Genomic DNA, 55,538 nt, shown 5'->3' with positions numbered 1-55,538 from the left:
AAACTTCGGGCCGATCCCGTGAATGTAACGCAGCGCGATGACGACGCGTTTTGCAGTCGGGATGTTGACGCCAGCGATACGTGCCACGCCTGTTCTCCTTGCTTCCAGTTGCCATCCGGCAAGTGGTCTTCTTCATTCGATACGGCAAAAGCCGCTGCTCATCTATGATGCCGCATGACCTTGCCCTGGTTCGTTCCGCTCCAGGGGATCATGCGGTGAGGTTCGGGACATGTCGAAAACGACCGCACCCGGACTTCGTTCTTCTGAAATCCGCGCCGATCGCAATGGTATGTCGCGAGTTGGCGCTGTCATAAGGGGAATCGGCCGAAAAAGTCAACTCCCGGCCGGATCCTTTTTCGCCCGATCTCAGGCGTTCTCCAGGATTCCGGCGATCTCCGCGGTCACCTTGTCGACATTGGCCATGCCATCGACCGTCTGGAGCCTGCCGGTCGAGGCGTAGTACTTCGACAGCGGCGCCGTTTTCTCGCGGTATTCCGTGAGGCGGCGCTTGAAGGCTTCCGGGTTGTCGTCCGAGCGGACGGTGCCGCCGGCGGCGATCGTCTCGGCCACGCGGGTCTCCATGCGCTTGACCAGCGCATCCTCGTCGACCTTCAACTCTATGACGGCATCGAGCGAGAGGCCCTTGCCGGCGAGGATCTGGTCGAGGGCTTCGGCCTGCGGAACCGTGCGCGGGTAACCGTCGAGGATGAAGCCCCTGGCACAGTCGGGCGAATCGATTCGGTCGGACACGATCTCGTTGACGATCGCGTCGGAGACGAGCTGGCCGGCATCCATGACGGCCTTCGCACGCTTGCCCACATCCGTGCCGGCGGCGACGGCCGCGCGCAGCATGTCACCCGTGGAGAGCTGCGGAATGCCGTGCCTCTCCGTCAGGAGCTTGGCTTGCGTCCCCTTGCCAGCCCCCGGCGGCCCCAGAAAAATCAGTCTCATCGTCCCCTCTTTCCGCCACGCAGCTTCGACTTCTTGATCAGCCCCTCATATTGCTGAGCAATCAGGTGGCCCTGTATCTGTGCTACAGTATCCAAGGTCACGCTGACAACAATCAAAAGCGACGTACCACCAAGGTAGAACGGCACCCCGGTCTGCGCGATGAGAATTTCGGGAAGGATACAGACGAAGACGAGATAGAGCGCGCCGATGACCGTGACACGGGTCAGCACGTAGTCGATATATTCGGCGGTGCGCTCGCCCGGGCGGATGCCCGGGATGAAGCCGCCGTGCTTCTTCAGATTGTCGGCCGTGTCCTTCGGATTGAAGACGATGGCCGTGTAGAAGAAGGCGAAGAAGGCGATCATGCCGGCATAGAACAGCATGTAGAGCGGCTGGCCGTGGCCGAGGGCGGCGATGACGGCCGTTGCCCAGGCCGGCAGCTCGGCCGTGTTCGAGAAGCCCGCCAGCGTCGCCGGCAGCAGCAGCAGCGAGGAGGCGAAGATCGCCGGGATGACGCCCGCGGTGTTGAGCTTCAGCGGCAGGTGCGAGGTGTCGCCCTGGAACATGCGGTTGCCGACCTGTCGCTTCGGATACTGGATCAGAAGCCGGCGCTGGGCACGTTCGACGAAGACGATGAGCGCGATGACGCCGACGGCCATGACCACGACGGCGATGACCACGCCGATCGACAGAGCGCCCGTGCGGCTGAGTTCCAGCGTGCCGGCGAGCGCGCTCGGCAGGGCCGCGACGATGCCGGCGAAGATGATCAGCGAGATGCCGTTGCCGATGCCGCGCGAGGTGATCTGCTCACCCAGCCACATCAGGAACATGGTGCCGCCGAGCAGCGAGATGACGGTGGAAATGCGGAAGAACCAGCCCGGATCGTTGACCAGCCCTGCCCCGCTCTCAAGGCCCACCGCGATGCCGTAGGCCTGCAGCGTGCCAAGCAGCACCGTGCCGTAGCGCGTGTACTGGTTGATGATCTTTCGGCCCTGCTCGCCTTCCTTCTTCAGCTGTTCCAGCGAGGGAACGACCGAGGTCATCAGCTGCACGATGATCGACGCGGAAATATACGGCATGATGCCGAGCGCGAAGATCGCCATGCGCTCGACGGCGCCGCCGGAGAACATGTTGAAGAGGCCGAGAATGCCGCCCGACTGGCCGCGGAAGGCCTGCGCGAAGGCTTCGGGGTTGAGGCCCGGCAACGGGATATAGGTGCCGAGACGATAGACGAGCAGCGCGCCCAGCGTGAACCAGAGACGCTTCTTCAGATCTTCCGCCTTGGCGAAAGTCGAGAAGTTGAGATTAGAGGCAAGTTGTTCCGCTGCCGAAGCCATGCATTTCTCCGCGAAGCCGATCCGGCGGCGGGGAGCCCGGCCAGGTCCGGATTGGCTGATCCGTTGGCACGCCCCCTCGCCCCTCCTCGGACCGACGGACCATGCTGAAATTCGTCTTGCCCCTCTGCCGGTGCAGCAAAGCGGGCGGATGGAGCCTAAACCGGTTGAAACGCGGATTGTCAAGCAATCCCGGCCTCACCCTGGCTTTTAATTCCGGACAACAGCGGGGAGAAGAATCCCGGCCGTCGTTGTGAGGCTCACATATGGGAGCAAAATCGCCCGGTGTGAAGCACACCGGGCGATAATTTCGTCGAATTATTCGGCGGCTTCCGCAGCGGCCGAGAGCAGCTTGACCGAGCCGCCGGCCTTTTCGATCTTCTCGATCGCCGGCTTGGAGGCACCGGCGACTTCGAAGGTCACCTTGGCCTTCAGTTCGCCGTCAGCGAGGATGCGGACACCGTCCTTCTCGCGGCGGATGACGCCGGCGGCCTTGAGGGCGGCTGCGTCAACGGTCGCCTTGGCATCGAGCTTGCCGGCATCGATCGCCTTCTGGACACGGTCCAGGGACACGATGACGAAGTCGGATGCGAAGATGTTGTTGAAGCCGCGCTTCGGCAGGCGACGGTAGATGGGCATCTGACCGCCTTCGAAGCCGTTGATGGCAACGCCAGAACGGGCCTTCTGACCCTTGACACCGCGACCACCGGTCTTGCCCTTGCCGGAACCGATACCGCGACCGACGCGCTTGCGGTTCTTCGAGGAGCCTTCGTTGTCCTTGATTTCGTTGAGTTTCATGATCTATCCCCTCACTTCTCTTCGACGACGCGAACGAGGTGCTGGACGGCACGGATCATGCCGCGGACAGACGGGGTGTCTTCCAGCGTGCGAACCCGATGCATCTTGTTGAGGCCCAGGCCGACCAGCGTTGCGCGCTGGATGGCCGGACGGCGGATGGGGCTGCCGATCTGCTCGACAGTCACCGTCTTCTTTGCGGTTTCTTTCTTAGCCATGGCTCACAGCTCCTTATTCTTCGGAAGCGACGCCGGCGGACGCACGACGGGCCTGCAGCGTGGCGTACTTCATGCCGCGCTGTGCCGCGATGTCCTTCGGGTGCATCTGGCTCTTGAGAGCGTCGAACGTCGCACGGATCATGTTGTACGGGTTCGAGGAGCCGGTCGACTTGGCGACGACGTCATGGACGCCGAGCGTTTCGAAGACGGCGCGCATCGGGCCACCCGCGATGATACCGGTACCGGCCTTGGCCGAACGCAGAAGCACCTTGCCGGCGCCGTGGCGGCCGTGCACGTCGTGGTGCAGCGTGCGGCCGGAGCGCAGCGGAACGAAGATCAGGTCGCGCTTGGCGGCTTCGGTGGCCTTCCGGATCGCTTCCGGAACTTCACGTGCCTTGCCGTGGCCGAAGCCGACGCGGCCCTTCTGATCGCCGACGACGACGAGCGCTGCGAAACCGAAACGACGGCCGCCCTTGACGACCTTCGCGACGCGGTTGATCGCGACGAGCTTGTCAACAAACTCGCTGTCGCGCTCTTCGCGGTTCTGGCGGTCATCGCGACCGCGCTTTTCCTGTGCCATTGTCCTTTTCCTTTTTCTTTTCCGGGTGCAATCGGCAGATTGACGAAAGTCGCCTCCATTTCAGCAATGGAAGCGACCGATACCCTGCTGAGGATCGGCGGGGCGCTTTTCGCGCCCGGCCGAATGATCAGAAGTTCAGACCACCTTCACGGGCAGCTTCGGCGAGAGCCTTGATGCGGCCGTGATAGATGAAGGCGCCACGGTCGAAAACGACTTCCTTGACGCCTGCCTTGACGGCACGCTCGGCGATGAGCTTGCCGACGGCAGCGGCTGCTGCCGTGTCGGCGCCCGTCTTCAAGGACGAGCGCAGATCGGTGTCGAGCGTGGAGGCGGACGCAAGCGTCTTGCCGGCCACGTCGTCGATGACCTGTACGTAGATGTTCTTCGACGAGCGATGAACCGACAGGCGCGGACGGCCATTGGCGACCGCCTTGATGGAACGGCGCACGCGGTTGGCGCGGCGCTGGAGAGCTTCTTTCCTGCTAGCCATTTCGCGTGATCCTTACTTCTTCTTGCCTTCTTTGCGGACGATCCGCTCTTCGGCATACTTGACGCCCTTGCCCTTGTAGGGCTCGGGGCCACGGTATTCGCGGATTTCCGCGGCGACCTGGCCGACCTGCTGCTTGTTGATGCCGGAGACGACGATTTCCGTCGGCTTCGGAACAGCGATCGAGATGCCTTCCGGCGTCTGGTAGACGACGTCATGGCTGAAGCCGAGGGCCAGCTGCAGGTTCTTGCCCTGGAGCGAGGCGCGGTAACCGACGCCGTTGATTTCGAGCTTGCGCTCGTAGCCGTCCTTGACGCCCTTGAAGATGTTCTCGACCATCGTGCGGGACATGCCCCACTTGGAACGAGCATCCTTGCTATCGTTGACCGGCTGAACGACAACGGAGTTGTCTTCGAGCTTCACCGAAACTTCGTCGTTCGCGACGAAGAACAGTTCGCCCTTCGGGCCCTTCGCGGTGACCTTCTGACCATCGACGGTCGCGGTGACACCAGCGGGAACCGGAACGGGCTTCTTACCGATACGAGACATTGTTTTATCCTGTCTGTTCGTTATGGAAATTCCTGCTCAGCCTTAGAAGACCGAGCAAAGAATCTCGCCACCAACGTTCTGTTCGCGTGCCTGGTGATCGGCCATCACGCCCTTCGGGGTCGAAAGGATGGTGATGCCGAGGCCGTTCGCGACCTGCGGAATGGACTTTACCGAGACATAGACCCGGCGGCCCGGCTTGGAGACGCGGTCGATCTTGCGGATCACGGACGCGCCTTCATAGTACTTGAGTTCGATGTTCAGCTCGGACTTGCCGTTGCCGAATTCGACCTCCGAATATCCGCGGATGTAGCCTTCGGACTGAAGGACATCCAGAACGCGGGCGCGCAGCTTGGAAGCGGGCGTCGAAACGCTCGACTTGCGGCGTGCGGCGCCGTTGCGGATACGGGTGAGCATATCGCCCAAGGGATCAGTCATTGCCATGTGCCCGTCTCCTTACCAGCTCGACTTGACGATGCCCGGCACCTTGCCGAGATTGCCCAGTTCGCGAAGCGCAATACGCGACATCTTGAGTTTGCGATAGAATGCGCGCGGACGGCCCGTGACTTCGCACCGGTTGCGGATGCGGGTCTTGGAGCCATTGCGCGGCATTTCGGCAAGCTTCAGGGTCGCCTTGAAGCGCTCTTCGATGGGAAGAGACTGGTTCTGGATGATCGCCTTGAGGGCGGCACGCTTGGACGCCTGAGCGGCGACCAGCTTGCGGCGGCGGTTGTTCTTCTCGACTGCGCTGGTTTTAGCCATAACAGTTGTTATCCTTCTTTACGCTTGTCGTTACGGTCAGGCGCGGAACGGGAAGTTGAACTCTTTCAGAAGAGCCCGTGCTTCGTCGTCCGTCTTTGCCGTCGTGCAAACGATGATGTCCATGCCCCACATCTGATCAACCTTGTCGTAGTTGATCTCCGGGAACACAATGTGCTCCTTGATACCCATGGCGAAGTTGCCACGGCCATCGAAGGACTTCGGGTTCAGACCACGGAAGTCGCGTACGCGGGGCAGCGCGATGTTCACGAGGCGATCCAGAAATTCATACATGCGGGCGCCGCGAAGGGTGACCTTCGCGCCGATCGGCATGCCTTCACGGACCTTGAAGCCCGCGATGGAGTTGCGGGCGCGCGTGATGACCGGCTTCTGGCCGGCGATCGCCGCGAGGTCGGCGGCAGCAACGGTCGGCTTCTTCGAGTCGCCCGTAGCTTCGCCCACGCCCATGTTGATGACGATCTTCTCAAGCCGCGGGATCTGCATCTCGTTGGCGAAGGAGAACTGCTCCTGAAGCGCCTTGCGGATACGCTCGACGTATTCCTTCTTGAGGCGCGGCTCATACTTGGTGTCAGCCATCGATCGACACTCCCGAACGCTTTGCTACACGAACCTTCTTGTCGCCCTCGATCTTGAAACCGACGCGGGTCGGCTTGCCGTCCTTGGGGTCGGCGATCGCGATGTTCGACAGGTGGATCGAAGCTTCCTTGGTGATGATGCCGGCTTCCTGGGTCTGGGTCTGGCGCTGGTGACGCTTCACCAGGTTGATACCCTTGACGACCGCACGGTCTTCCTTCGGCATGACCTGAACAACTTCACCGGTACGACCCTTGTCCTTGCCGGTGAGCACGACGACCTTGTCGCCCTTACGAATCTTTTGCATGGCCATCGCTCCTTACAGTACTTCCGGAGCCAGCGAGATGATCTTCATGTGGTTCTTGGCGCGGAGTTCGCGCGGAACCGGTCCGAAGATACGGGTGCCGATCGGCTCTTTCTTGTTGTCGATCAGGACGGCTGCGTTGTTGTCGAAACGGATCACGCTGCCATCGGGACGGCGGATGTCCTTGGCGGTGCGCACGACGACCGCCTTCATCACGTCACCCTTCTTCACGCGGCCGCGCGGAATCGCTTCCTTGATCGAGACGACGATAATGTCGCCGACCGAAGCGTACTTGCGCTTGGAGCCGCCCAGCACCTTGATGCACATGACACGACGTGCGCCGGAATTATCCGCGACGTCGAGGTTAGTCTGCATCTGAATCATGTCAGGTCGCCTTCTTGTTTTACCGGACTGGTTGGGCAAAAGCCCCCTGGTCCAGCTTATGGAAATTCATGTTTTCGCGCGGGATGGTCTCTTGCCAGGGTGGTTTCCTCAGATCGGCGAGCCGATGGGACCTTCCGTGCGCTCAAAGCAAAAGACGCTCGTGATTCCGAGCGTCCTTGCGCTGCTTCATACAGATTTCTGCGCCGAACACAAGGGCCCGGCGCAAATTCCGATGTTATTAAGCGTGGGCCGATACGACGGTCCAGCGCTTGTCCTTCGAGATCGGGGCGCATTCCTGGATGGAAACGACGTCGCCGACCTTGTACTGGTTGGTTTCGTCATGCGCCTTGTACTTCTTGGACCGGCGAACGGTCTTCTGAAGCAGCGGATGGGCAAAACGGCGTTCGACGCGAACGACAACGGTCTTGTCGTTCTTGTCGCTGACAACAGTGCCCTGCAGAATGCGTTTCGGCATATTATTTGGTCCTTAGGCCTTGGCTTCTGCCGCCTTCTGGCGGGCAATGGTCTTGACGCGCGCGATGTCCTTGCGGACTTCGTTGATGCGCGAGGTCTTCTCGAGCTGGCCGGTGGCCTTCTGGAAGCGCAGGTTGAACTGCTCCTTCTTCAGCTTGGCAAGCTCTTCGTTGAGCTGGTCGGCGCTCAGCGCCTTGACGTCTGCGGCTTTCATGGCGCTCGCTCCTTACTCTGCAATGCGCTGTACGAAGCGCGTCTTGACCGAGAGCTTGGCCGAGCCGAGGCGAAGCGCTTCACGCGCGATTTCCTCGGAAACACCGTCGATCTCGAACATCATACGGCCGGGCTTGACCTTGGCTGCCCAGTATTCGACCGAACCCTTACCCTTACCCATGCGGACTTCCGTCGGCTTGGCGGTGACCGGGACGTCGGGGAACACGCGGATCCACACACGGCCGGCACGCTTCATGTAACGGGTGATCGCACGGCGGGCCGCTTCGATCTCGCGTGCGTTCACGCGGTTCGGTTCCTGAGCCTTCAAGCCGAACTCGCCGAAGGCGAGCTCGGAGCCGCCCTTGGCGACACCCTTGATGCGGCCCTTGAACTGCTTGCGGTACTTGGTACGCTTTGGCTGCAACATTTTTTTACTTCTCCGATATTGGCTGCCAAACGCGACTGTTACGCGTTTTCACGACGGCGGTCGCCACGATCGCGATCGCGGCTTGCGGGGCCCTGGCTGTCGCTTTCGCTTGCACGACGCTCAGAGGCCATCGGATCGTGCTCAAGGATTTCGCCCTTGAATATCCAGACCTTGATGCCGCAGATGCCGAATGCGGTTTCGGCTTCCGCCGTACCGTAGTCGATGTCTGCACGCAGCGTGTGAAGCGGAACGCGACCTTCGCGGTACCATTCCGTACGGGCGATTTCCGCGCCGCCGAGACGGCCGGCGCAGGTGATCTTGATGCCTTCGGCGCCAAGACGCATCGCGGACTGAACAGCGCGCTTCATCGCACGGCGGAAAGCCACGCGGCGCTCGAGCTGCTGGGCGATCGACTGGGCGACGAGGGTCGCGTCGACTTCCGGCTTGCGCACTTCAACGATGTTGAGGTGCGTTTCGGAGTTCGTCATCTCGGAAAGCTTCTTGCGGAGCTTCTCGATGTCCGCACCCTTCTTGCCGATGATCAGACCCGGGCGAGCCGAGTGGATCGTGACGCGGCACTTCTTGTGCGGGCGCTCGATGACGACCTTGGCGATACCGGCCTGCTTCAGCTCGTCCATGACGAACTTGCGGATCTTCAGGTCTTCGTGGAGCAGCTGGCCGTATTCGGCGTTGTCGGCGAACCAACGGCTGTCCCAGGTACGGTTGATGCCGAGGCGGAAACCGATCGGATTAATCTTCTGGCCCATTATGCGGCCTCCCCTTTGGCTTCGACTTCACGGACGACGATCGTCAGATGCGAGAAAGGCTTCTCGATCCGCGATGCGCGGCCGCGGCCACGAGCGGCAAAGCGCTTCATGACGATCGACTTGCCGACATACGCCTCGGCGACGATGAGCGAGTCAACGTCGAGGTCGTGGTTGTTTTCTGCGTTGGCGATCGCAGACTCGAGCGTCTTCTTGACGGTCTCGGCGCTACGCTTGCGCGAGAACTCAAGCTCGGCGAGAGCCCGGTCGACCTTCTTGCCGCGGATGAGCGCAGCAAGCAGGTTGAGCTTCTGGGGGCTGACGCGGATCGTGCGCGCGATAGCCTGCGCCTCGGTATCCTTCAGCCGACGTTCGGCTTTAGCCTTACCCATCGTTACTTCCTCTTCGCCTTCTTGTCCGCACCGTGACCGTAATAGGTCCGGGTGGGAGCGAATTCACCAAACTTGTGGCCGACCATGTCTTCGTTGACGGCCACCGGGATGTGCTTGCTGCCGTTGTAGACGCCGAAGGTGAGACCTACGAACTGCGGCAGGATCGTGGAGCGACGGCTCCAGATCTTGATAACTTCGCTGCGACCGCCTTCACGAACCTTCTCAGCCTTCTTGAGAAGATAGCCGTCAACAAACGGGCCTTTCCATACTGAACGAGCCATTCCTGACTACCTCTCTTACTTCTTCTTCAAGTGGCGCGAGCGCATGATGAACTTGTCCGTGGACTTGTTCGAGCGGGTGCGCTTGCCCTTGGTCGGCTTGCCCCACGGGGATACCGGATGGCGGCCGCCCGAGGTGCGGCCTTCACCACCACCGTGCGGGTGGTCGACCGGGTTCATGACGACACCGCGGTTATGCGGGGTCTTGCCGCGCCAGCGCGTGCGACCGGCCTTGCCGTCGTTGATGTTGCCGTGATCCGGATTGGATACGGCGCCGACCGTTGCAAGGCAGGACGAGTGAACCAGGCGCTGCTCGCCCGAGTTCAGGCGAAGGATCGCCATGCCCTGATCGCGACCGACGAGCTGGACGAAGGTGCCGGCGGAGCGGGCGATCTGGCCGCCCTTGCCCGGCTTCATCTCGACGTTGTGAACGATCGAGCCGACCGGGATGTACTGCAGCGGCATCGTGTTGCCGGGCTTGACGTCGACCGCCTTGTTGGAGGCGATGACCTTGTCGCCGGCCGCCAGGCGCTGCGGGGCCAGGATATAGGCCTGCTCGCCGTCGGCATAGCTCACCAGAGCGATGAACGCCGTGCGGTTCGGGTCGTATTCCAGACGCTCGACCGTGCCCTCGACGTCGAACTTGCGACGCTTGAAGTCGACGAGACGGTAGGTGCGCTTGTGACCGCCGCCGATGAAGCGGGCCGTGATGCGACCGAGGTTGTTACGGCCACCGCTCTTGGAGAGACCTTCGGTCAGAGCCTTTACGGGCTTGCCCTTGTAAAGGCCCGACCGATCGACGATGACCAGCTGGCGCTGGCTCGGAGTGGTCGGGTTGTAGCTTTTCAATGCCATTTTTCTGTTTCCTTTTATCCGACTGCCCGATTAGAGCCCGGTGGAGACGTCGATGGACTGACCGTCAGCAAGCGTGACGATAGCCTTCTTGACATCTCCCTGCCGGCCGGAGAAGCCGCGGAAACGCTTGATCTTGCCCTTGCGGACGAGCGTGTTCACAGCCGTGACCTTGACGCCGAAGAGTGCTTCGACCGCAGCCTTGATCTCAGGCTTGGAAGCGCGCTTGGCAACGTTGAAGACGATCTGGTTGTTTTCGGAGACCAGCGTCGACTTTTCGGTGATCGAGGGGGATACGATCACATCGTAGTGGCGAAGATCCGTCATTTGAACCGCTCCTCGAGGGCTTCTACAGCAGCCTTGGAGAGCACGAGCTTGCCGCGGCGCAGGATGTCGTAAACATTGATACCCTGGATCGGAAGAACATCCACGTTCGGGATGTTGCGTGCTGCGAGCTTGAAGTTGCCGTCAAGTTCAGCGCCGCCGATGAAGAGGGCATTGGTGAGGCCGAGCGAAGCGAATGCGCCGGCCAGGGCCTTCGTCTTTGCTTCCGCGGCGACGAGGTCGTCGACGATGATGACGTCGTCAGCCTTGATCTTGGCCGAGAGGGCGTGACGCAGGCCGAGCGCGCGAACCTGCTTGGGCAGGTCGTGGGCGTGGCTGCGGGATACCGGGCCGTGAGCCTTGGCACCGCCGCGGAACTGCGGAGCGCGCGCGGAATGGTGACGAGCGCGGCCCGTACCCTTCTGCTTGTACATTTTGGCGCCGGTGCGGGAAACTTCACCGCGGGTCAGCGACTGGTGCGTGCCCTGCTGCTTCTTGGCGAGCTGCCAGCGGATGACGCGGGCGATGATGTCTTCGCGCGGCTCCAGGCCGAAGATCGCGTCGGAGAGGGAGACCTTGCCGGCGTCCTTCCCGTCGAGGGTCGTGACTTTGAGATCCATGATCAGGCTCCCTTACTTGGCTGCGGCGCGCACGGCGGCCGGACGCGGAGCGTCTGCCGGGGTGCCGGACTTGACGGCGTCACGGACAACGATCCAGGCGCCCTTGGAGCCCGGGACTGCGCCCTTGACGAGGATGAGACCGCGTTCTTCGTCGGTGGAGACGACTTCGAGGTTCTGGGTGGTGACGCGCGTCTGGCCCATGTGGCCGGCCATGCGCTTGCCCTTCCAGACCTTGCCCGGGTCCTGGTTGTTACCCGTCGAACCGTGCGAACGGTGCGAGACGGACACGCCGTGCGTTGCACGAAGGCCGCCGAAGTTGTGGCGCTTCATGGCACCGGCGAAACCCTTACCGATCGTGGTGCCGGTGACGTCGACGAGCTGGCCCGCGACGAAATGGCTTGCGGTCAGCTCCGCACCGATCTCGATGAGGTTGTCTTCCGAAACGCGGAACTCGACGAGCTTGGCCTTCGGCTCGACGCTTGCGGCGGCGAACTGGCCGCGCAGTGCCTTTGCCGTGTTCTTCACCTTGGAAGAGCCGGCGCCGAGCTGGACGGCCGTGTAGCCGTTCTTGTCCTGCGTACGCTGGGCAACGACCTGGACGTTATCCAGTCGCAATACTGTTACCGGGATGTGCTCACCTGCGTCGTTATAGACGCGAGTCATCCCTACTTTCTGTGCAATCACACCTGAACGCATGGTTCAATCCTCTTAGAAGTCCTGGCGGGATCGTGACGTCCCGTCATGCCTCTTGGTTTAAGGATTCCACTTCAGCCTTTCGGCCGTCGGGTTTCCCGTTTTCAGAAGACGTCGGCTTGCGCCACGTACCTTCCTTGTTATTTCGGCTTACGCCGGACTTAGAGTTTGATCTCTACGTCTACACCGGCCGCAAGATCGAGCTTCATGAGAGCATCGACCGTCTGGGGCGTCGGATCTACGATGTCGAGCAGGCGCTTGTGCGTGCGCATCTCGAACTGTTCACGGCTCTTCTTGTCCACGTGGGGCGAACGGTTGACGGTGAACTTTTCAATACGGGTCGGGAGCGGAACGGGGCCGCGGACGCTTGCGCCGGTGCGCTTTGCCGTCGACACGATCTCGCGCGTGGAGGCATCAAGGATCCGGTGGTCAAACGCCTTGAGGCGGATGCGGATGTTCTGGCCGTTCATACGACTATTCCTTAGTTCGTTAGCCGCGCGATTCTCTTGGGAAATGCGCGTTTTTGATTCTGGCGGTTCCCATAAAGGAACGCACACGAAAACACAATTGCCGAAAGGCCAGTCCGCTAAATTTTCAAAGACCGGAGGGGCAGGGTTGTCCCCTGCCCTTCCTATTTCAGCGGCTTGACGCCTTCAGACTTACTCGACGATCGATGCGACGATGCCGGCGCCGACGGTGCGGCCGCCTTCGCGGATCGCGAAGCGCAGCTTCTCTTCCATCGCGATCGGAACGATCAGCTCGACGTCGACCGTCACGTTGTCGCCCGGCATCACCATTTCCGTGCCTTCCGGCAGCGTCACGATGCCCGTCACGTCCGTCGTGCGGAAGTAGAACTGCGGACGGTAGTTCGTGAAGAACGGCGTATGACGGCCGCCTTCTTCCTTCGTCAGGATGTAGGCTTCAGCCTTGAACTTCTTGTGCGGCTTGACCGAACCCGGCTTGCACAGGATCTGGCCGCGCTCGACGCCGTCACGGTTCACACCGCGCAGCAGCGCACCGATGTTGTCGCCCGCCTGGCCCTGGTCGAGCAGCTTGCGGAACATCTCGACGCCCGTGCAGGTCGTCTTCGTCGTCGGGCGGATGCCGACGATCTCGATTTCCTCACCGACCTTCACGATGCCGCGCTCGACGCGACCCGTCACGACCGTGCCGCGGCCCGAGATCGAGAACACGTCTTCGATCGGCATCAGGAACGGCTGGTCGATCGGACGCTCCGGCGTCGGGATGTAGGCGTCGACCTGGGCCATCAGCTCGCGGATCGCGTCTTCGCCGATCTTCTTGTCCGAATCTTCGAGAGCAGCCAGAGCCGAGCCCTTGACGATCGGAATGTCGTCGCCCGGGAAGTCGTAGGACGACAGAAGCTCGCGCACTTCCAGCTCGACGAGCTCGAGAAGCTCGGCGTCGTCGACCTGGTCGACCTTGTTGAGGAACACCACGATCGCCGGAACGCCGACCTGGCGGGCCAGCAGGATGTGCTCGCGGGTCTGCGGCATCGGGCCGTCGGCAGCCGAGCAGACCAGGATCGCGCCGTCCATCTGGGCAGCACCGGTGATCATGTTCTTCACGTAGTCGGCGTGGCCGGGGCAGTCGACATGCGCGTAGTGACGGTTCGGCGTCTCGTATTCGACGTGTGCCGTCGAGATGGTGATGCCGCGGGCCTTCTCTTCCGGAGCGGCGTCGATCTGGTCATACGCCTTGAACTCGCCGAAATACTTCGTGATCGCCGCCGTCAGCGACGTCTTGCCATGGTCAACGTGGCCGATCGTGCCGATGTTTACGTGAGGCTTGTTGCGCTCAAACTTACCTTTTGCCATTTCCGGCTCTCCGTTCCTGATCCCGATAGGGGAAATTCATACAATGAGTTGGGGCGTACCCCGGTCACTTCTGACCGGAGTACTTTGCCTGGATTTCCTGCGCGACGTTCGAGGGAACCGGCGCATAGTGGTCGAAGACCATCGAGTACTGGGCGCGGCCCTGCGACATGGAGCGCAGGTTGTCCACGTACTTGAACATGTTGGCCAGCGGCACGTTGGCGGAGATCACGACGGCGACGCCGCGCGATTCCTGGCCCTGGATCTGGCCGCGACGGGAGTTCAGGTCGCCGATGACGTCGCCGACATAGTCTTCCGGCGTCACGACCTCGACCTTCATCATCGGCTCCAGCAGCTGGGCGCCGGCTTCGCGGGATGCTTCACGGAAGCAGGCGCGCGATGCGATTTCGAAGGCGAGGACCGAGGAGTCGACGTCGTGGAAGGCGCCATCGATGAGCGTCGCCTTGACGCCGAGCATCGGGAAGCCTGCGAGCGGACCCGAGGACAGGACACTTTCGATACCCTTCTGGACGCCCGGGATGTATTCCTTCGGAACAGCACCGCCGACGATCTTGGATTCGAATGCGAAATCTTCGCCTTCCGGGTTCGGTTCGAACACGAGCTTCACGCGGGCGAACTGGCCGGTACCACCGGTCTGCTTCTTGTGCGTGTAGTCCTTCTCGGTCTTGCGCGTGATCGTCTCACGGTAGGCGACCTGCGGAGCGCCGACATTGGCTTCGACCTTGAACTCGCGACGCATGCGGTCGACGATGATGTCGAGGTGAAGTTCACCCATGCCCGCGATGATCGTCTGGCCGGACTCTTCGTCGGTCTTGACGCGGAAGGACGGGTCTTCGGCGGCCAGGCGGTTGAGCGCGAGGCCCATCTTTTCCTGGTCGTTCTTGGTCTTCGGCTCGATCGCGATCTGGATGACCGGCTCGGGGAATTCCATGCGCTCGAGGATGACCGGCTTCAGCGGATCGCAGAGCGTGTCGCCCGTCGTCGTGTCCTTGAGGCCGGCGAGAGCGACGATGTCGCCCGCGAAGGCTTCTTCGATGTCTTCACGCGAGTTGGAGTGCATCTGCAGCATGCGGCCGACGCGCTCGCGCTTTTCCTTGACCGTGTTCATGACCGACGTGCCCTTTTCGAGCTTGCCGGAATAGATGCGGGCGAAGGTGAGCGAACCGACGAAGGGGTCGTTCATGATCTTGAACGCGAGCATGGAGAGCGGCTCGTTGTCGTCTGCGTGACGCTCGATCTCGGCTTCCGTCTTGACGTCGATGCCCTTGATCGCCGGGATGTCGGCCGGCGACGGCAGGTAGTCGACGACGGCGTCGAGGAGCGGCTGGACGCCCTTGTTCTTGAACGCGGTACCGCAGAACATCGGGTGGAACTTCACGTCGATGGTGCCGCGGCGAACGAGTTCGCGGATCTTGTCGTTGTCCGGGTAGTTGCCTTCGAGATAGGCTTCCATCGCGGCCTCGTCGATCTCGACGACGGTCTCGATGAGCTTCTCGCGGTACTCCTCGGCCTTTTCCTTCATGTCTTCCGGGATCTCGACGACGTCCCACTGGGCGCCGAGCGATTCATCGCGCCAGACGAGAGCGTTCATCTCGATGAGGTCGACGACGCCCTTGAACTCGCTTTCAGCGCCGATCGGCAGCTGCATGACGACGGCGGTCGCACCGAGACGCGACTTGATCATGGAGACGGAGCGGTAGAAGTCCGCGCCGGTCTTGTCCATCTTGTTGCAGAAGATCATGCGCGGAACGTTGTACTTCTCGGCCTGACGCCAGACGGTTTCCGTCTGCGGCTCCACGCCGGCATTGGCGTCGAGAAGGGCGATCGCACCGTCGAGAACGCGCAGCGAACGCTCGACTTCGATGGTGAAGTCGACGTGGCCGGGGGTGTCGATGATGTTGAAGCGGCGGGTCTTGCCGTCACGGCCCTTCCAGAAGGTCGTGGTGGCGGCCGACGTGATCGTGATGCCGCGTTCCTGCTCCTGCTCCATCCAGTCCATCGTGGCGGCGCCGTCATGGACTTCGCCGATCTTGTGGGACTTGCCGGTGTAGTAGAGAATGCGCTCGGTCGTCGTCGTCTTGCCGGCGTCGATATGCGCCATGATACCGAAATTTCGGTAGTCTTCGATTTTGTATTCGCGAGCCATTAACGGACTCCTTTCGAGACGTCTAGTTTCGGTTACCAGCGGTAGTGCGAGAATGCACGGTTGGCGTCGGCCATCTTGTGCGTGTCTTCGCGCTTCTTGACGGCGCTGCCGCGGTTGTTCGCTGCGTCCATGAGTTCGCCGGAAAGGCGCTCGACCATGGTCGTTTCGTTACGCTTGCGGGCAGCGGCGATCAGCCAGCGGATGGCCAGAGCCTGACGACGCTCCGGACGAACGTCGACCGGAACCTGGTACGTCGCACCACCAACGCGGCGCGAGCGCACTTCGACGTGCGGCGCAACGTTATCGAGAGCCGAATGGAACACGCCGAGCGGATCGGCCTTTGCCTTGCCCTGAACGACATCGAAGGCGCCGTAAACGATCGTTTCGGCGACGGACTTCTTGCCGTCCAGCATGATGGCGTTCATGAACTTGGTGACGACGAGATCGCCGAACTTCGGGTCCGGGTTGATCTCGCGCTTTTCTGCTCTATGGCGACGGGACATACTTTTCGTCTTTCTTCAAATGGTTCCGACCAGCGAAATGGCGCCGGTTACTGTATTATTTCGGACGCTTCGCGCCATACTTGGAGCGGCGCTGCTTGCGGTTCTTGACGCCCTGGGTGTCGAGAACGCCGCGGATGATGTGGTAACGCACACCCGGAAGGTCCTTCACGCGGCCGCCACGGATCATGACGACGGAGTGTTCCTGCAGGTTGTGGCCTTCGCCCGGGATGTAGCCGATGACTTCGAAGCCATTGGTCAGGCGGATCTTGGCGACCTTACGCAGAGCCGAGTTAGGCTTCTTCGGGGTCGTCGTGTAGACGCGGGTGCAAACGCCGCGCTTCTGGGGGTTTTCCTGCAGGGCAGGAACCTTGTTGCGCTTTACCTGCGCCTGGCGCGGCTTGCGGATCAACTGGTTTACGGTAGGCATAGAACCATCCCTTGCAAATCTAGTCTCGTTTACCCTTGCGGGCGGATACATGGCCACACGCGTGTTCATGCGCAATAAAAGGCCAATCCGCTTTTGCGGATGACCTCCATAGGCAGAGGACGCCAGTCCAGCGTCATGCGTGCAGCATTCATGTTCTCAACGTGCGTCGAGCCCTGTTTGAGGCGAACTTCAGAACGAGTCGTTCCGAACCAGCCAGCCTCACATAGGCTCTGATGGCGTGCGGTCTACTGAGTTAAGGGCAAAAGGTCAAGGGGCGGGGCGAAAGAATCCCGAAGCGGAATGGCTGTCCTGCCTGAAAAGCAGGGCTTTCGGCACTCTCCCCTGCCCCTTTCAGGGTGCAGGCCGGCTCCCCAGCCATCGCCGGAGAACATTAAAGAAGCGTGAAGACGGAATCAACGGCAGGAACGGCGTACGGCGGACGCATCCGGGAATCACCTTTTGGTGCGCCCGCCGATTTTGCATTTGGGCCTTGCCGCCCTACCCTTTATAGAACCGGCATCACCGACCCGAAAGGAATCCGCCATGGCGTCCAATGCCGACAACGACAACAACACGCTCGACGAGCCGATGGTCTTCATCATCATCGGCAAGGCCTATGAGCGCGAGGGCGACGAGGGCATCGACATCCACGTCATGCTGCGTGCGCCGGACGACGACAGCGCCGTGCGCGAGGCGCTGAACGCGCTTTCGGAGGAAGGCTTCCTCGAAGCCGACCTCGACCAGATCGGGACGCTGACCGGCGCGCCGGAGGACGAGCCGCACGCCTCCGCCTATCAGGGCGCACTCGAAGGAGAAGTGGCGATCATCCGGTTTGCCTGATGACCGCCCCCTTCCTTACTTGATTTCGCCGCTCGGCAGAGGCGTGTCATCCGTCTCTGCCGGCAGCACCGGATAGACCACCTCCGGCATCCGGCCTTCCAGCGTGCCGAGGAAGGCGACGATCCGGTCCACGTCGGCCTCCGCCAGGTCCTCGCCGAGCTGCGAGGTGCCCATGATCGCGACGGCCTGCTTCAGGTTCCAGACCTTGCCCGAGTGGAAATACGGCGCCGTCAGCGTGACGTTGCGCAGCGGCGCGGCGCGGAAGACGTAGGAATCGTCCGCCGTGGCCGTCACGGCGAAGCGCCCCTTGTCGTTTTCCGGCAGGACTTCGGCGCCCGGCTTCTCGATGAGGCCGAACGGGTAATAGCCGTTGCCGCCGAGATTGATGCCGCTGTGACACGACGCGCAGCCCTTGTCCATGAAGAGCGCAAGGCCCTCCTTCTGCTCCACCGTCATCGCGCCATCGTCGCCGTTGAGATAGGCGTCGAAGGCGGCCGGCGTGATCAGGGTCGCCTCGAAGGCCTCGATCGCCTTGGCCATGTTGTCGAAGGTCACCGGGTCGGCCTCGCCCGGGAAGGCGGCCGTGAACCACTCGACATATTTCGGCATCGACTTCAGTGTCGCGACGACCTGGTTGGGCGTGTTCGCCATCTCGACGCCCGCCTGGATCGGCCCCTTCGCCTGCGCCTTCAGGTCTTCCGCGCGCCCGTCCCAGAACTGGGCCTCGTTGAAGACGGCATTCAGCGCCGTCGGCGAATTGCGCGGTCCCTTCTGCCAGCCGTGGCCGATCGAGGTTTCCAGATTGTCGTCGCCGCCCGTCGCCAGGTTGTGACAGGAATTGCACGAGAAGACGCCCGAGGCCGAAAGGCGCGGATCGAAGAACAGCGCCTTGCCGAGGTCGATCTTCTCCGGCGTGATCGGATTGTCGCTGACCGCCGGATAGGTCGATGGCAGGGGTTTGAAGATGTCGAGGGCCGTTGCGCGCAGATCGGCAGGAACCGGATCGGCGGCAAGGGCCACGGTCGCGATGACCGATGTGGCGACCGTCGCCAGCAGGAATTTCATGGCTACCTCCATTCGTTGGGATACGAATGGACTTTAGAACCGCTCCAATCTGGCCACTTGCGCCAGATCAAGCCGGCCTGCCCTGTCCTTGCGCATAAACAAAAAGCCGCCCGAATTATTTCGGGCGGCTTTCTCAATCGTCAAAAGCGGCAGCGATTACTCGGCCGCGGCACCCTCGCCGCCGGCAAGGTCCGCCAGCATCGGGGTGGCGACGCCGGCGCCCGTCGACTTGCGGCGCTCGTCGAGAATCATCTCGTCGCGGGCCGTCGCGATGCGGCGGATCTGGGTCATGGTGCCACCCGTGCCGGCCGGGATGAGTCGGCCGACGATGACGTTTTCCTTGAGGCCCTGCAGGCCGTCGGTCTTGCCGGCGATCGCCGCTTCCGTGAGGACCTTGGTGGTCTCCTGGAACGAGGCGGCCGAGATGAACGACGGGGTCTGCAGCGAGGCCTTGGTGATGCCGAGCAGCACCGGCTCGCCCGAGGCCGGCTTCTTGCCTTCCTCGATCAGGGCGTCGTTGACGTCCTCCAGCTCGATCCGGTCGACATTGTCGCCGACGATGTAGGTGCTGTCACCTGCATCGGTGATCTCGACCTTCTGCAGCATCTGGCGAACGATCACCTCGATGTGCTTGTCGTTGATCACAACGCCCTGCAACCGGTAGACTTCCTGGATTTCGTTCACGAGGTAGGAAGCAAGTGCCTCCACGCCCTTGATCGCCAGGATGTCGTGCGGCGCCGGATTGCCGTCGAGGATGTAGTCGCCCTTTTCGATGTAGTCGCCATCCTGAAGGTGGAAGGGCTTGCCCTTCGGGATCAGGTACTCGACCGGCTCGACACCGTCTTCCGCCGGCTCGATCGTCACGCGACGCTTGTTCTTGTAGTCGCGGCCGAAGCGGACGGTACCATCGATCTCGGCGATGATGGCGTGGTCCTTCGGACGACGGGCCTCGAACAGTTCGGCAACGCGCGGCAGACCACCGGTGATGTCCTTGGTCTTGGCGCTTTCCAGCGGCGAGCGGGCAAGAACGTCACCCTGGGAGACCTTCTGGCCCGGCTCGACCGAGAGGATCGCGTCGACCGAGAGCATGAAGCGGGCTTCGCCACCGCGCGACAGCTTGGCGACGGCGCCGTTCTTGTCCTTGATGACGATGGCCGGCTTCAGGTCGGAGCCGCGCGGCGTCGAGCGCCAGTCGATGACCGAACGCTTGGTGATGCCGGTGGATTCGTCCGTCGATTCCAGGACCGAGATACCGTCGACCACGTCCTCGAAGTGAACCGTACCTTCCACTTCCGTCATCATCGGACGGGTGTAGGGGTCCCATTCGGCGAGACGCTGGCCGCGCTTCACCTTGTCGCCGTCGTCGACGAAGATCTTCGAACCGTAGGCGACACGCTGCGAGGAACGTTCCACGCCGCGCTCGTCGAGGATGGTGATCGCCATGTTGCGGCCCATCGCGACGAGTGCGCCATCGGAATTGCGCAGCATGTTGCGGTTCTTGATCTGCACCGTGCCTTCATACGAGGCTTCCAGGAACGACTGGTCGACCACGGTCGCCGTGCCGCCAAGGTGGAAGGTACGCATGGTGAGCTGGGTGCCCGGCTCGCCGATCGACTGCGCCGCGATGACGCCGACGGCCTCGCCCATGTTGACGGGCGTGCCGCGTGCAAGGTCGCGACCGTAGCAGACGCCGCAGACGCCGGTCTGGATCTCGCAGGTCAGCGCCGAGCGGATGCGGATCGACTGGATGCCGGCCTTCTCGATCGCGGCGACGTCGGCCTCGAGGATCATCTTGCCGGCATCGACGATGCGCTCGCCGGTGACCGGATGATCGATGTCGTCGAGAGCCGTACGGCCGAGGACGCGGGTGCCGATGGAGGCCACGACCTGGCCGGCATCGACGATCGCCGTCATGGTGAGGCCCTTGTCGGTGCCGCAATCCGTGTGCGTGACGATGCAGTCCTGCGCGACGTCGACGAGACGGCGGGTCAGGTAGCCGGAGTTCGCGGTCTTCAGGGCGGTGTCCGCCAGGCCCTTGCGGGCGCCGTGCGTCGAGTTGAAGTACTCGTTCACGGTCAGGCCTTCCTTGAAGTTCGAGATGATCGGCGTCTCGATGATCTCGCCCGAGGGCTTGGCCATGAGGCCGCGCATGCCGCCCAGCTGGCGCATCTGGTTCGGAGAACCGCGGGCGCCGGAGTGCGACATCATGTAGATCGAGTTCATCGGCTTCTGGCGGCCGGTCTCGGGATCGAATTCGACGGCCTTGATGCGCGCCATCATCTCTTCCGCGACCTTCTCGGTGGCCTTGCCCCAGGCGTCGACGACCTTGTTGTATTTCTCGCCCTGGGTGATCAGGCCGTCATTGTACTGCTGCTCGTATTCCTTGACGAGATTTTCGGTGTCGCCGACGATCTTCGCCTTGGTATCCGGAATGACCATGTCGTCCTTGCCGAACGAGATGCCGGCGCGGCAGGCGTGGCTGAAGCCGAGCTGCATGATGCGGTCGCAGAAGATGACCGTGTCCTTCTGGCCGCAGTGGCGGTAGACCGTGTCGATCATCTTGGAGATGTTCTTCTTGGTCATTTCCTGGTTGCAGATATCGAACGGGATGTTGCCGTTTTTCGGCAGCAATTCGCCGATGATCATGCGGCCGGGCGTCGTCTCGTAGATCTTGGTGTAGGGCTTGCCCTCACCGTCGACCGACTTGTAGCGGCCGCGGATCTTCGCGTGCAGCGTCACGACCTTGTTTTCGAGCGCATGGTGCAGTTCGCCCATGTCGGAGAAGGCCATGCCTTCGCCCGGCTCGTTCTGGTTCATGATCGACAAATAGTAGAGGCCGAGAACCATGTCCTGCGAGGGAACGATGATCGGTGCGCCGTTCGCCGGGTGCAGGATGTTGTTCGTCGACATCATGAGCACGCGCGCTTCCAGCTGGGCTTCCAGCGAGAGCGGGACGTGGACGGCCATCTGGTCTCCGTCGAAGTCGGCGTTGAAGGCCGTGCAGACGAGCGGGTGCAGCTGGATCGCCTTGCCTTCGACCAGGATCGGTTCGAAGGCCTGGATGCCCAGGCGGTGCAGCGTCGGCGCGCGGTTGAGGAGAACCGGATGCTCGCGGATGACCTCGTCGAGGATATCCCAGACTTCCGGCTTTTCCTTTTCGACCAGCTTCTTGGCCTGCTTGACGGTCGAGGAGAAGCCCTTGGCGTCAAGGCGGGCGTAGATGAACGGCTTGAAGAGTTCGAGCGCCATCTTCTTCGGCAGGCCGCACTGGTGCAGCTTCAGTTCCGGGCCGGTCACAATGACCGAACGGCCGGAATAGTCGACGCGCTTGCCGAGCAGGTTCTGGCGGAAGCGGCCCTGCTTGCCCTTGAGCATGTCGGACAGCGACTTCAGCGGACGCTTGTTGGCGCCGGTGATGACGCGGCCGCGGCGGCCGTTGTCGAACAGGGCGTCAACCGATTCCTGAAGCATGCGCTTCTCGTTGCGGATGATGATGCCCGGCGCGCGCAGCTCGATGAGGCGCTTCAGACGGTTGTTGCGGTTGATGACGCGGCGGTAGAGATCGTTGAGGTCCGACGTCGCGAAACGGCCACCGTCCAGCGGGACGAGCGGACGCAGGTCCGGCGGGATCACCGGAACGACCTTCATGATCATCCATTCCGGACGGTTGCCGCTCTCCATGAAGTTCTCGACGATCTTCAGGCGCTTCATCAGCTTCTTCTGCTTCAGGTCCGACGTGGTGTCGGCCAGATCAGAGCGCAGATCGCCGGCGATCTTTTCCAGATTCATCGAGGCGAGCATCTCGTAGATGGCCTCGGCGCCGATCATCGCCGTGAACTGGTCTTCACCATATTCATCGACGGCGATCATGTATTCTTCTTCGGAAAGAAGCTGGTTTTCCTTGAGCGCGGTGAGGCCCGGCTCCGTCACGATGTAGTTCTCGAAATAGAGAACGCGCTCGACATCCTTCAGCGTCATGTCGAGGAGCGTGGCGATGCGGGACGGCAGCGACTTCAGGAACCAGATATGGGCGACGGGCGCGGCGAGCTCGATATGGCCCATGCGCTCGCGGCGAACGCGCGACAGCGTGACTTCGACGCCGCACTTTTCGCAGATGATGCCCTTGTATTTCATGCGCTTGTACTTGCCGCACAGGCACTCGTAGTCCTTGATCGGCCCGAAGATGCGCGCGCAGAACAGACCGTCACGCTCCGGCTTGAACGTGCGGTAGTTGATGGTTTCCGGCTTCTTGATCTCGCCGTACGACCAGGACAGGATCTTTTCCGGAGACGCGATCGAAATGCGGATGGAGTCGAACGTCTGCGCAGGCACCTGCGGGTTGAAAAGGTTCATGACCTCTTGGTTCATGCCTATCTCCTTCGTGGGCCAGTGGCCCTCTGCTTAGCAGTCAAATGCGGCGATACCCGGGTGCCGCACGACTGCCTGAAACGGATGAGCCGCCCCTCGCCTTGCAGCGGGAGCGGTAACGGTGCGCGCCTTTCCGGCGCGCACCTTGTCAGGCTTATTCCGCCGCGTCGGGAAGCTGGCCGGCTTCGGCTGCGGGATCGACCTTCGAGTTTTCCAGCTCGACGGAGAGGCCGAGCGAGCGCATTTCCTTGACGAGAACGTTGAAGCTCTCCGGAATGCCCGCCTCGAACGTGTCGTCGCCACGAACGATCGCCTCGTAGACCTTGGTGCGGCCCGCCACGTCGTCCGACTTCACGGTCAGCATTTCCTGCAGCGTGTAGGCGGCGCCGTAGGCTTCGAGCGCCCAGACTTCCATTTCCCCGAAGCGCTGGCCGCCGAACTGCGCCTTGCCGCCCAGCGGCTGCTGGGTGACGAGCGAGTACGGACCGATCGAGCGCGCGTGGATCTTGTCGTCGACAAGGTGGTTCAGCTTGATCATGTACATGTAGCCGACCGTGACCTTGCGGTCGAAAGGCTCACCCGTACGACCATCGTACAGAACCGACTGGCCCGAGGGGTTGAGGCCCGCGCGCTCCAGCATGCTGGCGACGTCCGGCTCGTGCGCACCGTCGAAGACCGGCGTCGCGATGGAGACGCCCTTGCGGGACTGCTCGGCGAGCTTGACCAGGGCGGCGTCGTCGAAATGGGCGACCTCGTCCTTGGCCTCGCTCTCGTAGACTTCCGTCAGCTCGCGCTTCAGGTCCGAGATGTCCATGGTCTTGCGGTACTCGTCGAGCAGGTCGCCGATCTTCTTGCCCATGCCGGCGCAAGCCCAGGCAAGGTGGGTTTCGAGGATCTGGCCGACGTTCATGCGCGAGGGCACGCCCAGCGGGTTCAAGCAGATGTCGACATGCGTGCCGTCTTCGAGGAACGGCATGTCCTCGATCGGCAGGATGCGCGAGACCACGCCCTTGTTGCCGTGACGGCCGGCCATCTTGTCGCCGGGCTGGATCTTGCGCTTCACGGCGACGAAGACCTTGACCATTTTCATGACGCCCGGAGGCATCTCGTCGCCGCGCTGGACCTTCTCGACCTTGTCCATGAAGCGCTGTTCAAGGCGCGACTTGGATTCGTCGTACTGGCCGCGGAGCGCTTCGATCTCGCCCTGGACCTTCTCGTCCTCGACGGCGAACATCCACCACTGCGAGCGGGGATATTCGGAGATAACGGCGTTCGACAGCTCGGTGCCCTTCTTGAAGGACTTCGGGCCGGCGACGGCGACGTGGCCGCGCAGCATGTCGGTCAGGCGGCCGTAGACGTTGCGGTCGAGGATCGCCTGCTCGTCGTCACGGTCCTTGGCGAGACGCTCGATCTCTTCCCGCTCGATCGCCATCGCGCGTTCGTCCTTCTCCACGCCGTGGCGGTTGAAGACGCGAACTTCGACGACCGTGCCGAAGGTGCCGGGCGGCATGCGCATGGAGGTGTCGCGAACGTCGGAGGCCTTCTCACCGAAGATGGCGCGCAGGAGCTTTTCTTCCGGCGTCATCGGGCTTTCGCCCTTCGGGGTGATCTTGCCGACCAGGATGTCGCCCGGCTGAACCTCTGCGCCGATATAGACGATACCGGCTTCGTCGAGGTTCTTCAGCGCTTCTTCCGAAACGTTCGGAATGTCGCGCGTGATTTCTTCCGGACCCAGCTTGGTGTCGCGGGCCATGACTTCGAATTCCTCGATGTGGATCGAGGTGAACACGTCGTCGGAGACGATGCGTTCGGACATCAGGATCGAGTCTTCGTAGTTGTAGCCGTTCCACGGCATGAACGCGACGAGCGCGTTGCGGCCGAGCGCGAGGTCGCCGAGGTCGGTCGACGGACCGTCCGCGATGATGTCGCCCTTGTTCAGAACGTCGCCGACGGTGACCAGCGGGCGCTGGTTGACGCAGGTGTTCTGGTTGGAACGTTGGAACTTCTGCAGGCGGTAGATATCGACGCCCGACTTCGACGGATCAAGGTCTTCGGTGGCGCGGATAACGATACGGGTCGCATCCACCTGGTCGACGACGCCGCCGCGGCGGGCCGCGATGGCGGCGCCCGAGTCACGGGCGACGACCGGCTCCATGCCGGTGCCGACGAACGGGGCTTCGGCACGCAGCAGCGGCACGGCCTGACGCTGCATGTTCGAGCCCATGAGCGCGCGGTTCGCGTCGTCGTTCTCGAGGAACGGGATGAGCGCGGCCGCGACCGAAACGAGCTGCTTCGGCGACACGTCCATGAGGTTGATCTGGTCGCGCGGGGCGAGCATGACCTCGCCGGCGTGACGGCAGACGACGAACTCTTCAGCGAAGGAACCGTCGGCTTCGAGCACCGAGTTGGCCTGTGCGACGTGGTACTTGGCCTCTTCCATGGCGGAGAGGTAGACCACATCCGTCGTCACCTTGCCGTCGACGATCTTGCGGTACGGCGATTCGATGAAGCCGTACTTGTTGACGCGGGCGAAGGTTGCGAGCGAGTTGATCAGACCGATGTTCGGGCCTTCCGGCGTCTCGATCGGGCAAATACGGCCGTAATGGGTCGGGTGAACGTCGCGGACTTCGAAGCCGGCGCGCTCGCGGGTCAGACCACCCGGGCCAAGGGCCGAAAGACGGCGCTTGTGGGTGATTTCCGAGAGCGGGTTCACCTGGTCCATGAACTGCGAGAGCTGCGAGGAACCGAAGAACTCGCGAACGGCGGCGGCTGCCGGCTTCGCGTTGATCAGGTCCTGCGGCATGACCGTGTCGATCTCGATCGAGGACATACGTTCCTTGATCGCGCGCTCCATGCGCAGCAGGCCGAGACGGTACTGATTCTCCATCAATTCGCCGACCGAACGGACGCGGCGGTTGCCGAGGTTGTCGATGTCGTCGATCTCGCCCTTGCCGTCGCGCAGCTCGACCAGCATCTTCACGACGGCGAGGATGTCCTCCTTGCGCAGCGTGCGGACCGTGTCGGCGACGTCGAGGTCGAGGCGCATGTTCATCTTCACGCGGCCGACGGCGGAGAGGTCGTACCGCTCGGCATCGAAGAACAGCGTGTTGAACATGGCTTCGGCCGAATCCATGGTCGGCGGTTCACCCGGACGCATGACGCGGTAGATGTCGAACAGCGCGTCCTGGCGGTTCTCGTTCTTGTCGGCGGCGAGCGTGTTGCGGATATAGGCACCGACATTGATGTGGTCGATGTCGAGGACCGGGATCTCGTCGAAACCGGCGGCCAGGATGACCGGCAGGGTCTTCTCGTCGATTTCGTCGCCGGCTTCGAGATAAATCTCACCCGTCGAATAGTTGACGATGTCCTCGGCAAGATAGTTGCCGTAGAGCTCCTCGTCGGTCGCCTTGAGGGCCTTCAGGCCCTTTTCCGAGAGCTGGCGGAGCAGACGCGGGGTCAGCTTCTTGCCGATCTCGACGACCACTTCACCGGTGTCGGCGTCGACCATATCCGCGACGGCCTTCTGGCCCTTCAGCGCGTCGGGATTGAACGGCACGCGCCAGCCTTCGCCGTCGCGCTGGTAGAGCGACTTCGTGTAGAAGGTCGACAGGATGTCTTCGCCGTCCATGCCGAGCGCCATGAGCAGCGAGGTGACGGGGATCTTGCGGCGGCGGTCGATGCGCGCATGCACGATGTCCTTGGCGTCGAACTCGATGTCCAGCCAGGAACCGCGATAGGGGATGACGCGCGCGGCGAAGAGCAGCTTGCCCGACGAGTGGCTCTTGCCCTTGTCGTGGTCGAAGAACACGCCCGGCGAACGGTGCATCTGGGAGACGATGACGCGCTCGGTGCCGTTGACGATGAACGTGCCGTTGTCGGTCATGAGCGGCATGTCGCCCATGTAGACGTTCTGTTCCTTGATGTCCTTGATGGACTTGGCACCCGTATCCTCGTCGATATCGAACACGATGAGGCGCAGCGTCACCTTGAGCGGCGCTGCATAGGTCAGGTCACGCTGGCGGCATTCCTCGACGTCGAACTTCGGCTGCTCGAATTCGTAGGAGACGAATTCGAGCATGGAAGCGCCGGAGAAGTCGGTGATCGGGAAGACCGACTTGAAAACGGTCTGAAGCCCCTCGTCCGGGCGACCGCCGGCGGGCTCTTCAACCATCAGGAACTGGTCGTAGGATGCCTTCTGAACCTCGATGAGGTTCGGCATGACTGCGACTTCGGGGATTTTTCCAAAAAACTTGCGTACGCGCCTACGACCGTTAAACGAAAGGGTCTGAGCCATCGTCGCTCCTTCAAATTTGCATCCGGGCCTGCAACGGACGGGGTTCGCTGGCCAGTCGATCCCGTCGACCAATGGGTTGGTTCAATCTCGTCTTGCTGCCGGTCGACGGGCCGGATTGCCCAATCTTGCGGTGAAGACCATCCTCTTGAAGAACCCATTACCCAAAAGCCGTTTTCAGCGGCTTTTGGGTAATCAGTTCAGCGGAAAGGATCGACGGGAGAGGGCTTTCGCCCTCCCCCGCAGCATTCCGATATTACTTGACGTCGACCTTGGCGCCGGCGTCCTCAAGCTTCTTCTTGAGGTCAGCGGCTTCAGCCTTGGAAACGCCTTCCTTGACAGCCTTCGGAGCGCCTTCGACGAGGTCCTTGGCTTCCTTGAGGCCGAGACCGGTGATGGCGCGGACTTCCTTGATGACGTTGATCTTGTTGGCGCCGGCGTCGGCGAGGATCACGTCGAATTCGGTCTTTTCTTCTTCAGCAGCAGCCGGAGCAGCACCGCCGCCAACGGCAGCGACAGCTACGGGAGCAGCAGCCGAAACGCCCCACTTCTCTTCGAGCAGCTTGGAAAGCTCGGCGGCTTCCAGAACGGTCAGCGAGGAGAGGTCTTCTACGATCTTTGCGAGATCAGCCATTTTCATATTTCCTTTTGTTCGGTTCGAACTGGTGTGTTTGATTTACAGCGAAAAACCGCCTTACGCGGCTTCGTCCTTCTTGGCGTAGGCTGCGAACACGCGGGCAAGCTGGCTTGCCGGTGCTGCAACGACCGTGGCGACGCGCGTTGCCGGGGCTGCAATGAGGCCCAGGAGCTTTGCACGCAGCTCGTCGAGCGAAGGCAGGGTCGCAAGCGACTTGACTGCTTCTGCGTCGAGCGTGGTCGCACCCATGGCGCCGCCGAGGACAACGAGCTTGTCGTTGGTCTTGGCGAAGTCCATGGCTACCTTCGGAGCGATCATCGGATCATTTGCATATGCAATGAGCGTCTGACCCTGGAAGAGATCAGACATCCCTTCCGACTCCGTACCCTGAAGGGCAATTTTGGCCAGGCGGTTCTTCGCGACTTTGACGGTACCGCCCGCTGCACGCATCTTCGTACGAAGATCGTTCATCTGTGCAACGGTGATGCCGGCATAGCGGGCCACGACAACCGAACCGGAAGCCTTGAAGACTTCATTCAGCTCCGTGACGAATTCGCGTTTTTCCGCTCTTTCCACTGCCTATCTCCAGTTGACAGGACCGTGACTTCTCACGGGACCTGCCGGGTTTGCCTTTGCCGCCAGGGATCCGCTTTACAAAAGAAGATCCCGAGCGACGCTCGAGGATCCTGTCCCCCCGCGCTCGGTCGAGGACCGCGGCACAGGCAAGGTAGGTTCGAACCGAATTCCGCGTCATCCGACGCTGAGTGAAATCCAGGTCTCACCCGTCTCATGCAGGCAACGTGATTAAGGCCTAACCACCTGCAATCTCGGACAGGAGTTCCGGGTTTCCCCGGAAATCCCCGGCCAGACCGGCCGGGAATTCTTTCAAGGCCCCGCCGAAGCGGTGCCGAAATTCAGGTGCCTGATCAGGCGACCGTCGACGGATCGATCTTGACGCCCGGACCCATCGTCGAAGAGATGGCAACGCGCTTGACGTAGTTGCCCTTGGCGCCCGTCGGCTTCGCCTTGATGACGGCGTCGGCGAAAGCCTTGATGTTCTCTTCCAGAGCCTTGGCGTCGAAGGAGGCCTTGCCCACGCCGGCATGGATGATGCCGGCCTTCTCGACGCGGAACTCGACAGCGCCGCCCTTGGATGCCTTGACGGCGCCGGCGACGTCCATGGTGACCGTGCCGACCTTCGGGTTCGGCATCATGCCGCGCGGGCCGAGTACCTTGCCGAGACGGCCGACGAGCGGCATCATGTCCGGGGTCGCGATGCAGCGATCGAAGTCGATCTTGCCGCCCTGGACGATCTCGACGAGGTCTTCGGCGCCGACGATGTCAGCGCCGGCAGCCTTGGCTTCGTCGGCCTTGGCGCCACGGGCGAAGACGGCGACACGAACGTCGCGGCCGGTGCCGTTCGGCAGGTTGACGACGCCGCGGACCATCTGGTCGGCGTGGCGCGGGTCGACGCCGAGGTTCATGGCGACTTCAACGGTTTCGTCGAACTTGGCGGTCGCACGCTCCTTGACGAGGGCGATGGCGTCCGACAGGGCAACGAGCTTGGTCGGGTCGATGCCTTCACGGATCTTCTGGAGACGCTTTGCAATCTTGGCCATGATCAACCTACCACTTCCAGGCCCATGGCGCGGGCGGAGCCCTCGACCATTGCCATCGCGCCTTCGATATCGGCGGCGTTGAGATCCTTCATCTTGGCTTCGGCGATCGACTTGATCTGAGCCTTGGTGAGCTTGCCGATGGAACCGCCCTTGCCGGGGGTCTTCGAGCCGGACTGGATCTTGGCTTCCTTCTTGAGGAAGTAGGTCACCGGCGGCTGCTTCATCACGAAGGTGAAGGACTTGTCCTGGTAATAGGTGATGACGACCGGGATCGGCATACCCTTTTCCATTTCCTGCGTCGCCGCGTTGAACGACTTGCAGAATTCCATGATGTTAATACCACGCTGACCAAGCGCCGGGCCGATCGGCGGGGACGGGTTCGCCGAGCCTGCCTTGACCTGAAGCTTGAGCTGGCCTGCAACTTTCTTAGCCATTTCTCTCTGCCTTTCAGAATGCGGCCGGTTTCCCGGCCCGTGATGCCGGTCGGACGACCGGCGGCTGCGGTTGCGTGGTACGGTCAGAACGCCCGGCTAAAGGCCGCCTTCCCTTCCACGCGATTGGCGGAAACTTCCGCCGCCAGCCCTCGAAGGAGGGCTGGATTTCAGATGAGCCGCGCCGGAGGCGCCGCCGAAATCAGATTTTCTCGACCTGGGCGTATTCCAGTTCGACCGGGGTGGCGCGGCCGAAGATCGACACTTCCACCTTGAGGCGCGAGCGCTCCTCGTCGACGTCCTGCACGGTGCCGTTGAACGACGCGAACGGACCGTCGGAAACACGAACCTGCTCGCCGATCTCGAACGAGACCGAGGGCTTCGGACGGTCGACGCCGTCCTGGACCTGCGACAGGATGCGCTCGGCTTCACTGTCCGGGATCGGGACCGGCTTGTTGTCGGAACCGAGGAAGCCCGTGACCTTCGGCGTGTTCTTGATGAGGTGGTAGGCCTCATCCGTCAGGTTCGCCCGCACCAGCACATAGCCGGGGAAGAACTTGCGCTCCGAATCGACCTTGCGGCCGCGACGCACCTCGACGACCTTCTCGGTCGGCACCAGGATCTTCTCGAAAAGATGCTCAAGGCCCTTCTGGCGGGCCTTGTTCTCGATGTCCTCAGCGACCTTCTTCTCGAAATTTGAATAGGCGTGGACGATGTACCAACGGGAAGCCATGTTCATCTCCAACCAATCAGGCGCTGGCGTTGAGGATGAGGCCGATCAGCCACCCCATCAACTGGTCCGCAGCGAAGAAGAACACTGCGGCCAGGAAAACCATGATGAACACCATGACGGTCGAGATCATCGTCTCGCGCCGCGAGGGCCAAGTCACTTTCGCCGTCTCGGAGCGTACCTGCTGCAGAAACGCAATCGGATTCGTTTTCGATGCCATTGAATGTCCACGCCATTACGGCACGTAAAGCTGAACTCTCAGCCCCACGCACCGCGTGTCTGTTTTGCCCTACATAAAGCCCGATTCTCTTTTTAACAAGAGGCAGCCCGGGCTTTTCGCGAATTTAGACGGCACGACGCCGCCACGCCATCCGCCCCCGTCGCTGCAAGTCGTCCGCGCTGTCCGGCTGGGAATGGCAGGGGCAGAGGGGCTCGAACCCCCGACCTGCGGTTTTGGAGACCGCCGCTCTACCAACTGAGCTATACCCCTATTTGCCTGCCGCGTCCCGGGCGAACCGCCCGTCACCGGCAAGGCATGGCGTCTTTACGGCGCACGGATCGACTTGGCAAGCCCGAAGACGAGATTTTTTCACAGGTTAGCACGCCCTCGCCCCGGCGCCGCCTCACCAGGCGAAACGAAGCCGGGCCTTGACCGTGCTGATCAGCTTCATGTCCTGCCGGCGTACGGAGGCGCCGAGGTCCAGGCAATCGAAGACGCGCTGCTCGACGCCGAATTCCGCACCGATCCGCTTCTGGCCGCGGGCGGTCGAGCCGGTGGCGACGAGGTCGGTTCCCGTCGGCAGGGCCTGGATCCGTGCCTGCTGCGTCATGCGCACCGCGCCGCGGTCGCCGGTGCGCATATTGGCGTCGGCGGAAACCGAGGGCGCCAGGACGATGTCGAAGGAGGGCGTCGCCATCCAGCGGCGCGACAGGCCGGCGCTCGCCGAAACCCGCCCGGTCAGCGGATTGTAACCCGCCGTGACGTTGCGCTGCGCACCGGACAGCCCCTCCCCGCGCATTTCCGCCCAGAGCCGCGCATTGTCGCGCGTATCGCGGATACGGCCGGTGGAGGACGCGGTGACCGCAAGATCCACCCCGGCGCTCATCTCGGCCGCGGTCGCGGCCTTGGCCCCCAGGCGCAGGCGATAGGCATAGCCGGATAGTTTTGCCGGAGACCAGATGAGCAGCGAATCCTCCGCCCGCGCCGCGCCTGCCGGCAGAATCACAAGAATCATCGAGAGAGCGAGCGCTGCGCGCGCCGCGCCTGCAAAAGCGTTCATGAGGGTTCAGGCCCGTGTCTGGTTGCCGTGATGCGCGCGGCGCGACCCGCCACCCGCAGGGGCGCCGCCGCAATACACGGGATCGAAACGATCCCTCGGCGCCGGGCCTGCGGCTCACCACCCGTCAGGCCATGTCGCTCCAGGCGACGCGGCAAATCTACCCGCTCGTGCCGATCGCCTCTATCCCCAGACCTGGCGAGTTATCGCCAAAGGCTAAAAAAGCATGGCATTTCAAAGCGCCTGAACGCAAAAGCCCCGCGGTTTCCCGCGGGGCCCTCATCAGATCCAGGATCCGAAGCTTACTCGACGATCGAAGCGACGATGCCGGCGCCGTGTGCAAATCGCGCTTGCGCGCCATTTGCACACTTTTTTGCCGTCGGCAGGCTTACGCCATCGCCAGCGATCGTTACTCGACGATCGAAGCGACGATGCCGGCGCCGACGGTGCGGCCACCCTCACGAATAGCGAAGCGCAGCTTCTCTTCCATCGCGATCGGAACGATCAGCTCGACGTCAACCGTAACGTTGTCGCCCGGCATCACCATTTCCGTGCCTTCCGGCAGCGTCACGATGCCCGTCACGTCCGTCGTGCGGAAGTAGAACTGCGGACGGTAGTTCGTGAAGAACGGCGTATGACGGCCGCCTTCTTCCTTCGTCAGGATGTAGGCTTCGGCCTTGAACTTCTTGTGCGGCTTGACCGAACCCGGCTTGCACAGGATCTGGCCACGCTCGACGCCGTCACGGTTCACACCGCGCAGCAGCGCACCGATGTTGTCGCCCGCCTGGCCCTGGTCGAGCAGCTTGCGGAACATCTCGACGCCCGTGCAGGTCGTCTTCGTCGTCGGGCGGATGCCGACGATCTCGATTTCCTCACCGACCTTGACGATGCCGCGCTCGACGCGACCGGTCACGACCGTGCCGCGGCCCGAGATCGAGAACACGTCTTCGATCGGCATCAGGAACGGCTGGTCGATCGGACGCTCCGGCGTCGGGATGTAGGCGTCGACCTGAGCCATCAGCTCGCGGATCGCGTCTTCGCCGATCTTCTTGTCGGAGTCTTCGAGAGCGGCCAGAGCCGAACCCTTGACGATCGGAATGTCGTCGCCCGGGAAGTCGTAGGACGACAGAAGCTCGCGCACTTCCAGCTCGACGAGCTCGAGAAGCTCGGCGTCGTCAACCTGGTCGACCTTGTTGAGGAACACCACGATCGCCGGAACGCCGACCTGGCGGGCCAGCAGGATGTGCTCGCGGGTCTGCGGCATCGGGCCGTCGGCAGCCGAGCAGACCAGGATCGCGCCGTCCATCTGGGCAGCACCGGTGATCATGTTCTTCACATAGTCGGCGTGGCCGGGGCAGTCGACATGCGCGTAGTGACGGTTCGGCGTCTCGTATTCGACGTGCGCCGTCGAGATCGTGATGCCGCGGGCCTTCTCTTCCGGAGCCGCGTCGATCTGGTCGTACGCCTTGAACTCGCCGAAATACTTCGTGATCGCTGCCGTCAGCGACGTCTTGCCATGGTCAACGTGGCCGATCGTGCCGATGTTTACGTGAGGCTTGTTGCGCTCAAACTTACCTTTTGCCATGTTTTTATTCCTACTGAACGAAAGTTGGGCTAACCGGCCCGTCCGGTTTGGCAGGCGTTTAAGGCTTTCGCAACGAATGCGCAAGCCTTAAATGTATGGGAGAAACATGCCGGAAACGAGCGGAGGCAAGCCAGATAGCGGATAGATCGTGATGTGGATTCGCTTTTTCAAGGCAGGATCTTAGGGCGAAGTGCTGATTCTTTTCATGAAGGAAAATTGACACAGGCAGCGAGCCTCGCATCCAGGCGCCGGCATTTTTACCTGATAGCGTTCTTGCAATTCGCGATTTTCCGGATGTGCCGGATGGCATCCATCGACCATGATCCGCGGCGTTTCAAGGCGGCTTCCGTCGCCATGCGAGGTCCCGACTGGAACAGCGCCTTCCCGTTTACAGCGCTGCCGCGAACGCGGCCGGGCCATGGTGGACGTTCCGGGTGAGGAACGCCAGGGCGGCCGCGCCGATCAGGCCGGAATTCTGGCCGAGTGCGGCGCGCGTGACGCGCACGTCCTTGAACGCGGGCATGGCCCGGTCGGATATGCAGCGCTCGATGCCGGGACGCAGGCGCTCGAACTCATGCGAAAGCCCGCCCCCCATGATGACGACCTCGGGACTGAAGATGTGGATGAGGCTGACGAAACCCCGGCCGAGGATGCCGGCCTCCTCGTCGACAAGCCGGTTGGCGAGTTCGTCGCCGGCCCGTGCAGCGGCAAAGACGGCGCGGCTGTCTATGGACCCGCCATCCGCGCCAAGCCGCGTTCCCGTGCAGGCAAAGGCCTGCTCCCGAGCCCGGCGGGTGAAGGCCGTGCCCGATCCATAGGCTTCGAAGCAGCCGCGGTTGCCGCAGGGGCAAAGCGCGCCGTCCGGCATGACGGACATGTGACCGACATGGCCCGCCATGCCCTTGCGCCCCCGCAGCACGCGCCCGTCGGCGATGACGCCGCCGCCGATGCCGGTGCTGACGGTCACGTAGACGAGGTTCTCGAGCCCCTTGCCCGCGCCGAACTGCCATTCGCCGATGGCCGCGGCGATGCCGTCGTTCTCCAGGCTGACGGGAAAGGCGAAGCGCTTCTGCAGTTCCGCCTTCAAGGGGAAGTCGGCAAAGCCCGCCAGCGTCGGAATATCGCGCGCGACACCCGCGATCGTGTCGATCGGCCCCGGCGTGGACACACCGATTCCCACCGGTGCGGCGGTGCCTGCGGCAGCGACAAGGCCGTCGGCAAGCGCCTTGATCTGCGCCAGCACGCGCTCGGGACCTGCCATGGCGTCGGTCCGCTCCTCGGCGCGGGCGACGATCTCGCCCCGCGTGCCGACGAGCGCCGCGCGAACCTGCGTCCCGCCGAGATCGATGCCGATGGCAATCTGCTGCATGGCGCAATCCGGCGTCAGAGGGCGTGGAGCCACGCCATGCGCTCGGCAAGCGACGGCGCGTTGAATGCGAGCGAGCCGAGAACGACCGTCTCGGCGCCGGACCGGCGCAGCAGCGGCACGGTATGCTCGCGAATACCGCCATCGGCCGCCAGCACGATGCGATGGTCCGCATCGCTTTCGGCGATGATCTGCCGGGCCTCCTGCAGGCGCGTGCCCGCCGTCCCGTCGAGGCCCTGGCCCTTCACGCCGATCGCCGTGCCGAGCAGCGTGACGAAACGCAGCCGCGCCGCATGGCGGCGAAGCCGTTCGACGGGCGTCTCCACCCGCAGCACCATGCCGGCGGCGACGCCGCGGCGGTCGAGCAGGTCGAGCGCCGCGTCCGCCACGCCTTCGTTCTCGACATGGATGCTGATGAGATCGCTGCCCGCATCGGCAAACTGCTCGATCTGCGACAGCACGACCGCATCCGCCACCATGAGATGGACGTGGATGGGCCGGGCGGAGACCTTGCGCAGGCCCGCCACCAGATCCGGGAAGAACAGCAGGGCCGGCGCGAAATGGCCGTCGGCGACGTCGACATGCAGGACGTCGACATGCGGATCGACACGGGCAAGGTCATCGGCAAGCCGCACGAGATCGGCGGACCAGACGGAGAACTCGGCGATCAGGCGGTCCTTCGGCAGGTCGTCGATCCAGGATTTGGCGGGGGTCATCTCTCAGAGATCCTTCAGGAACGTGCGCATGGCATGGTGGAAATCGGCGATATACTGCGCCTTGTTCTGCGCCTTGGCGGTGATCTCCACGAAGCGGGCGGCGGGAATCCGGTCGGCAAGCGCACGCGCATAGGCGATGGGGTGGATGATGTCCCGCCCGTGGCCGATCACCAGCGTGGGGACGGCGATCCGGGCGAGGTCGGCATCGGCGACACCCGGCCCGTCGCCGGAGATCGCGGTCAGGAGGGCAGCGGTTACCGCAACGGGTTCCCGCGCGAAAAAACCTTCGAGCGAGGCCAGGTTGTCCGGCGCTTCCGCCGCCAGATGGCGGCCGGTGGCGCCGGCAAGGAAGGCCGCCCTTGCAGCCTCCGGCGGCATCCGCGCCAGCAGGCGGCCGACCTCGGCATTGGCGGCCATGGTCGGCGGCGCCGAGGCGGCCAGCCAGGCCGGCCTTGCAAGGACGAGCGCCCGGACGAGATCCGGCCGTCGCACCGCCAGACGCACCGCAATCGCCGCGCCCATGGAAATGCCGCCGAGGACGACGGGAACGTCGAGGGTGCGCTCGATGCAACGGGCGACATCGTCGGCGAAGGTGGCCATCGACAGCCGCTCCAACGGACCGGCCTGCGACCGGCCATGGCCCCGCGCCTCGATCGTGACGCGGCGAAACCCGGATTGCGCGGGAAAGGCCTCGGCCGTCTGGCCGGCATCGCCGCAAAGGCCATGCAGGAAGACGGCCGGCGCGCCCTCGCCCGCGCTGTCGACATTGAGGCGCGTGCCGTCGTCCGTCTCGAAGGATCGGATCTCCCTCATCGCCCTGCCCCGGTGTCGGAAAGCGTCCGCGTGAGAAACGCGGCGACGCCGGCGGCCTCGTCGGCGGCAAGTCCGTGCGTGACCAGGCTGCCGGCAAAGCCGATCGCCTTCAGCCGGCCCAGATAGTGGCCGTAGTCGAGCACGCCCTTGCCGGCCGTTGCGAAGCTGCCATCCGGGTGGCGGTCCTTCGCATGCGCCATGACGATGCGGTCGGCAAGGCGGTCGATCGCGGATGCGACGATGGTCCGCCGCGCCTCGGGCGTCTCGACCTCGAAGAGATTGGCAGGGTCGAGCACGATCTTGACGCGCGGGCTTTTCATCTCGTCGATCAGCCGGCGGGCCTTCTCGGCGGAATTGACCACATTGGCAAGCTCCGGCTCGATGCCGAGATCCACGCCGTATCGCTCGGCGATCCCGACCGCCGTCTCCATGGCCTCGAGCAGGTCGCGCCAGGCCTCGGGCGTGTCATTGCCGGGATGCGCCTTCCACTGGTCCAGGGGATCGCGCGTGCCGGTGCAGAGCGTGATGAGACCGGCCGACATCGCCGCGCAGCGCTCCGCCAGCACCGCCAGCCTGCGATGGCCGGCCTCGCGCACCGCCGGGTCGGGATGGATCATGTTGTAGGTGCCCGACACCGCGGCGATCTCGACGCCGGTCGTGCCGGCGGCAGCCGCGACCGCGCGCGCCTCGGCCCCGCTGATCGCATCCGGCATGGAGGAAAGTCCCGAGCAGGCCATGTTGTATTGTGCCGAGGCAAAGCCCGCACCGGCGACCGCCTTGAGAACCGTTTCCGGCGCGCGTCCCGCGAAGGTCTTGGCGAAGATGCCGAGCTTCATCACACGCCGCCCGTCATGTCGGCGAGCGCGGCGGGCCTGCCGGTCTCGACCGAGCGGGCGATCGCGACCATGGCTTGCACCGAGGCAAGGCCGTCGTCGATGCCGGCGCCCTCCATCGGCGTGCCGTCCAGAATGGTGCGGGCGAAACCCTCGACCTGGCGGCGGTAGAAATGGCCGTCGGCCCCCAGCACCCGGTGCGTCGCGCCATCGGCCTCGCGGAAGATGTCCACCTCGCTCGTCTTGTAGTACCAGGGGTTATAGGTCTTGCCGAGGACGCTGCCGTTCCTGCCGTAGATCTGGAAACCTTCATGCCAGTCCATGCGCACCTGCACCGTCAGGTCGAGATGGCCGAGCGCGCCGGAGGCGAATTCCACGTCCACGAACCAGCACCAGATGCCGGCCCGTTCGGAAAGCCGCGCCTGCACGGAGACGATATCGCCGGCAAGATAGCGCGCGGTGTCGATCAGGTGGCAGCCATGCGCCAGCATGTAATAGCGGCGCAGGTCCGCCTTCGGATTGGCCGAGGGTTTCCTCGCATTGGCGCTGGTGACGATGAGCGGCTGCACCGCATCGGTCATCGGGTAGCGGTGCGTGCTGTCGCAATACCAGGCTTTGAGCGCCACCATCTCGCCCATCTCGTCGCCAATGAAGGCCCTGGCCGCCTGCAGCCCGGCATCGAAGCGTTTCATGTGGCCGACCTGGAAGACCTTGCCGGATTTTTCGACGGCGGCCTTCAGGTCGAGGCATTCCTCCACCGTCAACCCCATGGGCTTTTCGCACAACACATGCTTGCCGGCCGCAAGCGCCCTGAGCGAGGCCGGCACATGGAAGGCATCGGCCGTCGCGATGATCACGGCGTCGAGATCCGGATCGGCAAGCATCCTGTCGTAATCATCGTAGGACTTCTCGGCCCCATGCGTGATCACCATGCGCTCGCGCAGGTCGTCGGCGACGTCGCAGATCGCATGGAGTTCCGCGTTCGCCGCCTTGGTGCAGCTCTCGAAATGCGCCGCCTGCGCAATCTGGCCCGCGCCCAAGACACCAACTCGAAGACGGCGGTCACTGTCTGATGGCATTTCTGCCCCCTTGATCATCGTTCACGGACAACGCTGCGGGCGCTCGCTCACAGGGCCGCATGGGTTTGCAGGTTGAAGAAGTGCAACTTGGCCGGATCTATGGCGAGATCGATACGCTCGCCGGCCTTGATGGCGCTGGTGGCCTCGAACCGTGCGACCGCATTGGCGGCACCGCTCAGGTCCTCCACCGCGTCCGGATCCCCGGAATCGACGCGGGTCGCCTCAATCTTCAGATGCACGATCAACTCCGAGCCGAGCTCCTCGATCGTTCTCACCACAGCGGGAATGGTCGGATAGGCCGCGCCCGACGGCAGGCGGCTGTCGTAGAGGTCTTCGGGACGGATGCCGAAAACAACGGGCTTGCCGTCGAAGGCCGAAAGGCCGGGAACCCGCTCCCGGACACTTGCCGGCAACGGAACGGAAAAGTCTGGAAGGCGGATCGACCCGCCTTCCAGACGCCCTTCGAAAAGGTTCATCGAGGGAGAACCGATGAAGCCTGCGACGAACGCGTTGACCGGCTTGTGGTAGAGCGCCTTCGGCGTGTCCACCTGCTGCAGCACGCCGCCCTTCAGCACCGCCACGCGGTCGCCCATGGTCATTGCCTCGGTCTGGTCGTGGGTGACGTAGATGGTCGTCACGCCCAGCTGGCGCTGCAGGCTGGCGATCTCGGCGCGCATCTGCACACGCAGCTTGGCATCGAGGTTCGACAGCGGCTCGTCCATCAGGAAGGCGGCGGGCTCGCGCACCATCGCGCGGCCCATCGCCACGCGTTGGCGCTGGCCGCCGGAAAGCTGCGCCGGCTTGTTCTGCAGCAATGTCTCGAGCTGCAGGATCTTGGCGATTTCGCTCACCCGCCGGGAGCGTTCCGCCTTGTCCTTTCCTGCCAGCTTCATCGAGAAGGCGATGTTGTCGAAGACGGTCATGTGCGGATAGAGGGCGTAGCTCTGGAACACCATGGCGATGTCGCGATCCTTCGGCGGCAGATCCACGACGTCCTGATCGCCGATGCTCAGCGTGCCGCTGGTGATATCCTCCAGGCCCGCGATCATGCGCAGCGCCGTCGATTTTCCGCAGCCGGACGGCCCCACCAGGATCAGGAACTCCCCGTCGTGAATCGTCAGGCTCAGGTCCTTGATCGCATGGTAATTGTTTCCGTAGGTCTTGCAGATCCTGTCCAGCACAACCACAGCCACGTCGCATCCTCCCCGCACCGTCCCCAAACACCGGCCGGCCGCCTCCACCGCCGCCATCCGGTTTTCGACAGAAGGTTCAGGACTGATTGCCAAAGTCAAGACGAAAAACGGGAAACAAGACCGCTCAGAAATCAACACATCAGAACAATACATTGATAATAAATAATTATTTACATGATAAAAGTTTATTTGCGTGACATATTATTTTTTAACGCGCGTAATTTTATAGTGCTGGGAAATCGTCTTCCCCCAGCCGGCGGAGACGCCATGGCAGCGCTCGCCACGGCACCGAGCCGCTGGCTGCCAACTATCGATGAAACGACTGAAGCACTTCAACGCGGTTGCGGACGCAAACCGCTCCGCACTTTTGCAGGAAGGCTCAGGCCTGGAGGGGCACAGGTACAGGCGCGTGCTCGCCCGCCATCCAGGAAAGGCACATGGCCCTGTCCGGCAGCCCCCTGCGGCCGCCATGCGAGGTCACCGAGATGGCCGCCGCCGTTGCGGCAAAGATCACGCAATCAAGCGGACTGCCGCCCTCCGCCAGCGCCAGAGCGTAGGCACCATGGAAGCAATCCCCGGCACCGGTCGTGTCCACGGCCTGCACCCTATAGGCCGGCACATGCCAGAAGACCGGATCGCCCCTTTGCCGCAGGTAACTGCCGCGCTCGCCGTCGGTGAGCACCACGGCCGACCGATCAGGCGACCAGAGCGCTTCGAGGAGAACCTGCGGGTCGTCCTCTTTCAGGCAGGACCTGGCGAACGCGATCGGCAGCACGAGATGATCGGCGAGCGACAGGATCCGGTCGCTTGCCGAGCCTGTCGTCCATTCGATATCGGCCACGATCGAAAGGCCACTGCGGCGCGCCCGCACGACCACCGCTTCCGAATGGACGGCATAACCGTCGATGAGCAGAACCGGCGCCTGGGCAAGCACGGCGTCCGGCAGATCGGGCGACGTGCCGTGCAGCACGTCGTCGTCATAGGCTATGAAACGCTCGCCGTCCGGCCCGACCGTGATGACCGACCGGATGGGCGCGGCATCGGCGTGGCGAGGCGCAAATCCCGTGCTGACGCCCTGGCGCTCCAGTTCGCGTCCGCCGACATCCTCGGGCGGGTTGCCGAGCCAGCCGATGAAGGCCGCACGCCCGCCGAGGCGGGCAACCGCGACGAGGGCGGTGGCGACGTTGCCGCCGTGGTCGCAAACGCGTTTCGTCACCTTTCCCTTCCCGGCGCAAAGCGGGCGATCGACATAGAGGATGTCGTCGACCGCAAGAGCGCCGAAGCCCAGGACGTCAAAGGCGCTCGCCACGGATCATGCCCCGGCGGCGGCCAGCGCCTCCTCCGGCCTCATGCCGGCGTGAATGACGAGCTTGAAGGCCTGCGCGGCTTTCGTCGCGTCGCCGTGGCCCCAGAGGTTGCGGCCCACCACGGCGCCCCGCGCGCCGGCCCGCAGCGCATCCGAGGCCTGCTGCAGCGCGCCGAGCAGCGTGTCGGTCTTCGGCCCGCCGGCAATGACAACCGGGATGGGGCATGTGGCGACCATTTCGCGGAAGGACTCGAAGTCGCCGGTATAGCCGACCTTGACCACGTCGACACCCGTCTCGTAGCCGATGCGGACCGCATAGGCGATTTCATCTGGCGTGAAGACGATCTTGCCGCCGTCGGCGAAATCGCGCGGATAGATATGGGCGACGACGGGCATTTCGAAGCGCGCAGCGGCGTTTACCGTGTCGGTCAGCCAGCGGATATACTCGCCCTCCGTGTTGCCGCGAACCGGAATGGCGACGGCCAGCGCATCCGCCCCGTAGCGCACCGCATCCTCCGGGGTGGCGATGAGCTGGCGAATCCGGTCGTCGGCCGTGAAGCAGCCGGCCTGGATGACCAGCGCGGCCTTGCCGGCATAATCGGACCACAGATGGCGGGCGGCGCCCGGCTGGATGCTGACATAGTCGGGGCCGCCTGCCATCACGCGGCGCAGCGCGCCCGGAAGGTCCGCCAGGCCCCCCTCCCGCACATTTCCGTAACCGACGAAATGATCGACCGCGCCGCCGAACAGGTTGCCCGAGGGGTTTGAGAACAGGCGAGAAAGGCGAATTTTGGTTCCGAGACCCATAGCAAAGGCTCCTCCGTATCTGCTGACGCGGACCCTAACTCGAAAGCAAAACAACCTTCAATATTTCGAATTCTTTCATTTCGATATTAGCAGGCGATTTTTTATGCGCTATAATGATGCCTTCTGGATGAGAATGCGGCTGCAGGGAAAAATGCTGGCAAATCATCTTTTGAATTTCGAAACCAAGTGCGGAACGGCAGACGGAACGAGTTATGCTTGCAGAACAGCGACGCCAGCAGATCCTGATCGAGCTTCAACGCATTGGACAGGCCCGCACGCGCCAGCTCGCTGACCTGTTCGGCGTGTCGGAAGTCACGATCCGCTCCGACCTCGACATCATGGACGCCAGGAAGCTGCTGATAAAAACCCACGGCGGCGCCATCGCCCTGCCGGCGGATTCGCCCGCAGCCGCCTTCGAGGAGCGCATGCAGCGCAACTTCGATGCCAAGCGGCGCATCGCCCAGATGGCCGCCCGCCAGATCATCGACAACCAGTCGATCGTCTTCGACAGCGGCTCCACCCTGCTCCAGGTCGCCATGCAGATGCCGCCGGTGAAGAATGTCGTGGTGGCCACCACGGCCATGAACATCGCCCAGCACCTCATGTACCGCCCGGGCCTCGATGTGCACATGATCGGCGGCCGCGTGTTCCCGAGCACGGTCAGCACGATCGTTTCGGACTCCGACAAGGCGCTCGGCGGCCTCGTCGCGCACCAGGCCTTCGTCAGCGCGCACGCAATCGATCCGTCCTTCGATGTGGTGGACGTCTCGGAGGACATCGCCCGCACCAAGCGCAATCTGGTGCGCATGGCGCGCCGCGTCGTGCTGGTCGCCGATTCGAGCAAATGGGACATCGGCGCCTCGTCGAAGGCATTCTCCCTTTCCCGCGTCGACCTCATCATCACCGACAGCAACATGCCGCACGGCATCCGCCATCGCCTCGAGAAGCTCGGCGTCGAGGTCCGCTACGCCTGACGTGGCGCCGCTCAGTATCCGAGCGCGCGCAGCGTCTCGCGGTTGGCGCGGACGGCGGCGGCAGGGTCCTGCCCGGCCGCGTCGGATTCCTCCTCGACGACGATCCAGCCGTTGAAACGCGGCGCGTCGCGCACCGTCTCGATCACCGCGCGCACGTCACAGGCACCCGCCCCCAGCATGGCCCAGATGCCTTTGGCATCGACATCCTTCAGGTGCACGTACCGGATGCGGTCGCGGAACGCCGCAAGCGTATCGTCCATGCGCTGGCCGCCGCGCAGGATATGGCCCGTATCCGGCACCCAGCCGACCTCAGGATCGAGACGGACAAAGAGCGCATCATAATCCTCGCGCGTGAAAAGCAGCGTATTGTGATGCGAGGAGGGATGCACCGCCACGGCGACCCCGGCCGCCCGGCCGATCTCTGCCGCGCGGTTGTAGCACTCGGCCGCGACCTCGAACTTGTCTGCGCGCGCGCCGGAAGAAACCACCGTCGCCGATCCCATCGAAACGAGCGCGCCGGGGAAATGCGCGGCGAAATCCACCCAGCGCCTTGCCGTGTCGAGATCCGGGGCGATCCGGTCCGGCAGGGTGAAGCCGCTGGACGAGCCGAAGGCGAAAGACACGAGGCTGAGCCCCGCATCCGCGAGCGTGCGGGCGAAAGCTTCGGGCCTGCCGGCATAATCGCCGATCATGGTGTCGGTGATCTCGATGCCGGAATAGCCGCCGGCGGCAATTGCCCGCACCAGGTCGTCCGGACCGCCGGTCCAGGCCTTGCCGAGCATTTCCCAGGTGAATGTCTGGCAGCCTATGTGAAGTTCGCTCATGACGGGGTCCTGACCTGTCCGTTGATCGTCGCGTCGAGACACGGGAGGCGCTCCTCGCAGTCACGGGCCACCCCGTCACCGACCGCGGGACCGGCCCGGAGACGACGGCGAAAACAGCCCGAACAGAGGGATGACGACGCCTCCCGACGTCTTGTCATTACGTAAGTTAAAATGTTATCGTGCGTCAACATACTTTGTTCTTTGCGTCCATAAACACGGCGCCGGATCTCGATTTTCCCTCAATGATAACAGCAGGATAAATTCTTCACATGGCACAGAAGGACGAACCGAAGCTCAAGATCGGCGTGGTGGGGTGCGGCAATATCTCACTTGCATACATGCGCAACGCCGCGCTTTTCCGCGGCGTCGAGATCACGGCCTGCGCGGACCTCGATAGCGAGGCTGCTGGGCGCCGTGCCGAGGCGTTCGGGCTGCGCGCCACGGATGTCGATTCCCTCATCGACGACGAGGATATCGACCTTGTCCTCAACCTGACCATTCCCGCTGCGCATTTCGACGTTTCGATGCGCGCGCTTTCGGCCGGCAAGCATGTCTTCACGGAAAAGCCGCTCGGCGTGACGGCCGACGAGGGCCGCAAGCTGGTCGATGCGGCGGCTTCCAGGGGGCTTGCCATCGGTTCGGCGCCGGACACCTTCCTCGGCGCCGCCGGACGGCATGCCCGCCGCCTGATGGAAGCGGGCGCCATCGGCAAACCCGTCACCGGCACCGCCTTCATGATGGGCCGCGGAATGGAGCACTGGCATCCCGACCCGAGCTTCTACTACCAGCCCGGCGCCGGCCCGGTGATGGACATGGGACCCTACTACCTCACCATGATGGTCAACCTCATGGGGCCGGTGCGCCGGGTGCAGGCCGTCGCCACCAGCGGCCAGGAGGAGCGCCTCATCACCGCCGACGGCCCCAAGAAGGGCACATCCTTCAAGGTCGGCACGCCGACCAGCCTGCTCTCGCTCCTGGAATTCGAATGCGGCGCGACCGTCACCTTCGGCGCCTCCTGGGACGTGTTCCGCCACTCCAATCATCCGATCGAGCTGCACGGCACGGAAGGGTCGCTGCGCCTGCCCGATCCGGACAATTTCGGCGGGGTTGTCGCCCTGTCGCGCCACGGCGCGCCGTGGGAGGAAACGGATACGGCGGGCGCGCTGTTCGGTGCCGTCAACTGGCCAATCGCGCTGCCGGATCGCGCCAACTACCGCATGCTGGGCCTGGCGGACCTCGCCCGGTCCATCGTCGAGGGACGGGCGCCCCGTGCCTCCGGCACGCTGGCGCTGCACGTGCTCGAAGTCATGGAGGCAATCCTGCGCGCCGGGGAGACCGGCGTCGGGCAGACGATTGCCGGCAAGACGGAACAGCCGCGCGAACTGCGCGAGGACGAAGCGCGGAGCCTCTTGGCATGACCGGCCTCGACCCGTCCGCCGCGCGCGCCCTCGCCTGGCCGGGCGAACCGGAAAAACCCGTCGAGGACTGCACTCCCGAGGAGGCACGCAGGCAATATCTCGATGGTTTCGCCAGCAAGCAATGGCCGCCGGAAACCGTCGGCGAGACGATCGAGCGGCATGTGCGCGGCATCCGGGTGAAGATCTGGCGCGGTCGCGGCGCACCGCCGGACGCCGCACCCGCCCTGCTCTACCTGCACGGCGGCGGCTGGGTGATCGGCGCGCCGGAGACGCACGAGGATATCTGCCGCGTGCTTGCCAATGCGGCAGATGCCGTGGTTGTCTCCCCGGACTACCGCCTGGCCCCCGAGCACCCCTTCCCGGCAGCCATCGAGGATTGCGCGGCCACCCTCATCTGGATGCACGCGGAGGCTGCCGGCCTCGGCATCGATCCGGCCCGCATTCTCGTCGCCGGCGACAGTGCCGGCGGCAATCTGGCCGCCGTGACGGCGCTCATGGCGCGGGACGGACAGGTTCCGGCCGTGATCGGCCAGGTGCTGATCTATCCTGTCACGGATCAGGGCCAGGCCTCGGACAGCTACCGCCGCTATGCCGCCGATTTCGGCCTGACCGCGGAGGCCATGCGCTGGTTTCGCGACCACTACCTGCCGGACGAAGCCAGCCGGATGACCTGGCAAGCCTCGCCGCTCCATGCTCCCTCGCTGCACGGCCTTGCGCCGGCCTTCGTCGTGCTGGCCGGCCATGACGTACTGTTCGACGAGGGGCTGGCCTATGCCCGGCGCCTGGAGGCGGAAGGGAGCGCATGTTGCCGCGTCTGGCCGGGGCAGATCCATGGATTCGTCTCGATGGGGCGTGCCATCCCGGAAGCCCGCGAGGCGCTGGACGCGATCGCCGCGGCGTGGCGGGGGATGGATCCCCGCCTCGGCGCCGGCGCCCGGCCGCCCCGGCCCGTGGACCTCAGGCAGACTCCCGCATGACGAGGGTCGCCTCGAGGATCACCCGGGGCGTTGCCCCCTTGCGGTCGGCCCCGTCGTCCTCGATGCATTTCAACAGGAGCTCGACGGCCCTGGCCGCGATTTCGGGGGCGTTCTGCGCCATCGTGGTCAGCGACGGGCATGTGTAGCGGCTGAGCGGATGGTCGTCGTGGCCGGCGATGCGGATATCGCAGCCTTCCGCACGCCCGATCCTCAACCCGGAGGCGAAGGCGGCCGCCATCGCGCCAAAGGCGAAGCGGTCATTGGCGCACAGCAGCGTCTTTCCCGGCAGCCCGCCCCTTGCAAGCATGCGCTGCATCTGCTCGTAGCCGAGCCGCTCGAACTCCCAGGACGGCGCCGATTCGCACTCGATCACGAGCGGCTCATGCCCTTCGCGGAGCATCGTCGCGCGATAACTTTCCGTCCGTTCGCCGGCATTGACCATCATGTGCGGCACGTCGAGGAATACGGGAGGTTCGCCCGAGCGACACAGGTACTGCACGATCGCCGCCACGCTCTGCATGTTGTCATTGCCCACGAAAGGCAGGTCGAAGGCCGACGGGCTGTCGAAGCAGACGACCGGGATGGCGTCGGTCAGGCGGCCGAGGGCCGAGCGGCGGGAGCCGGCCCCGAGCGGCGCGACGATCGCACCCGCCACCTTGAGCGAGAGGAGCGTCCGCACCGCCTCCTCCTCGAGCTCGGGCCGCGTGTGGGAGGACAGCTGGACCGGCCAGAATCCCTTGGCACGCAGTTCCAGCTCGATAAGCGAAACCACCTGCACGTAGAACGGGTCGGACATGCTGGGCACGAGAATGCCGATATTCTTCGTCCGCTTGCGGTTCAGATGCCTGGCAAAGAGGTTGGGCTCGAAGTTCGACTTCTTCAGCGCGGCCTCGATGCGCTTGCGCGTCACCTCCTTGATCTGCGTCGGGTCGTCGAAATATTTCGACAATGTAGGACGCGACACGCCGCAGGCAGCGGCAAAATCGTCCATTGATCTGTAAGTCTTTTTGGCCATTCCAATCCTCATTGCGGGGCGGCACCTGACAATCTCGCATCATAGGCCGTAACGCCGCAAGGGGTGCAGAATTGCCGCTGCAGCAGCGAACTTTCGTTTGTTTACGAAAGTAAAGAAAAAACACATCACAGGCAACAGAAACCGCAACAGGAAGTTCACGCGCGCAAAATTTTTTTTACCTTTAAAATCATCACCTTGATCTATTTTATATGCCATTCACTACGCATTTCATAGCAAGCCCCGTTGACAGTCGGATCGTTCCGGCAGCCTACTCACGGCACGATCTTGGGAGAGGATCGATCACCTGAAAGTCTAACGGGAGGCAGACATGAATTTCAGAAAGCTCAGCAAGACTCTGAAGGCCGCCGCGGCGGTCTGGGCGCTCTGCGCCGCCTCGGCCTTTGCCGACACCACCATCGAGTTCATCCAGTGGTGGGAGCCCGAAATGCCCGCCGGCGCCCTGCGCGGCATCATGGACGATTTCGAGGCGAAGAATCCCGGCATCAAGGTGACGCTCGTCAGCGGTCCCTATGCCACGACCCGCGACCAGATCGTCGTCGGCGCCGCCTCCGGCACGCTCAGCGATGTGGTGGGCCTTGACGGCGCCTGGGTCAACGGCCTCTCGAAGCAGGGCGCCATCGCGTCCATGGACGAGCTGATGGAGAAGGCCAACTACGACAAGAGCCAGATCGCCGACATCGTCAAGGTCGACGGCAAGAGCGTGATGTTCCCGCTGGCCTCCTTCGTCTATCCGGTGTTCGTCAACATGGACATCGCCGCGGCGGCGGGCGTCGAGACGATGCCGTCGACGCGCAGCGAATTCGCCGAAGCCGCCAAGAAGATGACCGACGCCTCGAAGAACCAGTACGGCTGGGTGCTGCCGCTGTCGCTGCAGTCACCGAGCGGCATTCAGAACGACGTCATGTCCTGGGTCTGGTCGTCCGGCGCCTCGATGATGAAGGACGGCAAGCCGGATCTCGAGAACGAGGCCGTCGTCGGCACGCTGGAATATATCGAGAAGCTGAACAAGGACGGCGTGATTTCCCCCGGCATCTTCGCCAAGAAGGAGCAGGACAAGGTCGAGGAGTTCGTCAACGGCCGCGTCGGCATGATGGTCGACACGCTCGCCCACGTGAACCTGATCCGCGAACGTAACCCGAAGCTGAATTTCAGCATTTCCGCCCTGCCCGCCGCCGACGGTTACACCGGCAAGCGCGGCATGCCCTATGCCTCCTGGGGCATCGGCATCAGCGAGGGCAGCGCCCACAAGGAAGAGGCCTGGAAGCTGGTCGAGTTCCTGATGAGCCCGGAGGTCAACGGCCGCCTCGTCTCCATCGCCAACGCCTTCCCGGGCAACGTCCACGCCAAGCCCGATTTCGTGACCTCCGACCCGATCTTCGCGGAAGCCTTCAAGATCTACCAGAGCGGTTACCCGGCTAATGAATTCGTCGGCCTTCCGGTCGCCGAGGAGCTGATGCGCAACATGAATGTCGAGCTGCAGAAGATGTTCGACGGCGGCCAAAGCGCCAAGGACGCCGCAGCCAACACGCAGAAGGCCTGGCTCGCCAAGTTCTAAGCCGGCACACGCTCAACGACACCGGCAGCGCCGATTGCGCCCTGCCGGTGTCCGTCGTCAATTTTCGGCAGATCGGACAATCCCGCCATGAACCGTTCCATTACGGCCCTGGCCCCAGCGCCGCGCAAGGCAGGCAAGAAGGGCAGGCTTAGCTACAAAACGCTCCGCAAGCTGGTGCCGTATCTCTACGTGACCCCGGCCACGCTTCTCCTGGTCCTGCTGATGCTCTTCCCGATGGCGATGGTGCTGCGCTACTCGCTGATGGACGGCGCCATCATGAAGCGGGACGCCGCGTTCGCCGGGCTTCAGAACTACATCACCATCTTCCAGAACCCGGTCTTCTGGCAATCGTTGTACCAGACGCTCTACTTCACCATCATGAGCGTGGTCTTCCATTTCGTCCTCGGGCTTGCCTTCGCGCTGCTGCTCAACACCAATCGGGTGAATCCGACGATCCGCAGCATCCTGCGCGTCCTCTTCATCCTTCCCTGGCTGTTCACCGCCGTCATCATCGCCATCATCTGGCGCCTTCTGCTCGACCCGAACGGCGTCGTCAACAGCGTGCTGATGGCCTTGCATATCATCAGCTCCAAGGTGGAATGGTTCTCGTCCACCAGCACCGCGATCCATGCCCTGACCTTCGCCAACATCTGGGCGGGCTATCCGCTCTTCATGGTCAGCCTGCTCGCCGGCCTCCAGGGCATATCGAAGGAACTCTACGAGGCGGCCGGCATCGACGGCGCCAACGAATTGCAGAAGTTCTGGTACATCACCATTCCGCAACTGATGCCGATCATCATCAGCATTTCCCTGCTCGACTTCATCTGGACCATGCAGGTATTCCCGCTCGTCTGGATGACGACCGGCGGCGGGCCGATCTACGCGACGGAAATGCTCTCCACCTTCACCTACAAGCTCGCTTTCGCCCAGTACGAGTTTTCGCTGGCATCGGCGAGCGCCATCGTCATCCTCATCATCTCGATGAGCGTGACGTATTTCTACATCAAGCACCAGCAGCGCAGGTAGATGGCATGGCAAGAAAACGGTCCTTCAAGAACTCGGTCCTGCCGACGCTTCTCACCTATGCCGGCCTGGCCGTCGGCCTGGTCTTCGCGGCCTTCCCGATCGTCTGGATGGTCTTCAGCTCCCTGAAGTCCAACACGGAGATCTTTGCCCTGCCGCCAAGATTGCTGCCGGACGACTTTACGATTTCGGCCTATCTGACGATCTTCAACGATCCGACGAAAGTGCGCTTCTTCATCAACAGCTACTTCGTTGCCGGCGTCGTGACGGTGCTGACGCTCTTCATCGCGATCCTCACCGCCTACGGCTTCAGCCGCTATTCGTTCCGCTTCAAGAACACGCTGAACATCTTCATCATCAGCACGCAGACGGTGCCGCCGATCACCCTGCTCATCCCCTATTTCGGCATGGTGGTGGCGTTCCGGATCTTCGACACCTATCTGGCGCTGATCCTCACCTACCTGGTCTTCACCCTGCCCTATGCCGTGCTGTTGATGACGGGCTATCTGAACACGCTGCCGAAGGAGCTCGACGAGGCGGTACTGGTCGATGGCGGTTCGAGCTGGACGGCGCTGTGGCGGGTGATCGTTCCGGTATCGACGCCGGGCATCGTCGCGACCGCGGTCTATACGTTTCTGCTCTCCTGGAACGAATTCCTCTTCGCCCTCACGCTGACCAAGTCGATGGATCTGAGAACCGTGCCCATCGGAATCCAGCTTCTCATGGGACAACATGCCTTCGAGTGGAACGAGATGATGGCCATGAGCGTGCTCGGATCGCTTCCGCTGCTCGTGTTGTATCTGGTCGCCCAGCGCTACTTCCTGGCCGGCATGACGGCGGGATCGGTCAAAAGCTGAAAGGCCGGCGATGTCCACGGTCGATGCCCGGAGCATGTGGACACGCCCGCATGCCATCGCCACGGCTCCGGACGAAGACCGTTTCAAGGATCGCTTTTCGCCGCACCGTTGATCATGCCGGCGGTGCAGGCTCGTGAAGCGGCGACGGTTCCGCGAGCCGGGGGCTCTCCTCGTTCGAGAGGTAGCGCTGGTGCAGCATGCAGGCTGCGCCGAAAGCGGGGCCGATCGTCTCGTCGTCGTTCGTTTCGATCGCCGGCAGCGGAAAGCTCGCTTCCTGCATGGCCTGGATGTAGTGGAGCACACGCGCCGCCATCAGCGGGTAGAGCGCGGCGACCGAGCCGCCGAGCACGATGCGGTCGGCATCGATCATGCGGCAGGCCTGGATGAGGCCGAAGGCCAGGGCTCGGGCCCATCGCTCCGCGATCGCGACGGCACCCGGCACGCGGTCGCGCACATCGGCGAGAAAGGCGGCGAATGTCGGCTCGCCGGCCGGCGCGGTCGACCGGTAGTCCGTCAGGATGCATTCGAGCCCGAGCACCTCCTCGAGGCTCCGCTCGGGCGCATCCCCGCCCTGCACCCGCAGGTGGCCGATTTCGCCGGCAAGGCCATGCGCGCCGCGGAAAAGACTGCCGTCGACGATGATGCCGCCGCCGACGCCGCTTTCCATGACGAGGAAGAGCGCAACCCCGGAATGGGGCTCGCTGCGGCCATAGGAGGCGCCGATGGCAAAGGCGTTCGCATCGTTCTCCACCAGAACCGGAAGCGGCACCGGCAGGGCGGCGCGCACGAGATCGGCAAGCTGCACGTTCTCCCAGCCCAGCAGCGGCGCCACGCGGACGCGGCCATGGCGGTCCATCTGCGCGGGCGCCGCCACCCCGATGCCCTCGCACCGCTCCAGCCGCTCGGGCGACAGGGATTCGAACGCCCTTCCGACAGCCTGCGCCACGGCGGTCCCGACATCGGTGGAGGCGCCCGCGAAGGGAACGGCGTTGGCGCTGACGATCCGCGAGGCGAGATCGATCTCGACGGTGGTGATGTGCTCCACGCCGATCTCGACCCCCAGGAACACCGCCGCCTCGGGCACGAGTTCGATCAGGATGCCAGGCCTGCCGGCATGGGCGTGCAGGCCGCGCGCCTGCGCGAGGGCGCCGACTTCGCGCACGAGCCCCTCCTGAGTCAGGCCCGCGACGATGTGGCCGGACGACGAGCGGTTCAGTCCGAGAAAGCGGGCCAGCTCGGCGCGGCTGAGCCGCCTGAACCGATGCAGGGCCCGCATGGCCGCCAGCTCGTTGCGCTGGCGGGTGGCGCGCGAAGCGCCGATTGCACCCACGTCACTCACGGGCACCCCTCCTTGCCCACGGCACGTCCCGCATGTTCCGTCCCTCAGGCGCGGGCGTTGGTCGCGCGGCGGCGCCTCGCCTCGTCCATCTTGAGGTCGATGAAGCGCCTTGCATGCTGCGCCAGCGGCATGTTGTCGGTCCAGGTGTCGCGCCAGATCGCGCAGGCGAGCGACAGGCTCTCGTCGACGACGGCGCTCGAAAAGGATTCGAAGGTGATGTCGCGCCCGTAGTCTATGTCCAGCAAGGCGTCGAATATCCGGTCGAAGTCGATGACGCCGTCGCCGAGATAGCCACGATTGCTCTCGCCTATGTGGAAGTAGCCGATCCTGTCGCCGGCAAGCCGGATGGCCGCCGCCGGGTTCGCCTCCTCGATGTTCATGTGGAAGGTATCGAGGTGGAGGCGGACATGGTCCGAACCGGTCTGCGCGATGAAATCGAGCCCCTGCGCGGTGGTGTTGAGAAGGTTGGTCTCGAAGCGGTTGACGATTTCGAGCACGAGGTCGACGCCGGCCGACCGGGCGATGTCCGCCGTTCTGGCGATCGCCGCGACGCTGTTGTCCCAGCCCGCCCTGGACGGCATGCGCGCGTATTTCGCATGGGCCGAATAGAGGATGCCGCCAAGCTTGCTGCCGCCGATATCCCGCACGACCCTGACCGCATCGGCCAGCATCCTTTCCCCGGCCTTCACCGTTTCCGGATCCTCGCTCGACACGTCATGGCTGAAGGGTAGCCCCATGGTGACCGCGATGTCGAGGTCGAGCGATCCTGCCCGCCTGGCCAGCCGGTCGAGATCGAATTTCTCGGGGCGGAGATAGGCGAACTCGATCAGCTTGTAGCCGCAGGACGCCGATTTCTCCATCGCGTCCTCGAGCATGGCCTGCGTCTGACCGCCTGTCCATACGAAGGAATGAATACCCAGCCGCCCCATGACGCCTCCCCCGGCCCGATGGTCTTGCCATTTATGTTGCTTTATGCAACAAATATATCTCGCCTTCGACTGTCAAGAGGCTTTTGCAAAGCGGAATCGAAGGGTATTCGACGGAATGGACTGAGTTGGCGAACTCTTCTGCGCTGCAAAAATCGTGTTTTGCACCAGCGAAGACTTTAAATCCGGCCCGGATGTGCCCGTTCGAGATTGATGTTGACAGCATTTTTATTCGTGAATTAATTCGTAGTATTATGCAACATATAGGCTGCTCCAGTGCCGGAACCGGAGCGGGAAATGCGCGAACGGCCCTTCGGAGGCTGACGTTCCCTTCTCGCGGAGGACTTCCGGGCATCGCGGCTGTTCGGCGGCGATCCGGCGCGGGCGGTACGGAAGGGATTTGCCGGCAGGAGTGCCGACCGGGGCACGGGGGCTGCGGGATATGACGGCCGGCCGGTCGACAGGGTCACGGACTGGGCCGTGTTGGAGGAGGAGCGCGATGAAGGCGGATTTACGGATCGTTCCCGATTTCGAGATGATCATTTGCCCGCCCGCGGAATCCTTCCGCTGGAACATGCACGACTATCCCTATTTCGGGGCCAAATGGCACTACCACCCCGAATACGAGCTGCATCTGACGCGCTCCACCTCCGGCGTGATGATGGTTGGCGACTATATCGGCGAGTTCGAGCCGGGCTGCCTGGTGCTCACCGGGCCGAACGTGCCGCACAACTGGGTCAGCGACATCGAGCCCGGCAAGCTGGTGCGCAATCGCGACATGTTGATCCAGTTCACCGCGGAATGGGCAAACCGGGTGACGGCCCTCTGCCCGGAACTCGGCTGCATCCGCCCCCTGTTCGAGGATGCGGTCTACGGCGTGGAATTCCGCGGGGCAACGGCGATGGCCGGCCGGCGCCTGCTTGCCCAGATGGGATCGGCGCGCGGCGCCGAGCGCATCGTGCTCTTCCTGCAGCTGATGATTACGCTCGCCGGCGATCCGGCCGACCGGCGCCGGCTTTCGCGCCTCGCGCCCGCCGCAACGCAGGTCGAGCCGCCGCCGGAGCTGGATTCGGCGATGCGCTACGTGCTGGAAAACTACAGCCAGCAGATCGACCTTGCCGCGGTGGCGCGCCATTGCCGGCTCGAGCCGCAGGCCTTTTCCCGCCTGTTCAAGCGCCAGACGGGCCATACCTTCGCGCGCTATGTCATCCTTGCGCGCATCTATGCCGCCTGCTCGCTGCTGACCCAGACCTACCGGCCGATCACCGACATCTGCTTCGACGTGGGCTTCAACAACATCGCCAACTTCAACAGGCAGTTCTTCAAGATCTGCGGGCGGACGCCATCCGACTACCGGCGCAACGCCCACAAGATCGGCACCGACTCGCGTCCCGATCCCTTCCGGGAAATCCGCGCCTATTCCGCCGGCATGACCGCCGTCGGCGGAAAAGTATAGGTCGGCCGCAAACCGCGCGTGGCAGCGTTTTTTAGCCAGCACTACTCTTGGCGCACGCTCATGGGAATTGCTTCTCGGGACGGAGCCTGAGCCGAAATCCCCTGATCGCAGACGAAGCCGCCGGACACGGGAGGAGCCGTGTGACCGGATGCTTCGGGCACCGTCCGGAATGCCGGACGCCAACAGCCCTGCCGGAACCGTCGGCGGGCGGGATCATTCAAGGAGGAGTGTATGATCAGGAAATCTGGAATTGGACTGGCGGCCCTCACGCTCGGCCTGCTGGCGAGCGTGATATCCGCAAAAGCCGACTTCTGGTCGGATGCCGGCGCGAAATACCAGGGCGTCGTGCTGCACGGCGTCACCGAGAGCACGCCGCCGTCGAACTACATCAAGGACGTGCTGGCACCGGAATTCGAGAAGAAGACCGGCATCAAGGTCGAGATCGAGACGACCTCCTGGGACCAGATGTACGACAAGGCCATCAAGGACATGGAAGCCAAGACCGGCATCTATGACATGGTCTATATCGAGCAGGACATCATCTACGCCTATCTCGCACGCAACTTCCTGGTCAACATCACCCAGTCGCTCAAGGACGATGCGTCGCTGAAGTCGCCGGATTTCGACGAGACGCATTTCACGACCTTCGCCAACTACTTCAAGAACGCGGACGGCGATCTCTTCGGCGTGCCGATGGAGGCCTTCATCAAGGTCTATCTCTACCGGACCGACCTCTTCAACGACCCGAAGATCCAGGAGGCCTTCAAGGCCGAGACCGGCAAGGACCTGAAGCCTGCGACCACGCATGAGGAGTATACGCAGATCGCGGAATTCTTCACCAAATACGGCAAGGACAACGGCCTCGAACTGTGGGGCACGACGGCCCAGGCGCATACCGGCCATCCGGCGTCATGGTACGAGTTCTTCGAGTCGGTCGCGCCGACCTTCGGGGTCTACAACTGGGGCATCGACGCCGGCAACAACTATGCCGCGACGGTCGCGAACGGCGGTCAGATGAACAGCGACAAGGCCAAGGCCGCGCTGAAATACTGGCTGCACCTGCGCGACATCGCACCGCCGGAATCGGCCGCCTCGACCTGGACGGAAGTCGGCACCACGTTTGCCGCCGGCCGCGTCGCCCAGGGCCTCGTCTACGGCGAAAACGCCGCCTGGATCGCTTCCGATGCGGAAAAATCGCGGGTCGTGGGCAATGTGGGCGTGGCCCTGCCTCCGACGGATGCGGCGGTCCTGGAGGAAGTGAAAGGCGGCACCGGCTATC

General features: G+C 63.3%; 60 protein-coding genes and 1 tRNA gene (2 of these 61 cut by a window edge). 9 read left to right on the top strand and 52 right to left on the bottom strand.

Going from position 1 to position 55,538, the window contains the following annotated elements:
• From rpsM to rpsL, 28 genes are all read right to left on the bottom strand, one after another.
• Nucleotides 1-87, bottom strand: partial view of a 30S ribosomal protein S13 gene (gene rpsM, locus AABF56_RS05970; RefSeq protein WP_064329867.1) — the beginning only. The gene continues 282 nt to the left of window position 1, outside the view; only the first 87 of its 369 coding nucleotides appear in the window; its start codon is at nt 85-87; its stop codon lies beyond the left edge, outside the window.
• 279 nt (nt 88-366) lie between these two features.
• The gene (locus AABF56_RS05965; RefSeq protein ID WP_244765682.1) at nt 367-951 is read right to left on the bottom strand and encodes an adenylate kinase; all 585 of its coding nucleotides are present in this window, start codon (nt 949-951) and stop codon (nt 367-369) included.
• Nucleotides 948-2,288: a preprotein translocase subunit SecY gene (gene secY / locus AABF56_RS05960; protein ID WP_272805247.1), complete on the bottom strand. Its 1,341-nt coding sequence runs from the start codon at nt 2,286-2,288 to the stop codon at nt 948-950. The genes AABF56_RS05965 and secY overlap by 4 nt, the downstream gene beginning before the upstream one ends.
• A 315-nt stretch (nt 2,289-2,603) precedes the next feature.
• Complete coding sequence (gene rplO, locus AABF56_RS05955; protein ID WP_244765684.1) at nt 2,604-3,083, bottom strand: 50S ribosomal protein L15; 480 nt, start codon at nt 3,081-3,083, stop codon at nt 2,604-2,606.
• Nucleotides 3,084-3,094: 11 nt separating this feature from the next.
• Nucleotides 3,095-3,298 (bottom strand): 50S ribosomal protein L30, encoded by a 204-nt coding sequence (gene rpmD, locus AABF56_RS05950; protein WP_064329863.1) that lies wholly within the window; start codon nt 3,296-3,298, stop codon nt 3,095-3,097.
• Between the two features lie 13 nt (nt 3,299-3,311).
• On the bottom strand, nt 3,312-3,878 hold the full coding sequence (rpsE, locus tag AABF56_RS05945) for a 30S ribosomal protein S5 (protein ID WP_023515494.1): 567 nt from the start codon (nt 3,876-3,878) through the stop codon (nt 3,312-3,314).
• Between the two features lie 127 nt (nt 3,879-4,005).
• Nucleotides 4,006-4,368, bottom strand: a complete 363-nt coding sequence (rplR, locus tag AABF56_RS05940) for a 50S ribosomal protein L18 (RefSeq protein WP_064329862.1) — start codon at nt 4,366-4,368, stop codon at nt 4,006-4,008.
• A gap of 12 nt (nt 4,369-4,380) precedes the next feature.
• Nucleotides 4,381-4,914, bottom strand: a complete 534-nt coding sequence (gene rplF, locus AABF56_RS05935) for a 50S ribosomal protein L6 (protein WP_244765685.1) — start codon at nt 4,912-4,914, stop codon at nt 4,381-4,383.
• A gap of 42 nt (nt 4,915-4,956) precedes the next feature.
• Nucleotides 4,957-5,355: a 30S ribosomal protein S8 gene (rpsH, locus tag AABF56_RS05930; protein WP_023517482.1), complete on the bottom strand. Its 399-nt coding sequence runs from the start codon at nt 5,353-5,355 to the stop codon at nt 4,957-4,959.
• A gap of 12 nt (nt 5,356-5,367) precedes the next feature.
• Nucleotides 5,368-5,673 carry a 30S ribosomal protein S14 gene (rpsN, locus tag AABF56_RS05925; protein ID WP_244765686.1) on the bottom strand — a complete coding sequence of 102 codons (306 nt, stop codon included), beginning with the start codon at nt 5,671-5,673 and terminating at the stop codon, nt 5,368-5,370.
• A gap of 36 nt (nt 5,674-5,709) precedes the next feature.
• Nucleotides 5,710-6,267, bottom strand: coding sequence for a 50S ribosomal protein L5 (gene rplE / locus AABF56_RS05920; RefSeq protein ID WP_272805246.1), 558 nt, complete (start codon nt 6,265-6,267; stop codon nt 5,710-5,712).
• Entirely contained in the window at nt 6,260-6,571 is a 312-nt protein-coding gene (gene rplX, locus AABF56_RS05915; RefSeq protein WP_064329857.1) for a 50S ribosomal protein L24, read from the bottom strand. The genes rplE and rplX overlap by 8 nt, the downstream gene beginning before the upstream one ends.
• A gap of 12 nt (nt 6,572-6,583) precedes the next feature.
• Complete coding sequence (gene rplN, locus AABF56_RS05910) at nt 6,584-6,952, bottom strand: 50S ribosomal protein L14 (RefSeq protein ID WP_018328276.1); 369 nt, start codon at nt 6,950-6,952, stop codon at nt 6,584-6,586.
• A 238-nt stretch (nt 6,953-7,190) separates the two neighbouring features.
• On the bottom strand, nt 7,191-7,427 hold the full coding sequence (gene rpsQ, locus AABF56_RS05905) for a 30S ribosomal protein S17 (RefSeq protein WP_024270442.1): 237 nt from the start codon (nt 7,425-7,427) through the stop codon (nt 7,191-7,193).
• 12 nt (nt 7,428-7,439) lie between these two features.
• Nucleotides 7,440-7,640, bottom strand: coding sequence for a 50S ribosomal protein L29 (rpmC, locus tag AABF56_RS05900; protein ID WP_024270441.1), 201 nt, complete (start codon nt 7,638-7,640; stop codon nt 7,440-7,442).
• 12 nt (nt 7,641-7,652) lie between these two features.
• Nucleotides 7,653-8,066, bottom strand: a complete 414-nt coding sequence (rplP, locus tag AABF56_RS05895; protein ID WP_024270440.1) for a 50S ribosomal protein L16 — start codon at nt 8,064-8,066, stop codon at nt 7,653-7,655.
• A gap of 38 nt (nt 8,067-8,104) precedes the next feature.
• On the bottom strand, nt 8,105-8,833 hold the full coding sequence (rpsC, locus tag AABF56_RS05890) for a 30S ribosomal protein S3 (RefSeq protein WP_244765688.1): 729 nt from the start codon (nt 8,831-8,833) through the stop codon (nt 8,105-8,107).
• The gene (gene rplV / locus AABF56_RS05885; RefSeq protein WP_272805245.1) at nt 8,833-9,222 is read right to left on the bottom strand and encodes a 50S ribosomal protein L22; all 390 of its coding nucleotides are present in this window, start codon (nt 9,220-9,222) and stop codon (nt 8,833-8,835) included. The genes rpsC and rplV overlap by 1 nt, the downstream gene beginning before the upstream one ends.
• Nucleotides 9,223-9,224: 2 nt before the next feature.
• Nucleotides 9,225-9,503, bottom strand: a complete 279-nt coding sequence (gene rpsS / locus AABF56_RS05880) for a 30S ribosomal protein S19 (RefSeq protein WP_023517272.1) — start codon at nt 9,501-9,503, stop codon at nt 9,225-9,227.
• A 15-nt stretch (nt 9,504-9,518) separates the two neighbouring features.
• Complete coding sequence (gene rplB, locus AABF56_RS05875) at nt 9,519-10,355, bottom strand: 50S ribosomal protein L2 (RefSeq protein WP_244765689.1); 837 nt, start codon at nt 10,353-10,355, stop codon at nt 9,519-9,521.
• Nucleotides 10,356-10,385: 30 nt separating this feature from the next.
• Nucleotides 10,386-10,679 carry a 50S ribosomal protein L23 gene (locus AABF56_RS05870; RefSeq protein ID WP_064329854.1) on the bottom strand — a complete coding sequence of 98 codons (294 nt, stop codon included), beginning with the start codon at nt 10,677-10,679 and terminating at the stop codon, nt 10,386-10,388.
• On the bottom strand, nt 10,676-11,296 hold the full coding sequence (gene rplD, locus AABF56_RS05865; protein ID WP_064329853.1) for a 50S ribosomal protein L4: 621 nt from the start codon (nt 11,294-11,296) through the stop codon (nt 10,676-10,678). The genes AABF56_RS05870 and rplD overlap by 4 nt, the downstream gene beginning before the upstream one ends.
• 12 nt (nt 11,297-11,308) lie before the next feature.
• Nucleotides 11,309-11,992, bottom strand: coding sequence for a 50S ribosomal protein L3 (gene rplC, locus AABF56_RS05860; protein ID WP_119258431.1), 684 nt, complete (start codon nt 11,990-11,992; stop codon nt 11,309-11,311).
• A 158-nt stretch (nt 11,993-12,150) separates the two neighbouring features.
• Nucleotides 12,151-12,459 carry a 30S ribosomal protein S10 gene (gene rpsJ, locus AABF56_RS05855; RefSeq protein WP_003507767.1) on the bottom strand — a complete coding sequence of 103 codons (309 nt, stop codon included), beginning with the start codon at nt 12,457-12,459 and terminating at the stop codon, nt 12,151-12,153.
• A gap of 189 nt (nt 12,460-12,648) precedes the next feature.
• A complete protein-coding gene (gene tuf / locus AABF56_RS05850; RefSeq protein WP_244765691.1) occupies nt 12,649-13,824 on the bottom strand; it encodes an elongation factor Tu in 1,176 nt (391 codons plus the stop codon).
• A 64-nt stretch (nt 13,825-13,888) separates the two neighbouring features.
• A complete protein-coding gene (gene fusA, locus AABF56_RS05845) occupies nt 13,889-15,988 on the bottom strand; it encodes an elongation factor G (RefSeq protein WP_244765692.1) in 2,100 nt (699 codons plus the stop codon).
• A gap of 32 nt (nt 15,989-16,020) precedes the next feature.
• Nucleotides 16,021-16,491, bottom strand: coding sequence for a 30S ribosomal protein S7 (gene rpsG, locus AABF56_RS05840; protein WP_023516514.1), 471 nt, complete (start codon nt 16,489-16,491; stop codon nt 16,021-16,023).
• Between the two features lie 55 nt (nt 16,492-16,546).
• Nucleotides 16,547-16,918 (bottom strand): 30S ribosomal protein S12, encoded by a 372-nt coding sequence (gene rpsL, locus AABF56_RS05835; RefSeq protein ID WP_003507760.1) that lies wholly within the window; start codon nt 16,916-16,918, stop codon nt 16,547-16,549.
• 543 nt (nt 16,919-17,461) lie between these two features.
• Here rpsL and AABF56_RS05830 point away from each other — a divergent pair.
• Nucleotides 17,462-17,758 carry a transcriptional regulator gene (locus tag AABF56_RS05830; RefSeq protein ID WP_272805244.1) on the top strand — a complete coding sequence of 99 codons (297 nt, stop codon included), beginning with the start codon at nt 17,462-17,464 and terminating at the stop codon, nt 17,756-17,758.
• 15 nt (nt 17,759-17,773) lie between these two features.
• Here the strand turns inward: AABF56_RS05830 and AABF56_RS05825 are convergent, their stop codons facing one another.
• From AABF56_RS05825 to AABF56_RS05730, 20 genes are all read right to left on the bottom strand, one after another.
• On the bottom strand, nt 17,774-18,823 hold the full coding sequence (locus AABF56_RS05825; protein WP_272805243.1) for a cytochrome-c peroxidase: 1,050 nt from the start codon (nt 18,821-18,823) through the stop codon (nt 17,774-17,776).
• A 156-nt stretch (nt 18,824-18,979) separates the two neighbouring features.
• Entirely contained in the window at nt 18,980-23,191 is a 4,212-nt protein-coding gene (rpoC, locus tag AABF56_RS05820; RefSeq protein ID WP_272805242.1) for a DNA-directed RNA polymerase subunit beta', read from the bottom strand.
• Nucleotides 23,192-23,345: 154 nt separating this feature from the next.
• A complete protein-coding gene (gene rpoB, locus AABF56_RS05815; RefSeq protein WP_244765696.1) occupies nt 23,346-27,485 on the bottom strand; it encodes a DNA-directed RNA polymerase subunit beta in 4,140 nt (1,379 codons plus the stop codon).
• A gap of 253 nt (nt 27,486-27,738) precedes the next feature.
• Nucleotides 27,739-28,116: a 50S ribosomal protein L7/L12 gene (gene rplL / locus AABF56_RS05810; protein WP_244765697.1), complete on the bottom strand. Its 378-nt coding sequence runs from the start codon at nt 28,114-28,116 to the stop codon at nt 27,739-27,741.
• A 60-nt stretch (nt 28,117-28,176) separates the two neighbouring features.
• Nucleotides 28,177-28,695, bottom strand: a complete 519-nt coding sequence (gene rplJ, locus AABF56_RS05805) for a 50S ribosomal protein L10 (RefSeq protein WP_024270435.1) — start codon at nt 28,693-28,695, stop codon at nt 28,177-28,179.
• A 350-nt stretch (nt 28,696-29,045) separates the two neighbouring features.
• The gene (gene rplA / locus AABF56_RS05800; RefSeq protein WP_244765698.1) at nt 29,046-29,738 is read right to left on the bottom strand and encodes a 50S ribosomal protein L1; all 693 of its coding nucleotides are present in this window, start codon (nt 29,736-29,738) and stop codon (nt 29,046-29,048) included.
• Between the two features lie 2 nt (nt 29,739-29,740).
• Entirely contained in the window at nt 29,741-30,172 is a 432-nt protein-coding gene (gene rplK / locus AABF56_RS05795; protein WP_244765699.1) for a 50S ribosomal protein L11, read from the bottom strand.
• A 199-nt stretch (nt 30,173-30,371) separates the two neighbouring features.
• Complete coding sequence (nusG, locus tag AABF56_RS05790; protein ID WP_244765700.1) at nt 30,372-30,902, bottom strand: transcription termination/antitermination protein NusG; 531 nt, start codon at nt 30,900-30,902, stop codon at nt 30,372-30,374.
• A 16-nt stretch (nt 30,903-30,918) separates the two neighbouring features.
• A complete protein-coding gene (gene secE / locus AABF56_RS05785) occupies nt 30,919-31,119 on the bottom strand; it encodes a preprotein translocase subunit SecE (RefSeq protein WP_244765701.1) in 201 nt (66 codons plus the stop codon).
• Between the two features lie 194 nt (nt 31,120-31,313).
• Nucleotides 31,314-31,389, bottom strand: a tRNA-Trp gene (locus tag AABF56_RS05780).
• Nucleotides 31,390-31,522: 133 nt separating this feature from the next.
• Nucleotides 31,523-32,179, bottom strand: a complete 657-nt coding sequence (locus AABF56_RS05775; RefSeq protein WP_272805241.1) for a hypothetical protein — start codon at nt 32,177-32,179, stop codon at nt 31,523-31,525.
• A gap of 406 nt (nt 32,180-32,585) precedes the next feature.
• On the bottom strand, nt 32,586-33,761 hold the full coding sequence (gene tuf, locus AABF56_RS05770) for an elongation factor Tu (protein ID WP_244765691.1): 1,176 nt from the start codon (nt 33,759-33,761) through the stop codon (nt 32,586-32,588).
• Nucleotides 33,762-34,149: 388 nt separating this feature from the next.
• On the bottom strand, nt 34,150-35,130 hold the full coding sequence (locus tag AABF56_RS05765; protein WP_272805240.1) for an ROK family protein: 981 nt from the start codon (nt 35,128-35,130) through the stop codon (nt 34,150-34,152).
• 14 nt (nt 35,131-35,144) lie between these two features.
• Nucleotides 35,145-35,843: a ribulose-phosphate 3-epimerase gene (locus AABF56_RS05760; protein WP_272805239.1), complete on the bottom strand. Its 699-nt coding sequence runs from the start codon at nt 35,841-35,843 to the stop codon at nt 35,145-35,147.
• Between the two features lie 3 nt (nt 35,844-35,846).
• On the bottom strand, nt 35,847-36,656 hold the full coding sequence (locus tag AABF56_RS05755) for an alpha/beta fold hydrolase (protein WP_272805238.1): 810 nt from the start codon (nt 36,654-36,656) through the stop codon (nt 35,847-35,849).
• Nucleotides 36,653-37,492, bottom strand: a complete 840-nt coding sequence (locus tag AABF56_RS05750; RefSeq protein ID WP_272805237.1) for a sugar phosphate isomerase/epimerase family protein — start codon at nt 37,490-37,492, stop codon at nt 36,653-36,655. The genes AABF56_RS05755 and AABF56_RS05750 overlap by 4 nt, the downstream gene beginning before the upstream one ends.
• The gene (locus AABF56_RS05745) at nt 37,492-38,568 is read right to left on the bottom strand and encodes a Gfo/Idh/MocA family protein (protein WP_272805236.1); all 1,077 of its coding nucleotides are present in this window, start codon (nt 38,566-38,568) and stop codon (nt 37,492-37,494) included. Before AABF56_RS05745 ends, AABF56_RS05750 begins: the two co-directional genes overlap by 1 nt.
• 47 nt (nt 38,569-38,615) lie before the next feature.
• The gene (locus AABF56_RS05740) at nt 38,616-39,761 is read right to left on the bottom strand and encodes an ABC transporter ATP-binding protein (protein WP_272805235.1); all 1,146 of its coding nucleotides are present in this window, start codon (nt 39,759-39,761) and stop codon (nt 38,616-38,618) included.
• Nucleotides 39,762-40,140: 379 nt separating this feature from the next.
• On the bottom strand, nt 40,141-41,070 hold the full coding sequence (locus tag AABF56_RS05735) for a PfkB family carbohydrate kinase (protein ID WP_272805234.1): 930 nt from the start codon (nt 41,068-41,070) through the stop codon (nt 40,141-40,143).
• Between the two features lie 3 nt (nt 41,071-41,073).
• Nucleotides 41,074-41,874 carry a class I fructose-bisphosphate aldolase gene (locus AABF56_RS05730; protein WP_272805233.1) on the bottom strand — a complete coding sequence of 267 codons (801 nt, stop codon included), beginning with the start codon at nt 41,872-41,874 and terminating at the stop codon, nt 41,074-41,076.
• A 212-nt stretch (nt 41,875-42,086) separates the two neighbouring features.
• Here AABF56_RS05730 and AABF56_RS05725 point away from each other — a divergent pair, with 212 nt between their 5' ends.
• A complete protein-coding gene (locus tag AABF56_RS05725; RefSeq protein WP_244765711.1) occupies nt 42,087-42,848 on the top strand; it encodes a DeoR/GlpR family DNA-binding transcription regulator in 762 nt (253 codons plus the stop codon).
• Between the two features lie 11 nt (nt 42,849-42,859).
• On the opposite strand, the gene AABF56_RS05720 is transcribed toward AABF56_RS05725, so the two are convergent.
• A complete protein-coding gene (locus AABF56_RS05720; RefSeq protein WP_272805232.1) occupies nt 42,860-43,672 on the bottom strand; it encodes a sugar phosphate isomerase/epimerase family protein in 813 nt (270 codons plus the stop codon).
• A 269-nt stretch (nt 43,673-43,941) separates the two neighbouring features.
• Between AABF56_RS05720 and AABF56_RS05715 the strand changes: the two genes are divergently transcribed.
• Nucleotides 43,942-45,090 (top strand): Gfo/Idh/MocA family protein, encoded by a 1,149-nt coding sequence (locus AABF56_RS05715; RefSeq protein ID WP_272805231.1) that lies wholly within the window; start codon nt 43,942-43,944, stop codon nt 45,088-45,090.
• Nucleotides 45,087-46,067: an alpha/beta hydrolase gene (locus AABF56_RS05710; RefSeq protein ID WP_272805230.1), complete on the top strand. Its 981-nt coding sequence runs from the start codon at nt 45,087-45,089 to the stop codon at nt 46,065-46,067. The genes AABF56_RS05715 and AABF56_RS05710 overlap by 4 nt, the downstream gene beginning before the upstream one ends.
• Here the strand turns inward: AABF56_RS05710 and AABF56_RS05705 are convergent.
• Nucleotides 46,048-47,082 (bottom strand): LacI family DNA-binding transcriptional regulator, encoded by a 1,035-nt coding sequence (locus tag AABF56_RS05705; protein ID WP_272805229.1) that lies wholly within the window; start codon nt 47,080-47,082, stop codon nt 46,048-46,050. The genes AABF56_RS05710 and AABF56_RS05705 overlap by 20 nt on opposite strands.
• Nucleotides 47,083-47,410: 328 nt before the next feature.
• Here AABF56_RS05705 and AABF56_RS05700 point away from each other — a divergent pair, with 328 nt between their 5' ends.
• The 3 genes from AABF56_RS05700 (at nt 47,411) to AABF56_RS05690 (ending at nt 50,538) form a co-directional block, all read left to right on the top strand.
• On the top strand, nt 47,411-48,658 hold the full coding sequence (locus AABF56_RS05700; protein ID WP_244765716.1) for an ABC transporter substrate-binding protein: 1,248 nt from the start codon (nt 47,411-47,413) through the stop codon (nt 48,656-48,658).
• An 87-nt stretch (nt 48,659-48,745) separates the two neighbouring features.
• A complete protein-coding gene (locus AABF56_RS05695) occupies nt 48,746-49,684 on the top strand; it encodes a carbohydrate ABC transporter permease (RefSeq protein ID WP_272805228.1) in 939 nt (312 codons plus the stop codon).
• A gap of 5 nt (nt 49,685-49,689) precedes the next feature.
• On the top strand, nt 49,690-50,538 hold the full coding sequence (locus tag AABF56_RS05690) for a carbohydrate ABC transporter permease (RefSeq protein ID WP_244765718.1): 849 nt from the start codon (nt 49,690-49,692) through the stop codon (nt 50,536-50,538).
• A 112-nt stretch (nt 50,539-50,650) separates the two neighbouring features.
• On the opposite strand, the gene AABF56_RS05685 is transcribed toward AABF56_RS05690, so the two are convergent.
• Both AABF56_RS05685 and AABF56_RS05680 read right to left on the bottom strand, forming a co-directional pair.
• Nucleotides 50,651-51,877: an ROK family transcriptional regulator gene (locus AABF56_RS05685; protein ID WP_272805227.1), complete on the bottom strand. Its 1,227-nt coding sequence runs from the start codon at nt 51,875-51,877 to the stop codon at nt 50,651-50,653.
• A gap of 44 nt (nt 51,878-51,921) precedes the next feature.
• On the bottom strand, nt 51,922-52,806 hold the full coding sequence (locus tag AABF56_RS05680) for a sugar phosphate isomerase/epimerase family protein (protein ID WP_272805226.1): 885 nt from the start codon (nt 52,804-52,806) through the stop codon (nt 51,922-51,924).
• A gap of 496 nt (nt 52,807-53,302) precedes the next feature.
• Between AABF56_RS05680 and AABF56_RS05675 the strand changes: the two genes are divergently transcribed.
• Together AABF56_RS05675 and AABF56_RS05670 are read left to right on the top strand one after the other, a co-directional pair.
• A complete protein-coding gene (locus tag AABF56_RS05675) occupies nt 53,303-54,259 on the top strand; it encodes an AraC family transcriptional regulator (RefSeq protein ID WP_272805225.1) in 957 nt (318 codons plus the stop codon).
• A 231-nt stretch (nt 54,260-54,490) separates the two neighbouring features.
• Nucleotides 54,491-55,538, top strand: partial view of an extracellular solute-binding protein gene (locus tag AABF56_RS05670; protein ID WP_272805224.1) — the 5' portion only. Its footprint extends 386 nt past the window's final position; 1,048 of the gene's 1,434 nt are visible here — the first part of the coding sequence; the start codon lies at nt 54,491-54,493; its stop codon lies beyond the right edge, outside the window.

This window comes from Shinella sp. WSC3-e, assembly GCF_945994535.1.
Lineage (GTDB): Bacteria > Pseudomonadota > Alphaproteobacteria > Rhizobiales > Rhizobiaceae > Shinella > Shinella yambaruensis.
The sequence above is the reverse complement of the archived record's forward strand: the minus strand, read 5'-3'. Positions and strand labels throughout refer to the sequence as shown.

Bases quoted from the DNA above. Each gene is read 5' to 3' on its own strand.
- AABF56_RS05715 (WP_272805231.1), top strand. From the start codon at position 43,942: ATGGCACAGAAGGACGAACCGAAGCTCAAGATCGGCGTGGTGGGGTGC.
- AABF56_RS05675 (WP_272805225.1), top strand. From the start codon at position 53,303: ATGAAGGCGGATTTACGGATCGTTCCCGATTTCGAGATGATCATTTGC.
- tuf (WP_244765691.1), bottom strand. From the start codon at position 13,824: ATGGCAAAAGGTAAGTTTGAGCGCAACAAGCCTCACGTAAACATCGGC.
- fusA (WP_244765692.1), bottom strand. From the start codon at position 15,988: ATGGCTCGCGAATACAAAATCGAAGACTACCGAAATTTCGGTATCATG.
- AABF56_RS05750 (WP_272805237.1), bottom strand. From the start codon at position 37,492: ATGAAGCTCGGCATCTTCGCCAAGACCTTCGCGGGACGCGCGCCGGAA.
- rplC (WP_119258431.1), bottom strand. From the start codon at position 11,992: ATGCGTTCAGGTGTGATTGCACAGAAAGTAGGGATGACTCGCGTCTAT.
- AABF56_RS05830 (WP_272805244.1), top strand. From the start codon at position 17,462: ATGGCGTCCAATGCCGACAACGACAACAACACGCTCGACGAGCCGATG.
- rplR (WP_064329862.1), bottom strand. From the start codon at position 4,368: ATGGCTAGCAGGAAAGAAGCTCTCCAGCGCCGCGCCAACCGCGTGCGC.
- secY (WP_272805247.1), bottom strand. From the start codon at position 2,288: ATGGCTTCGGCAGCGGAACAACTTGCCTCTAATCTCAACTTCTCGACT.
- rplX (WP_064329857.1), bottom strand. From the start codon at position 6,571: ATGCAAAAGATTCGTAAGGGCGACAAGGTCGTCGTGCTCACCGGCAAG.
- AABF56_RS05965 (WP_244765682.1), bottom strand. From the start codon at position 951: ATGAGACTGATTTTTCTGGGGCCGCCGGGGGCTGGCAAGGGGACGCAA.
- AABF56_RS05730 (WP_272805233.1), bottom strand. From the start codon at position 41,874: ATGGGTCTCGGAACCAAAATTCGCCTTTCTCGCCTGTTCTCAAACCCC.
- AABF56_RS05775 (WP_272805241.1), bottom strand. From the start codon at position 32,179: ATGAACGCTTTTGCAGGCGCGGCGCGCGCAGCGCTCGCTCTCTCGATG.
- AABF56_RS05745 (WP_272805236.1), bottom strand. From the start codon at position 38,568: ATGCCATCAGACAGTGACCGCCGTCTTCGAGTTGGTGTCTTGGGCGCG.
- AABF56_RS05680 (WP_272805226.1), bottom strand. From the start codon at position 52,806: ATGGGGCGGCTGGGTATTCATTCCTTCGTATGGACAGGCGGTCAGACG.
- tuf (WP_244765691.1), bottom strand. From the start codon at position 33,761: ATGGCAAAAGGTAAGTTTGAGCGCAACAAGCCTCACGTAAACATCGGC.
- AABF56_RS05690 (WP_244765718.1), top strand. From the start codon at position 49,690: ATGGCAAGAAAACGGTCCTTCAAGAACTCGGTCCTGCCGACGCTTCTC.
- AABF56_RS05710 (WP_272805230.1), top strand. From the start codon at position 45,087: ATGACCGGCCTCGACCCGTCCGCCGCGCGCGCCCTCGCCTGGCCGGGC.
- rpsQ (WP_024270442.1), bottom strand. From the start codon at position 7,427: ATGCCGAAACGCATTCTGCAGGGCACTGTTGTCAGCGACAAGAACGAC.
- AABF56_RS05725 (WP_244765711.1), top strand. From the start codon at position 42,087: ATGCTTGCAGAACAGCGACGCCAGCAGATCCTGATCGAGCTTCAACGC.
- rpsE (WP_023515494.1), bottom strand. From the start codon at position 3,878: ATGGCACAGGAAAAGCGCGGTCGCGATGACCGCCAGAACCGCGAAGAG.
- rplF (WP_244765685.1), bottom strand. From the start codon at position 4,914: ATGTCTCGTATCGGTAAGAAGCCCGTTCCGGTTCCCGCTGGTGTCACC.
- rpmD (WP_064329863.1), bottom strand. From the start codon at position 3,298: ATGGCTAAGAAAGAAACCGCAAAGAAGACGGTGACTGTCGAGCAGATC.
- AABF56_RS05720 (WP_272805232.1), bottom strand. From the start codon at position 43,672: ATGAGCGAACTTCACATAGGCTGCCAGACATTCACCTGGGAAATGCTC.
- rpsJ (WP_003507767.1), bottom strand. From the start codon at position 12,459: ATGAACGGCCAGAACATCCGCATCCGCCTCAAGGCGTTTGACCACCGG.
- rplV (WP_272805245.1), bottom strand. From the start codon at position 9,222: ATGGGTAAGGCTAAAGCCGAACGTCGGCTGAAGGATACCGAGGCGCAG.
- rplA (WP_244765698.1), bottom strand. From the start codon at position 29,738: ATGGCCAAGATTGCAAAGCGTCTCCAGAAGATCCGTGAAGGCATCGAC.
- AABF56_RS05825 (WP_272805243.1), bottom strand. From the start codon at position 18,823: ATGAAATTCCTGCTGGCGACGGTCGCCACATCGGTCATCGCGACCGTG.
- rpsN (WP_244765686.1), bottom strand. From the start codon at position 5,673: ATGGCTAAAACCAGCGCAGTCGAGAAGAACAACCGCCGCCGCAAGCTG.
- rpsC (WP_244765688.1), bottom strand. From the start codon at position 8,833: ATGGGCCAGAAGATTAATCCGATCGGTTTCCGCCTCGGCATCAACCGT.
- rpsH (WP_023517482.1), bottom strand. From the start codon at position 5,355: ATGGCAATGACTGATCCCTTGGGCGATATGCTCACCCGTATCCGCAAC.
- rplP (WP_024270440.1), bottom strand. From the start codon at position 8,066: ATGTTGCAGCCAAAGCGTACCAAGTACCGCAAGCAGTTCAAGGGCCGC.
- AABF56_RS05755 (WP_272805238.1), bottom strand. From the start codon at position 36,656: ATGAGGGAGATCCGATCCTTCGAGACGGACGACGGCACGCGCCTCAAT.
- secE (WP_244765701.1), bottom strand. From the start codon at position 31,119: ATGGCATCGAAAACGAATCCGATTGCGTTTCTGCAGCAGGTACGCTCC.
- rpsS (WP_023517272.1), bottom strand. From the start codon at position 9,503: ATGGCTCGTTCAGTATGGAAAGGCCCGTTTGTTGACGGCTATCTTCTC.
- rplK (WP_244765699.1), bottom strand. From the start codon at position 30,172: ATGGCTAAGAAAGTTGCAGGCCAGCTCAAGCTTCAGGTCAAGGCAGGC.
- rplE (WP_272805246.1), bottom strand. From the start codon at position 6,267: ATGGCTGACACCAAGTATGAGCCGCGCCTCAAGAAGGAATACGTCGAG.
- AABF56_RS05760 (WP_272805239.1), bottom strand. From the start codon at position 35,843: ATGACCCCCGCCAAATCCTGGATCGACGACCTGCCGAAGGACCGCCTG.
- rpmC (WP_024270441.1), bottom strand. From the start codon at position 7,640: ATGAAAGCCGCAGACGTCAAGGCGCTGAGCGCCGACCAGCTCAACGAA.
- rplN (WP_018328276.1), bottom strand. From the start codon at position 6,952: ATGATTCAGATGCAGACTAACCTCGACGTCGCGGATAATTCCGGCGCA.
- rpsG (WP_023516514.1), bottom strand. From the start codon at position 16,491: ATGTCCCGTCGCCATAGAGCAGAAAAGCGCGAGATCAACCCGGACCCG.
- nusG (WP_244765700.1), bottom strand. From the start codon at position 30,902: ATGGCTTCCCGTTGGTACATCGTCCACGCCTATTCAAATTTCGAGAAG.
- AABF56_RS05705 (WP_272805229.1), bottom strand. From the start codon at position 47,082: ATGGCCAAAAAGACTTACAGATCAATGGACGATTTTGCCGCTGCCTGC.
- rpoB (WP_244765696.1), bottom strand. From the start codon at position 27,485: ATGGCTCAGACCCTTTCGTTTAACGGTCGTAGGCGCGTACGCAAGTTT.
- rplB (WP_244765689.1), bottom strand. From the start codon at position 10,355: ATGGCATTGAAAAGCTACAACCCGACCACTCCGAGCCAGCGCCAGCTG.
- AABF56_RS05700 (WP_244765716.1), top strand. From the start codon at position 47,411: ATGAATTTCAGAAAGCTCAGCAAGACTCTGAAGGCCGCCGCGGCGGTC.
- rplD (WP_064329853.1), bottom strand. From the start codon at position 11,296: ATGGATCTCAAAGTCACGACCCTCGACGGGAAGGACGCCGGCAAGGTC.
- AABF56_RS05695 (WP_272805228.1), top strand. From the start codon at position 48,746: ATGAACCGTTCCATTACGGCCCTGGCCCCAGCGCCGCGCAAGGCAGGC.
- rplL (WP_244765697.1), bottom strand. From the start codon at position 28,116: ATGGCTGATCTCGCAAAGATCGTAGAAGACCTCTCCTCGCTGACCGTT.
- AABF56_RS05765 (WP_272805240.1), bottom strand. From the start codon at position 35,130: ATGCAGCAGATTGCCATCGGCATCGATCTCGGCGGGACGCAGGTTCGC.
- rpsL (WP_003507760.1), bottom strand. From the start codon at position 16,918: ATGCCTACCGTAAACCAGTTGATCCGCAAGCCGCGCCAGGCGCAGGTA.
- AABF56_RS05870 (WP_064329854.1), bottom strand. From the start codon at position 10,679: ATGACGGATCTTCGCCACTACGATGTGATCGTATCCCCCTCGATCACC.
- rpoC (WP_272805242.1), bottom strand. From the start codon at position 23,191: ATGAACCAAGAGGTCATGAACCTTTTCAACCCGCAGGTGCCTGCGCAG.
- rplO (WP_244765684.1), bottom strand. From the start codon at position 3,083: ATGAAACTCAACGAAATCAAGGACAACGAAGGCTCCTCGAAGAACCGC.